Below are 55,108 nucleotides of genomic sequence, written 5' to 3'. Positions count from 1 at the left end.
CCCGCAGGCGACGCGGAGGAGCCGGAAAGCCGCGCCCTCGCGCGGGAGACGATCGAGCTGGCGTACTTGGTCGCCCTCCAGCACCTGGCGCCGCGGCCGCGGGCCGTGCTGATCCTGCGGGACGTCCTCGGCTGGCCCGCCAAGGAGGCAGCGCAGCTCCTCGGGGACTCCGTCAACTCCGTGAACAGCGCGCTGCAGCGGGCCCGCGCCGGCATGCGCGAGCACCTGCCCGCCGAGCGGCAGGACTGGACGGACAGCGGACAGGACCCCGCAACACGCGAGCTGGTACGCCGCTACACCGACGCCAGCGTCGCCACGGACATCGACACCCTCGCCACGCTGCTGCGCGACGACGTCCGCTGCTCCATGCCCCCCACGCCGGGCCTGCACATCGGCCGCGACGCGGTGGTCACCGACTGGATCGACGGCGGCTTCCAGGACATGCAGGGCCTGCGCCCCGTCCTCACCGCCGTGAACCGGCAACCCGCCATCGCCTTCTACCACTGGCAGGAAGACCAGGGCGCCTACGTGCCGCTGACCATCGACGTCCTGCGCATCGCCAACGGGACGATCACCGAGATCACCACTTTCCACAGCGACCAGTTCCCCCGGCTCGCACTGCCCGAGCGGCTGCCGGCATCCAGCACTCAGTAGTCCTGGTTGCACGCGGAAGTGCCGAGCGGCTGCTTCGACCAGTCCAGAATGGCCCCATGGCCGAAACGGAACCCGAAGCCGCAGAGGCACGCTCGTTCCTGTCGTGCGCCGCCGAGGTGGCGCGGCTGCTGGGCTTGGGGAACGCGACCGATGTGCCAGAGGCCCGCCGCGCGCGGCATCTGGCCCATGCGGCACGCATACCACTGCTCGAACGCCCTGCACTGCCCGAAGAGTTCTTCGGCCCGTTGCTGGCCGCAGCCGTCTACGACCCCGACCCCAGCTTCTGCCGCTGGTTCGTGGAACCAGCGGTTTACGCATATGGACGCCGCCGGGTCATGAGCGCGCTGCTCGACTGTCTGCGAACAGGCACGGCCACGGAGCGAGCGGGCGCCGAGCGAGCGTGGTATTGCGCCCATGTGCCACTCCGCGCGGACCGGTCCCCGGCTTACGCACCCGGCGGGCATCGCGATCCCGCCGTGGACGAGTCCCGCGATCTGGTGGACGAGTGGCGGAGAGCCCTGCAGCGATCATCCACGTGACGGGACTTCCGCAACAGCTCATGTGGGTGGCTGCTGATCCGTTCACGTCAATGCGTCCTGTTCTGTTGGTGCTGCCGGCCGGGGCCTGAGGACGACGGGTTCAGGCAAGGCGCGGAAGAAGAGCCAGCTGAGGGCGGGCATGGCGATCAATGGGGTCAGGGCTGTCTGCAGGGAGGTGGCGTCGGCCAGGCGTCCCACCAGTGGACTGATCAGGCCGCCGATGCTGACGGTCAGGCCGAGGGTGACGCCGCTCGCGGTGCCGATCCGCGAGGGCAGATAGTCCTGGCCGAGGGTGACCTGGAGGGAAAAGGGGACGTACAGGCCGGCTGAGGTGAGGACCACGAAGAGGAGCAGGGCCGGTCCGGGCACGTAGATCACTCCGGCGACGGCGACGATCGAGAGCAGATAGGACCAGCGGCAGACGCGGACGCGGTCGTAGCGGTTGGCCAGTACACCGCCGAGGACCGAGCCGACGGCACCGCCCAGGAACAGCAGGAACAGGGCGGTGGTCCCTGCGGTGATGCTGCCGTGCATGCGTTGGGGGGCGTAGAGCGATAGGAACGTGCTCAGGCCGGTGAAGACGACGGAACGGCAGACCACGGCACAGCTCAGCCTCACGAACGACGTCACGTCATCGGCGCCCACGGCCGTCGGCGTCGTGGAGGTACGACCTTGAGGCCGGCCGAGCATCTGGAGCACCGGCACGCACAGGGCGACACCGGCGAGTGCGGGCAGGACCAGGACCGGTGTCCAGCGCAGGGAGCCGTGACCGACCACGACCGCCACCATGATCGGGGCGAGCGCGAAGCCGATGTTCCCGCCGAGGGAGAACCAGCTCATCGCGCTGTGGCTGCCCCGGCTGGCAAGCCGGGCCACGCGGGCGGACTCGGGGTGATAGGCCGCGACACCGACGCCGGAGACCGCGACGAACGCCAGGGTGAGCCCGTAGGAATCGGCCAGGCCGGTCAGTGCGATGCCCGCGCCGCCCAGGAAAGTGCTGACAGGCAACAGCCACGGCATCGCCCACCGGTCGGTGAGTGCACCGAACAGCGGCTGGGCAACCGACGACAGCAGGGACGCGGCCAGGACGATGCCGGAGGCCACGGCATAGCTGTAGTCCCGCTCGGCCACGAAGAACGGGATCAGCGCCGCGACGGCGCCCTGGTAGATGTCGACGCAGGCATGGCCCACGGCCAGCAGAGAGATCGAGGTTTTCCTTCGCACCCGTTCATGCTGGGAGCGGGACCCACCGTCGCGCTTTCGATAGATTGCCAAGTGATGCAGGAAATCCGCCACACTCCCATCGCGCCCACCCGGACCCAGCGGTTGTCGTCCGGCGGTGAGATCGACGCCCATCGCCATGACGACCACCAGATCGCGTACGCCGGTCAGGGCACCATCGCCGTCACCACCGACGCCGGCTCCTGGGTCGCCCCCGCCACCCGCGCGCTCTGGATCCCCGCCGGAACCGTCCACCAGCACCAGGCCCACGGCGAACTCGATCTCCACCTGGTCGGCCTGCCCGCCACGGAAAACCCGCTCGGCATCGACGAGCCGGCCGTCCTCGCCGTCAGCCCTCTGCTGCGGGAACTGATCATCGCCTACACGCGCACCCCCGACGACCACAGCCCGCCCCGCTTGCGCCTACGCGCGGTCCTGCTCGACCAGCTCGCCACCTCCCCCGAGCAGCCCCTGCGCCTGCCCACCCCCACCGACCCGCTGCTGCGAACACTGCACGACACCCTTCGCGCCGACCCCGCGGACAACCGCTCACTCGACGAACTCGGCCGGCACATCGGCGCCAGCGCCCGCACGCTCTCCCGCCGCCTCCACGACGACCTCGGCCTCTCCTACCGCCAGTGGCGCACCCAGATCAGGCTCCACCACGCACTGATCCTGCTGGCCGACAACATCCCCGTCACCACAGTCGCTCACCGTTGCGGCTGGTCATCCGCCAGCACCTTCATCAACGTCTTCCGCCGCACGTTCGGTCACACCCCCGGCACCCGGCCCGGCACCTCTGCTACGAAGAGGCAGAACGGGTGGCCCGCCGGGTCGCACAGGACTCGTACATCCTCCTGAGGCTGGAAGTCCAGCAGCGTGGCCCCCAGGGCAAGGGCGTGCTCGACGGCGGAGGACAGGTCGTTCACCTCGATGTCCAGATGCATCATCATCTGCTGCTCGGATCGAGTGGAGGGCCACCGCGGGCGAATGAAGTGCGGCTCTGTCTGGAACGACAGCCCGACACCGCCACCGGGTGGAGTGATCTCGACCCACCCGGGTTCCTCCTTCTGCGTCGGCCACCCGAGCAGGTCCCGGTAGAACCGCGCCAACTCGTGGGCGTCCGGTGCGTCAAGGGTGGTCGCGGTCAACGTGAAACGCGGTTGTGGCTTCATACCCATGCTGTTGCCCCGGCGCCGATGAGTTCACCGTCCCCGAACGGTCTACCCAGCGATACGACCGTTCCCGACAGGAGTGCCATGTCCGCCATCCAGCCCGTCATCCTGACCGCCGACCACGAAGCCCTGCTCGCCTTCTACACGCAGCTGTTCGCCGCCGAGGAGACCTTCCGCATTCCGGAGAAGGGCCCGGCCTTCTACCTCGGTCTGCGCATCGGCGACAGCGACCTCGGGCTGGTGGCCAAGGCGGACCCGGGGGCCGGGGCCGCACCGCGGATCCTGCTCAGCATCACTGTCGACGACGTCGACGAGGCACTCGGCCGGGTCAAGGCCCTGGGCGGCACCGTCAGCAGTGGGCCGAAGGACATGCCGTGGGGACAGCGCGTCGCTCACATCACGGACCCCGACGGCAACCCGATCAACCTCACCCAGCCCGCCCCGACCGCATGAGGGCGTATCGCGAAAATGCGTGCGGTGACGGACGGGCCGTAGTACTCCTGGAGAGCCCGGGATCCACGTCTGTTCTCATCCGGAGTCGTCGATGACCGTTCGCCGTGTCATGCCCATCATCCAGTCGGAGGCTGCGCAGGAGAGCCGGGAATTCTATGGCCTGCTGGGCTTCGAGGAAGTCATGAATCTCGGCTGGATCATGACGCTTGCCTCACCGTCCAGCCCGACAGCGCAGGTCAGCGTGATGACCAGTGACAAAACCGCCCCGGTCACCCCCGATATGAGCATCGAAGTCGACGACGTGGAGGCGGCTTACGCGGCCATGCGGGACAGCGGCGCGGAGATCGTTCACCCTCTGCAGGACGAGGAGTGGGGAGTACGGCGGTTCTTCGTCCGTGACCCCAACGGCCGCGTCGTCAACGTGGTGAGCCACCGCTGAGGCTTCCCGGCAACGGGGCTTTCACAGGCACGCGCGATGCGCCAGTGCCGTCTCACGCCGAGCGTTGCATCGAACCGGCGGTGCCTCGTCGCCGTCCGGCCACTCGTGGTGGGCCTGGAGTGCCGCGCTCGTCAGGGTCATGAGCAGGTTGACGTCCACCTCGCACTCAAGGCGGACGGTCACCCACTGCGAGCCGGGCACCAACTGGATCGCGGTCGAGTACCTGAGGTGGCGCTCGAGGCGGCGGATCGCGGCGGCCGTGAGGTGCAGGTCGACGCTGCGGTCGGAGTGGAAATGCGCGATCTCGGCCCTGGCCGAGCACAACGCCCGGCCGGTGCCGCAGCTGGGCGGAGCCTCCAAGAGGTCCGGCCAGCTTGCCAGTTGGGTCATGGCATGCCAAGCCGCAGTCATGCCCTCATCATGGGGTGCTCACCTCACAGACACCAGGGTTTGAGACAGATGTAATCGGTGTGTAGCGCGGAGACGTCCGGATCGAGTGGCTGGCAACCACGCTGCCGGTGCTCCATGATGAGCGGGTCATGCCGCATCAATCCGACCCGACCGCTCCCGCGCCTCTGCCCGTTGTCCGGGCGGTGGTGTTCGCGGCCGTCGGCACCGTGCTCGGGGTGAGCGCGCACCATCTGGTCGCCGAAGGGCCCGCGCCCTGGCGGCAGAGCGCGTCGGCGGCCCTGGTCCTCTTCGCTGTCGGTCTTGTCGGCACCCGACGCCCTCGGTCTCTGGCCACGGTTGTGGTGACCTGCGGGGCGGCACAGATCGGCCTCCACCGGTGGCTGATGGCCGAGCACCCAGCTGCTGCGCCTCCGTCCTCGGCCACCCTGCCTGGTCACCTGCACCACTCCCCCGGCGCCCATCCCGCATGGCCCCAGCGCATGCACGACTCGCTCGCCATGACGGCCGTACACGCCGCGGCGGCCGTACTCGTCGCCGTGTTGTTGCATCGTGCGGACACCGTCTGCTGGTCGGTGGCGCGCGGCCTGACGACGGCCGTTGACGCGGCTCGGGCCCGGATGGCCGCGATCCGGGCGCTGCTCTCCGACCGCCCGGCGCCCACAGTGCACACGGGGTTGTCGGCACTGTTGTGGTGGGAGGCGCCACCGCCCGAGGAGGCGGTGCTCGTCGGCGTGGTGGTACGCAGGGGTCCTCCCCAGGCTGGGCTCGCCCTCGCCAACTGACCGTGCCGGGCGGTCCGTTCCGCGGAACGCCGCCTCGCGCTCCCCCCTGCCTGGAGACACCCATGTTCCGTAGCACCCCGCCCCGCCTGTCCGTCGCCATCGCCGCTGCTGGGGCCGCCGTTCTCCTCACCGCTGTTCCGGTCGCCGCCCATGTGGAGGTCGAGGCCGACAACGCGCAGGCACTCGCCGAGAACGTCGAGGTCACCTTCTTCGCCGAGTCGGAGTCCGCCACGGCCGGCATCACCCAGCTGCGGGTGATCCTGCCTGCGGGCATCGCACCGGCCGACGTGACGTACAAGGAAGGCCCCGCGGGCTGGAAGTTCACCGCGAACGACGACGGCTACACCGTCAAGGGCGCGGCTGTGAAGGTCGGCGAGGACGCCGAGCACTCCGTCGTCGTGCGCCAGCTCCCGGACGCTGGGGAACTGGCCTTCAAGACGCTGCAGAGCTACAGCGACGGCAAGGTGGACCGCTGGATCGAACTGGGCGAGTCCAGCGGCGACGGTCACGGCCATGGCAACGAGGCGCCGGTCCTCCAGCTCAAGGCCGCCGCGCCCGGCGCGCAGGTGGTCAGCCCTTCCCCCACCGAGTCGGAGAGCCCTTCCGCCTCTCCGACCCCGGCCGCCGAGCAGCCGGCCGCCTCCCCGTCCCCGCAGGCCGATGACGCCGGGAAGGACGACGACAGCGGACTGTCGGCCGGTGCCTGGACCGGCATCATCGCGGCGATCGTGGTGATTGCCGGGGCCGTGGTGTTCCTGGTACGCCGCCGAAGCAGCACCCAGCAGTAGCAGACGGGCAGTTGTGCGCCGGTCCTCTGGAGGTCGAGCCTCCACAGGACCGCGTACTCTCCGCGGCCCGGTGAGCGGGCGGTCAGCCCATCTCCTCCAGAGCCTTGCCCTTGGTCTCCTTGACGTACTTCAGGACGAACGGGATGGAGAGCGCGGCGAAGGCCGTGTAGATCACGTAGGTCGCGGACAGATTCCAGTCGGCCAGCGACGGAAAGCTCGCGGTGATGGCCCAGTTGGCGATCCACTGCGCTGCCGCGGCCACGCCCAGCGCGGCGGCGCGGATGCGGTTGGGGAACATCTCGCCCAGGAACACCCACACGACCACACCCCACGACAGGGCGAAGAAGAGGACGAACGTGTGGGCGGCGATCAGCGCCACCCACCCCTGCGTGGCCGGCAGCTTGCCGTCGACCAGGTCGAAGGAGAACGCCCACGCCTCCAGGCCGAGGCTGATGACCATGCCGACGGAACCGACCAGTGCCAGCGGCTTACGGCCGATGCGGTCCACGAAGATCATCGCGATGACGGTGCCGACGATGTTGATGATCGACGTCGTGAACGAGTAGAAGAACGATTCCGTCGGGTCCACGCCGACCGACTGCCACAGCGTCGCGGAGTAGTAGAACGCGACGTTGATGCCGACGAACTGCTGGAAGACCGACAGGCCGATACCGATCCAGACGATCGGCTTGAAGAAGAAGGACCCGCCGAGCAGGTCCTTGAAGGACGACTTGTCCTCGGACTTCATCGCGTGCTCGATCTCGGCGATCCGGGCGTCGAAGTCGGTGTCCTTGCCCTCGACCTCCGTAAGGATCTGCCGGGCGCGCTCACGCTTGCCGACCGAGATCAGGAAGCGGGGGGACTCGGGGATCGCGAAGGACAGCAGCCCGTACAGCACGGCCGGGACCACCATGACGCCGAGCATGACCTGCCAGGCCTCCAGGCCCATCAGCTCACCGCGCTGGTCGCCGCCGGCAGCGTTCAGCAGGCCCCAGTTGACCAGCTGCGACATCGCGATACCCACGACGATCGCGGCCTGCTGGAAGGAGCCCAGACGTCCGCGGTAGGCGGGCGGGGCGACCTCGGCGATGTAGGCGGGGCCGATGACGGAGGCCATACCGATCGCGAAGCCGCCCACGATCCGCCAGAACGCCAGGTCGTAGAGCGAGAACGGCAGCGCCGAGCCGATCGCGCTGACAGTGAACAGCACCGAGGCGATCTGCATGCACCGGATACGGCCGATACGGTCCGCGATCCGGCCCGCGGTCGCCGCACCGATCGCACAGCCGATCAACGCGATCGCGATGACCTGCGCCAGAGCGGCCGAACCGATGTCGTAGCGGTCTCGGATGGCCTCGACGGCGCCGTTGATGACGGAACTGTCGTATCCGAAGAGGAAACCGCCCATCGCGGCCGCCGCCGCGATGAAGATGACGTGCCCGAGATGATCGGGATGAGCCGCAGCGGCTCCTGACTTGGGTGACTGCGACGCAGTACTGGTCACGTGTGCTCCTCGGGCCACCGGCGACGCTCCTGCGAGACCTTCGAGACCAAGGCTCCCGTGGATTCCGCAGCGCTGTCGCCGAGTGTCGATCGTCGTGGTCTGCCAAAGGGGGTCAAGACAGCCGATGTGGTCACGGCCGGTGATCATCGACAGGATGCCGTCTTCCCCGTCCCGGCACCGATATGTCAGCCGTGCGATCCGTCAGCACACGGTGCTTACGGTCCGCCCGGGGGCAGCAGCCCGGGACGACCGGCCGGACCGAACCGGCCGGCGCCCGCGATCGGTCTGTGAACTGGAGAAATCAACCATGGGCCTGCGTGACCCCTGGCAGAGGTACGGGACGTCCGTCCGGGCGCCCGTCCTGAGCCGCGCCCGTCGGGCCGGTCACTGATACTGAGGAAATGGGCAAACTAGGGCGATATGTCCCAGCGAGCCGACGGGAGGACCGAGTGCCGCCGAAGGCCCGGCCGCCGGAAGCCGACCCGGAGGCCCGTCACCCTTCGGCCGGCCGGCGTGTGCTGTCGGCGCTGAAGCCGCGCAGCGTCGCCGGTCAGGTCTTCCTGCTGCAACTGGTGGTCGTCCTGCTGCTCATCACCACGGCCGTGGTGGCCCTCGTGGTCCAGGACCGCAACCGCGCCATCCGCGAGGCCGGCGATCGGTCACTGGTGGCGGCCGAGGCGTTCGCGAACGCTCCGGGCACCGCGGAGGCCATGACGAGCGACGACCCGACGGCGGCACTCCAGCCCCATGCCGAAGCGGTGCGCGAGCAGACCGGTGTCGACTACGTCGTGGCGCTGAGCCCTTACGGCTTCCGGTGGACCCACCCGGACCCGGACCAGATCGGCAAGCACGTCTCCACCTCCTACGACCAGGCGCTCGGGGGTGAGCCCCACCAGACCACGTTCGACAGCAGCCTGGGGAAGGCGGTCGACTCGACGGTGGCCGTCTTCGATGAGAGAGGGACCGTGGTCGGCCTCGTCACCGTGGGGGTCACGGTGGACAAGGTGACCAGTGTGGTGCAGCACCAGGTGCCGGTGATCTTCGCCGCCGGCGGTGTCGCGCTGCTGCTGGCCGCGGGCGGGTCGGCGCTGGTCAGCGGACGCTTGCGGCGCCAGACCCGGGGCCTGGGGCCGGAGGAGATGACCCGCATGTACGAGCACCACGAGGCGGTGCTGCACGCGGTCCGCGAAGGCGTGATCATTCTGGACGGGGACGGAAGGCTGCTGCTGGTCAACGACGAAGCCCGCCGACTGCTCGCCCTGCCGCCGCGGGCCGAGGGCAAGCCCGTCACCGGACTCGGGCTGAGCCCGGCCCTGGCCGGACTGCTGGCATCGGGCCGGGCCGCCACGGACCAGGTCTTCCTGGCCGGGGACGTCCTGCTCGCGGTCAACGTGCGACCGGTGGGCCCGAAGGCAGGCAGTGTGGCCACCCTGCGGGACACCACGGAGCTGCGCGCCCTCGCCGGCCGGGCGGACGTGGCCGGCGGACGCCTGCAGCTGCTGTACGAGGCCAGTACGCGGATCGGAACCACCCTGGACATGAAGCGCACCGCCGAGGAGCTGGCCGAGGTGGCCGTCCCGCGCTTCGCCGACTTCGCCACGGTCGAGCTGGTGGAGTCCGTGCTGCTCGGCGACGAGCCCACGGGGGCACGTCTGGAGATGCGCCGCATCGCGGCCGCCGGGATCCGGGAGGATGCGCCCCTGCACCCCGTCGGGACGCTGGTGCGCTACGTACCCGACAACCCCGTGGCCATCGGTATGACCACCGGCCGGCCGGTCCTGGTGGCAGACCTCGCCCGGGCCGACGGATGGCGGGCCCAGGACCCCGAGCGGGCCCAGCACGTCATCGACTACGGCATCCACTCCATGCTCTCCGTGCCGCTCCGGGCCCGAGGCCAGTTGATCGGGGTCGTGGAGTTCTGGCGATCGGAGCAGGACCCCTTCGAACCGGACGACCTGTCCCCCGCCGAGGAACTCGCCGCGCGTGCGGCCGTATGCATCGACAACGCGCGCCGCTACACCCGCGAGCACACCACGGCCGTCACCCTCCAGCGCAGCCTGCTGCCCGGCGTGCTCCCCGAACTGTCCGCCCTGGACGTCGGGCACCGGTACCTGCCCGCCCAGGCGGGGGTGGGCGGCGACTGGTACGACGTCATCCCGTTGCCGGGGGCCCGGGTGGCGCTGGTGGTCGGCGATGTCGTCGGACACGGCCTGCACGCCGCCGCGACGATGGGACGGCTGAGGACCGCGGTGCACAACTTCGCCGCCCTGGACCTGCCTCCGGACGAGCTGCTGGGGCACCTGGACGAGCTGGTCAGCCGGATCGACCAGGACGCGGAAGCCCAGGGCAAGATCGACGCCGTCACCGGTGCCACCTGCCTGTACGCGGTCTACGAGCCGGTCTCCGGCCGGTGTGTGCTCGGCCGGGCCGGACATCCGGGTCCGGCGCTGGTCTCGCCCGACGGCTCCGTGGCCTTCCCCGACATCCCCGTCGCCCCGCCGCTCGGGGTGGGAGGAGGTCTGCCGGTCGAGACGGTCGAACTCCGGCTGGCCGCCAACAGCCGACTGGTCCTGTACACCGACGGCCTGATCGAGGCCCGAGGCCGTGACATCGACGTCGGGCTCGGCATGCTGAGGGAGGCGCTCGCCGGTACGGACGGCGCCACTCCGGACGACACCTGCCGGATGGTGCTCGACGCGATGCTGCGCACCAAGGCGAGTGACGATGTCGCCCTGCTCGTCGCCCGCACCCGGCTGCTCGACCCGGAGCAGGTCGCGGAGTGGGAGGTGCCCCACGACCCCGCGGCCGTCCCGCGGATCCGCGCCGAGGCCACCCGCAGACTGGAGTCCTGGGGGCTCGGCGAAGCCGTGTTCACCACCGAGCTGATCCTCAGCGAACTGGTGACGAACGCCATCCGGTACGGGGCGAGCCCCATCGGTCTGCGGTTGCTGCGCGACCGCGACAGCCTGATCTGCGAGGTCGCCGACGGCACGAGCACCTCCCCGCACCTGCGCCGCGCGCACGTCACCGACGAGGGGGGCCGCGGTCTGTTTCTCGTCGCTCAGCTGTCGCGCCGCTGGGGGACCCGGTACACAGACCGCGGCAAGATCATCTGGGCGGAGCAGTCCCTCGATGCGGCAGCCGCCGGGGACCTGGGCGTCCTGCTGATGGCGGACCTGTGAACCGGGCGTGATGCCGGACGCCGCAGCCCCGGGATGCCGGACGCCCGGAGCGTTCAGGAGCCGTCGTCGACCGTGAGGTAGGGGATCTTGGCCGGGTCCTGACCGAAAGCGGCCCCGAGGTAGACCGCCGACAGCTTGGCGAGCGTCCCGTCGTCGATCAGCTGCCTGATGATCCGGTCCAGTTCGTCCTTGTCCGGTGACCCCTTCGGGTACAGGGCGCCGTACCCCTGATCGGTCCGGTACTGGCCCACCAGGCTCACTCTGTTGTCCTGCTTCTGGGGATAGGCCAGCAGGATGGTCGTGTCGTGGACGACCGCGTCGACGCGGCCCTCCTCCAGCGCCGTGATCAGCTCCGGGTCGTTGGCGAAGGCGGTGACGGGCTTGGCCGGCTTGAGGCGGTTCTCGACGAACTCCTCGCCCGTGGTGCCGTCGGCCACTCCGATGCGGACGTCGCGGACGTTGTTCTCGTCGATCTTCTCACCGTCCCTGATCAGCACTCCCAGGGTCGAGGAGAGGTAGGGCGGGGAGAAGTCGGCGACCTTGCTCCGCTCCGGGGTGATCGTGATCTGTGCCAGGGCCAGGTCGAAGTCCTTGGTCCGGCCGGACACGACCTCCGGGAAGGGGGCGTTCTTCACGTTCACCCGGTCGAGTCCGGACCGGTGGGCGATATTGGCGGCCATGCAGTACTCGTAGCCGCTCCTGACGGATTGCGGTGCGGTGCCGTTCCACCAGCCGGGCGCGGGGAGGGTCGTCTTGACCGTCAGGGCGCCCGCCATCTCGGGTGACAGGTGAAACTCCCCGCGGGTTCCCGAGACGGGGCAGTCGCCGTAGCGGACGGTCGACTCCTCCGGCCCGCCCTGGTCACAAGCCGCTGTCGCGACGATGAACGCCACGCTGACAGCCGGCGAGACGATCGCTGCCGCGGCGCGCATCTTTGCACCTCCGGTAGGGGCAAACTCCTTGAGTCACCATAAATTACCCCGGACCATACGACCGCCGGAGCCGCCTGCGAGGCCCCCGGCGTCGGTCCGGTCGGCCGTGCGTACGGCTCGGCAGCGAGCAAAGAGACCCTTCCGTGCCAATCCGGCATGCACGCGTCAGGGCCCTGGACGGCCCTCCCGGGCTGTGCTGTCATCTCTTCGGCCCCGCGTTTACAACGATATACAAGAGCCCGCGACAGACCGGAGACCCCCGTAGGGAGACCGCATGTCTGTCAGCACGCACACTCCTCGGCACCGGCGCCCTGACCCTCGGCACAGCGGCACTGGGTCCGCTCGCCCCCTCGGCCTCGGCCGCACCAGCGAGGCCGGCCGCCGCCGCTCCCGTGCCCGACGCCTTCCGCAAGCTGCCCGCGGGCAGCACAGCGGCAAGGTCCTGGGCGTGGACGGCATGTCGACCGCCAACAGCGCCCAGGTCGTCCAGTTCGACGACAACGGCACCGCCGACCACTTGTGGCGGTTTCTCTGAGTGAGCTTGCCCTCGCTCAAGGGGTGCCCCGGAAATGAGCGGCAGCGTCGTGGCGGTACGCGGTACGGTGCGCCGGTGTCAGCGATCAGGAAGTTCCAAGTCACCTTCGACTGCGCCGAACCCGAGCGCGTCGCTCGCTTCTGGTGCGAAGTACTGGGGTACGTCGCACCGCCCCCGCCGGAGGGCTTCACCAGCTGGGACGATTACAACCGCACCCTGCCCCCCGAGAAGCGGGGATCATGGTTCGCCTGCAGTGATCCCTCCGGCGAGGGCCCGCGCCTGTACTTCCAGCGCGTCCCCGAAGGGAAGGCCGTCAAGAATCGCGTACATCTCGACGTCCGGGTCGGCACCGGACTCGTGGGCGCCGAGCGCCTCGCCGCGCTGGAGGCCGAGTGCGCCCGACTGGTCGCGCTCGGTGCGACCCACGTGCAGACGCTGTACGCCGATGAGGAAAACGAGTCGTGCATCCCGATGCTGGACATCGAGGGCAACGAGTTCTGCGTCGACTGATGCTGCACCAGGATGAGATCCCGGTCGACGAGGACCTGGTCCGGTCGCTGCTGAAGGCACAGCGCCCGAAGTGGGCCGACCGACCGCTGTCGCCCGCGGGCGCGGGCACGGACAACACGATGTACCGGCTGGGCGATGACCTGCTCGTGCGGCTTCCACGCACCGCGGACAAGGCAGGGTCCCTGGGGAAGGAGCAGGAGTGGCTTCCGCGTCTGGCGCCCTTCCTTCCCTGTCCGGTTCCCGAGCCCGTCCACGCCGGGACGCCGACCGATGCGTTCCCCCTGGCCTGGTCCGTGTATCGCTGGATCGACGGCCACGAGGTCGGCCCTGACACCGTCCGGGACTGGGCTGCTTTCGGAGCCGACCTGGCGGCGGTCGTCAGAGCGCTCCACCGCATCGACCTCATGGGAGCAACCCGCGCGGACGGCCTCAGTTGGTACCGCGGAGGCAGCCTGAGGCCGTGCGACCAGTGGGTCCGCAAGAGTTTCACCGAGTGCCGTACCTTCGTGGGCTCCGAGCTCGACGTCGACGCTCTCGAGCGGCTGTGGCGAGCAGCGCTCGCGCTGCCCGAGCCCTCAGGGCCTCACGTGTGGCTCCATGGCGACCTCAAGCCGACCAACCTCCTGGTGCGGGAAGGCAAGCTCCACGCCGTCATCGACTTCGGGGCACTCTCGGTCGGCTTTCCCGATGCCGAGCACTCCACGCTCTGGGACCTGCCCCCGCAAGCGCGAGGAGCCTACCGGGACGCCTTGGACCTCGACGATGTGACCTGGACTCGCGCCCGCGCCTGGGCCATCGCGGTGGGCGTCAGTGGAATCCCCTACTACTGGCACACCTTCCCGGCCTTCGTCGCCGAATGCCGGGCACGCCTCCAGGCCGTCCTGACGGACGCCGCTGCGCGCTGAGGGAACGGAAGATGGTGCTCAGCCACCGCAGGCGGCTTCCGCGTCGGTGACCGTGTCGTAGACCCGCAGAAGTTGATCCGTCCCGGTCATCTGCAGGATCCGCCGCAGCGGCCCGGGCACGTCCGCCAGCATGACCATCCCCCCGCTCGCATCCGCCTGCCTCCACGTCCCGAGCAGCACGTTCAGCCCGGCCGAGTCGCAGAACGAGACGCCGCACAGGTCGAGCACGATGCAGCTATTCCGCCGCGCGACCAGTTCCTTCAACTGGGAACGGAAGACCGGGGCAGTCACGTAATCCATCTCGCCACTGACCCTCGCGACCAGGCAGCGACCGGCGGCAACAGCTTCGACCGAGGGATCGGCCACAATGTTCTCCAAACCGTCTCGTCAGGAGACACCAGGCGAAATCTCCACGGGAACCTACCGCCCCCCTGCCCCGCCCCGGATGTTCTACTCGGCCTTGCCAGGTTCCTGTTCGCAGCGGTGGTCGAAGAATCCCGCCAGGGAGGACGCGAGTTCTTCCGGCGCCTCTTCGGCGACGTGGTGCCCGGAGTCGATGCCGTGGCCCCGGCAATCCGGTGCCCACTGCCGCCAGATCTTCAGCGGGTCTCCGTACAGGTCCTCGAGGTCGTCCCGGAGCGACCACAGGATCAGTGCCGGGCACCGGATGCGTACCCCGGCGGCGCGGTCCTCCTCCTCGTGCCGCCGGTCGACGGTGAGACCGGCCCGGTAGTCCTCCAGCATCGCCCGCACCACGTCGGGGTTTCTCGTCGCCGCGCGCCACTCGTCGTGGTTCTGCTGTCCCATGCTGTGCGGATCACCGCGGTACCAGCTGTCCGGATCGGCGTTGATGACCCGCTCGGGGATGTCGGGCTGGGCGAAGAAGAACCAGTGCCACCACTGCGTGGCGAACTCCGTCGTGATGCGGGACAGGTGCTCGCTGATGGGCAGACAGTCGATCAGCGCCGCCCGCGAGACCGCGTCGGGATGATCGAGCGCGAGCCGCAGCGCGACCGCGCCGCCACGGTCGTGCCCGGCGAGCGCGAACCGGGAATGGCCGAGGGAGCGCATCACCTCGACCACATCACCGGCGACGGCCCTCTTGGAGTACCCGAGGTGGTCCGCGGTGGGTGCCGGGCCGGTGGACCGGCCGTAGCCCCGCAGATCGGGGCAGACGACGGTGAAACCGCGCTGGACGAGGAGCGGGGCGACACGATGCCAGGTCGCGGAGGTCCGGGGGTGGCCGTGCAGCAGCACCACCGGCGGCCCTTCACCGCCGTATCGGACGAAAATCGACGCTTCGTCGGTCTGTACCCGCTTGACCTCAAAACCCTCGAACAAGGCCCGATCCTCCGCCCTTGGCACCGCCCACCGCAGCTGTCGGCCGGGGCAACCCCTCGACTGCGCAACCGGCTCAGCTTTCCCTAGTGCCCTCTAGCGAGCCATGGACACAACGGGACTCGTTCTCGCACCAATCCGATCCCGGCGCCGGCATCGGATCACAGGTGTCAGTGAATGCCGAGACCGGTGCGGGTGCGCCAAGTGCCGAGCGCCGGGCAGGAGAGGGGTTCTCTCGTGATAACCCAGCACGCTGCACGTCTGGCCGCACTGGTGGCGGTTCCCGCCGCGCTCTCGCTGGCGGCGGTCGTCCCGGCCGCCGCCGACGACGGGCGCTCCGAAGGTTCCGGACCGCGCAGCTACCAGATCGACCTGCAGCAGCAGAACGATTCCGGCGCGCGCGGTACCGCCATGCTCACCGTCGAAGGCACCCGGCTCACGGTGAAGATCGAGGCGTCCGGGCTCGTGCCCGGACAGCCGCACGCCCAGCACATCCATGGCTCCACCGACGGCCACGATTTCCACTGTCCCGACCGGAGCGCCGACAAGAACGGTGACGGCGTTGTCACCACCACCGAGGGTCTGCCGGCCTACGGGGCCATCAACATCTCCCTGACCACCCAGGGGGACACCACGAAGGAGAGCGGACTGGCGGTGGACCGCATGCCCGTGGCCGACGAGGGCGGCAATCTGTCCTACGACAGGACCATCACCGTTTCTCAGGCGATCGCCGACCACATCAAGGACCTGCACATCGTCCAGCACGGCATCGACCCGAACGGCAACGGCGAGTACGACTTCGGCAAGGGCAAGAGCGAACTCGATCCCAAGCTGCCGCAGGAGGCCACCGCGCCCGCGAACTGCGGCATGGTCAAGGGCGCCGCGGTGGGTTCCATGCCGGTCGGCGGAGTCGAGACCGGTACCGGCGCCACCCAGGGTACGGAGGCGTCCGGGCTGCTGGCCGGTGGCGGCGCCGCCCTCGTCGGCGGTGCGGGCTTGTTGGTCGCGGCTCGCCGCCGTACCGGTCGCCCCGCAGGCACCGTCGGCCGCTGACCGCGTGCCATGACAGGCCATCGAACAGCCCCGCCGTCAGGGAGGGTGGCGGGGCGGGTGCGGGTGCGTCCGCTGCTGGTCGCGGCCGCTCCCGCGCTTCTTGTGACGGGTGCGCTGCTGGTCGCCGTGGGGGTCGGCGAGCAGCAGCCCGCCCCGCCCGTGCTCACGGCTCCTTCGAGCAGTGCGCGGCCCGATGACCCGCCGCCTTCGGGCGCGGGGTCGGAGGTACTGCCCGCGTCCGCCCCGGTACGCCTGACCATCCCCGGGATCGCGGTGTCCACGCCGCTGGAGCGTCTCGGGCTGGACGGCGACCGTGTCATGCAGACCCCGCGGGACCCGGACAAGGCGGGCTGGTACCGGCTGGGCCCGGCCCCCGGCTCCCGGGGACCGGCCGTGATCGCCGGGCACGTCACGTGGAACGGCGCCAGGTCCGTGTTCTTCAGGCTGGCGGAGCTGGAACCCGGCGCGCGTATCGAGGTGCTGCGCAAGGACGGCAGGACCGCGGTCTTCACCGTCACCAAAACCGCTCAGTACGCGAAGGACCGCTTTCCGAGCATCGACGTCTACCGCAACCTGGACCACGCGGGCCTGCGGCTGATCACGTGCGCCGGCGACTATTCGCCCGAGGACCGACGCTACGCCGACAACGTCGTCGTCTACGCGCGCCTTACGACTAACGGCCCCTGACCGGGCACCGCGGCGCCCGGTCAGGGGTTTTCATCTGCCTGGCCGACGGACGCCCTCACGCACCGACCGGGTCGGGGCGTGAGGGGCAGTCGAGTTCCGCCCAGACGGTGTGGCCCGCACGTCGGGGCTGGTCACCCCAGGCGAGGGACAGGGCCTCCACCAGGCGCAGACCGCGGCCGTCCGTGGTCAGGTCGCCGGACGGATGCCGCCACTTCGCCCGGACCAGGTCCACGTTGATCGCCGGGCCGGAGTCGGTGACGCCGATCCGCAGGCAGGTGCGGTCCTGCTGGTTGTCGAGTGCGAGCGAGAGCGACACGGGTGGCCTGCCGTGCCGGAAGGCGTTGCCCAGCAGCTCGCTGACGACAAGGGCGGCGTCGTCGGCGAGTTCGCCGGTGCCCCACCGGTCCAGCTGCTCGCGGATGTCACGGCGTACGGAGCACAGTTGGCTCGTCCCAGCACCGGTGAGAACATCACAGGAGTCATTCATTTCGGTTCACCCCTTTTGCTCTTACTGGTGATTCGTTGCGGGACCGGAAACGGATGGCTGAGAGGGCGGAAGGGCGTGGTGCTCCGAGGACGCAGGCGGCGTGGGGCCGCCCCGGCGGCCGGTCCCCCTGTACGTTGATGCCAACCCCCTTCCACTCCGGCCGGGCCGCCAGACAGGCCGGACGGGGGCGGGGACGGACCCAGCGGCCGACAGGACAGAATCCGTGAAAGAGCCGATCTTCCTTGGCGCACACCCCGCTCAGCAGCCGGATCTCCAGGCACTGATGCACGCGGTGGCCCAGGGAGACAAGGACGCCTTCGCCGGCCTCTACGACGCCGTCGCCCCTGCCGTGCTGGGAGTGGTGCGCGCGGTGCTGCGGGATGTGGCGCAGTCCGAGGAGGTCGCCCAGGACGTCCTCGTGGAGGTGTGGCGCACCGCGCCCCGCTACCGGACCGACCGGGGCTCGGTCACCAACTGGATCCTCACCCTCGCCCACCGCCGGGCCATCGACCGGGTCCGCTCCGCCGAGGCGTCGGCCGCCCGAGATCACCGGGCCGCGGCGCTGGACCAGACACCCGAGTACGACGAGGTGAGCGAAGAGGTCGAGCACCGGCTCGAACGCGAACAGGTGCGGCGGTGCCTGCGCACCTTGACGGATCTGCAGCGCCAGTCGGTGACACTCGCGTACTACCGAGGGCTCACCTACCGTGAGGTGGCCGAACAACTGTCCGTACCGCTGGGCACGATCAAGACCCGTCTGCGCGACGGCCTGATCCGGCTGCGTGACTGCCTGGGAGTGAGCACATGAGCGCCCATGCCGATCTGCACACCCTCACCGGTGCCTACGCCCTCCACGCACTGCCCGACGACGAACGAGCCCTGTTCGAGGAGCACCTGAGGGCATGCGCGGCCTGCCAGGACGAGGTGGCCGAGTTCACCGCCACCGCCGCCAGACTCGGCGCCGCCGGTGCCGTCAGCCCTCAGCCCGCCGCCAAGCAGCAAGTGCTCCAGCGCATCACCACGGTCCGCCAGGTCGCCCCCTCCTCCCGCCCCGAGACGCGGTTCACCGGCCTGCGCCGACGACTGCCCCGGCTCGCGCTGGCCGCCTGCCTGGCGGCGGCGACCGTGTTCGCCGGTATCGCCGCCTGGCAGCATGACCGCGCCGAAGACGCCACCGCCCAATCTCAGCAGGCCCACGGGCAGCTGGATCAGCTCGTCGCCGTGCTGGCCGCGCCGGACGCCGACACGCGCACGGCACGGCTGGAGGACGGTTCGCGCGCCACGGTCGTCGTCTCCGACCGTCGTGACCAGGCAGTGCTGCTGGCGGACCTGCCGGCTCCGCCGCCGGGCAAGGCCTACCAGGCGTGGTATCAGGTGGCCGGCAGTATGCGGTCGGCAGGTCTGATGAACGCCCACCGCACCGGCCAGGCCCTTGTCCTGGAGGGCTCGGCGAACGCGGCCTCAGCCGTGGGCATCACCGTCGAACCGGCCGGTGGGTCTGCCCGCCCCACCTCCGACCCCATCGCCTTGCTCAGCCTGCCGACCTGACCGGGCGCGTGCTCCATACGAGTGGCTTGGGAGGTCGAAGCCCATCCGTCTCGCCGACGGTGACGAATCCCTTGCAGAGCCTTCGACATTCCAGGTCGAGGCGTCCGAGAGGGAAGAAAACATGCGTAAACGCACCATCGTCACCGCCGGTGTCCTCCTTGCCGCCCTGGGCGCTGCCCCGGCCCTCGCGAGCCAGGAAGCCCCGGCCGCGCCCCGGCACGGAGGGCTGACGGCCGTCGGCCTGACCGGCGATCAGCGGCTGCTCGAGTTCGGCGTCGACGCACCCGGGCGGGCATGGTCGCTGGGCAAGGTCTCCGGGCTGTCCAAGGACACCAGGCTCGTGGGCATCGACTTCCGCGTGCAGGACGGGAAGCTGTACGGCGTCGGCGACCGGGGCGGCATCTACACCCTGAACACTCGCGCCAAGGCGACAAAGGTCTCTCAGCTGACCGTGGCCCTGTCCGGCACCGCGTTCGGCGTGGACTTCAACCCGGCCGCGAACCGCCTGCGGGTGATCTCCGACACCGGGCAGAACCTGCGCCACAACATCGACGACGCCGCCGCTCCCCTGACCACCGTCATCGACGGCACGCTCACCAACCCCACCACCCCGCCGTCCACCGCCCGGGGCGTCACCGGCGCCGCGTACACCAACAACGACCTCAGCGCGGCCACCGCGACGACCCTGTTCGACCTCGACACGATGGCCGACCGCATCTCCCTGCAGTCCCCCGCCAACGCCGGAACGCTCGCGCCCGTCGGCAACCTCGGCGTGGACGCGGCCCTGGATGCCGGCTTCGACATCTACTACAAGAAGTCCACCGGCACGAACCACGGCTACGCGACCATCAAGAGCGGCGGCACCTACCGCCTGCACGCGGTCAACGTGCTCACCGGCGCAGCCACCCACAAGGGCGCCTTCCCCAAGAAGTACCAGGTCACCGACTTGGCCCTGCCCATCGACCAGAAGTAGCCGCACCGCGCGGCCGACAGAACACCAAGGTCCAGGGGCGTACCCGAGGGGCAGGAGCATGGCGGCTCCTGGCCCTCGGCGTGCCCTCCGGGGCGCCATGCCGGACACTCCTGTATATGGGCCGGCACAATCCGCGCCGGCCGTGGTGAGGGTGTATCGGCGTGCTTGAGGTCCCGCTCTGGCTGTGGGGGGCGTTCGCCGCGACGGTGGTCGTGTCGCTGGCGGTGGACCTGCTGTCCCACCGCACGGCGCACGTGATCGGCTTCAAGGAGGCGGCCGCCTGGAGCGGCCTGTGGGTGGGTCTCGCCCTGATCTTCGGTGTGGTCGTCTTCCTCGTCCTGGGCACGACGGCGGGCACCGAGTACACGACGGCCTGGCTGCTGGAGAAGAGCCTGTCGGTCGACAACCTCTTCGTGTTCGCCGTGATCTTCGCGTACTTCAAAGTGCCCCGCGCCTACCAGCACCGCGTGCTGTTCTTCGGCGTCATCGGCGCGCTCGTCTTCCGCGGGATCTTCCTTTCCCTCGGCGTGGCCGTGGTCAGCCGCTTCACCGCGGTGCTCTTCGTCTTCGCGGCGATCCTGTTCTACAGCACATACAAGCTGCTCAAGGGCGACGAGGAGAGCTTCGACCCCGGCAAGAGCTTCGCCGTACGTCTGCTCCGCAAGATCATCCCCGTGCGGGACGAGTACGCCGGGGCGAAGTTCTTCGTCCGGGAGGCCGGCGTGCGGATGGCGACCCCGCTGCTCGCGGTGGTCGCCGCGATCGAGGCCGCGGACCTGATCTTCGCTGTCGACAGCGTCCCCGCCGTCCTCGCGGTCAGCGATGACGCCTTCATCGTCTACACCAGCAACGCGTTCGCCATCCTGGGCCTGCGAGCCCTCTACTTCATGCTGGCGGGGCTGCTGGACCGCTTCCACTACCTGAACAAGGGCCTGGCGATCATTCTCGGCTTCATCGGCGTCAAGCTCATCCTCCAGGCATCGCACAAGATGATCAGCCCCGGCATCCCGGAAATCCCCTCGCCGATCAGTCTCGCGTTCATCGTCGTTGTCCTGGCCGGGTCCGTGGTGCTCAGCCTGACTAGGCCCGCCCCCGGGGCGCCGGCCGCTTCGCCAGGTGAGCAAGAGAGTCGGAAAGAGGGTCGGAAAGAGGACGGAGCACTTCCCGACTCACCAGTACGGGCATATCGTAAAAATATGGTCAAAACGAAGAGCAAGTCCGAAGTGTACGTATGCCCGAGCTGCAAGAAGGACGTGCCGACCGTGCCCCATCGGCACAAGAGCCTCGGCGTGTTCGTTCCCGTGTGGGGTCCGGGCGCCTGCCAGAACCGTGACTGTCCCGATTTCCGGCTGGACCCGCACCGCAAGCACTCCTCGGCCCCGTAACGCGGTCGGCCCGTCCGGTCCGTTCTCAGCGGGGATGGCCCGGTCTGCTGGCTCTCGGGTGATGTGGGCGTAGAGGCGGAAGAGGGTCGGGCGAGCTTCGCCGCTGTCCCGTTCGTGCAGGGCCGCCCAGCAGCGGGCGATGAGTTCCCGGGCTTGGGTGCCTGGCCAGGGCTGCGCTCGGCGAGCCGGTGAGCCGGTCGAGGCGAGGCTGGGCGAGGCGGCTGAAGCGGTGGTAGCGGTCCGCGATCTGCTGCAACGGCCACAAAGTCTCCCCATGCCCGCCCGCGGGTCTGGCCCCCGGGACGGTACCGAAGGTACCATCGGTACCATGCCCCAGCCCAAAGCCATGAACCTGCGCTTTCCGGATCCGGCCCAGCGCGCCGCCATCGAGGCCGCTGCACGGCAGGCAGGGGTCAGCTTGCAGGAGTACATCCTGTCCGCCGCCTACGATCGCGCTACGGCCGTCGAGGCGCGCTTCCTTGATGCGTTCAAGGACTCGATGTCCCGCAGCGGCGACGCGTTCGCCGAGGCGGCCGGTTCAGCCGATCCGAGCGGGGAGCGGCGCGCTGCCGAGCAGGCTGCCCGACGTGAACTCGAAGGACAGCAGAAGCGGGGCAACGCAGCGTGACGCAGGACGAGCCGCTCCACCCGCTCGATGTGAGCTTCCTGTTGCACGCCGCCGAGCTGCTGCCCGGCGATCCCCAGGTGGACGATCTCGGGCCGCTGTACGCGGCGGTTGCCCGGGTCAATTCCCGGGCTCTGGAACACGACGTATACGGGTCGGTGTATCTCAAAGCGGCCGCGCTGCTGCAGACGCTGGTGAGACTGCCATGCCTGGAGCACTCCAACGAAGCGTTCGCCTGGCACTCCGCGGAGGCGTACCTCGCCTTGAACGGGTGTCACCTCACCTACCCGCCGAAGGAAGCGGTCGTCCTGGTCCGGGATGCCGCCACCGGTGCGTTGGGCGCAGGACTGCTCGCCCGTCGGCTGCGCGCATGGACCGCCTCTTCCTGACCTGAGGGCAGCCCGGGACCCATGCCCCGGGCGGCTCGCACGCACTACGGAGCCGGTGTCAGTGCGCTGAAGTATCCTTCCGGCCGCCGCACATCGACTGGGAGGACCAAGAGCCTTGACTGGCATGTCTGCTTTCCCGCTGCCCTTTCATGCTTCTCGTTCCATATCGTTCGCGACACCGCGAACGCTGCGGGAGTTGGAGATGATCCAGTGCAGCGCGCACATTCGGGCGAAGCCTGGGTGGTTCGACAAGATGAACGACGCCGACATCGTCGCCAGATGGACGCAAGAAGCGGTCGCCCAGGGCCTGACCGAAGCTCAGGTTCGTCACGTGCTGGCCGAACTCGCGCACTACGCCGCACTTCGGGACGGACGAACCGGCATCGAGGTGTCCGCCGTCGACGGGGTGTGGCAGTCGGACACACTGGTCGACGACGAGCTCAGATCGCGGCTGCGTGAGGCGGTTCGCGTTCTGGAAGAGGTTCCCGAGGCAGAAAAGGACTGGCATCCCGGATCCGACGGCCAGGTCCTGGATCTGGTTCATCCCTCGCTGTTCTGCCTGGTGCGCGGGGTGAGCGGAGCGCCCGAGCGAGCTTGGCAGAACCCGACGGACCGCTATTCGCGGTACGAATTCTCGGAGAAGTTCCAGTGGCTGCCCACGGACGTCGATGTCAGTGACGACGGCGATGCCGTCTTCCGTTCGTACGTCAACAACGTCCACCCCGAGAATCATCGCGAACTCGCCTGCGTCCTGCCGGACTTGTTCGCCCGCATGCGCCCCCTGTTCGAGAACGTGCTCACCGATCTGCGCCACCCGCGACCCTTGCGCATCGAGGCCGATCCTTACGGGTGGTACGACTCGAAGCCGGAGTACCCGAACAGACAGTCCTTCAGCGATGACGCGGCCTACCAGGAAGCCGTGCACGCCTGGGGGCAGGCCCACGACGACTGGTGGGAGAACCGCCGCCCGGTCATCCCGGACGCCCCGGCCTTCACCGCTCCCGAGGTGCCCGAGGAAGCCGCCCGAGTCGACCTGCGCGGTCGCCGTGTCCAGGTCATCGTCAAGCTCGCCACGATTCATCTCACGCCGGACAAACCCGAGTACGTCGGCGGTTCCTGGCATGTCGAGGGCATGATGAACGAGCGGATCGTCTCGACCTGCATCTTCTACTGGGACAGCGAGAACATCACCGAAAGCCGGCTGAGCTTCCGGGCGGCACTCGACGACCCCTCGTACGAGCAGAACGACGACGACGGTCTGCGTGAGGTGTACGGCCTGGAGGACGAGGACGCGCTGAACCAGATGCTGGGATCGGCCTCGACTCCCGCGGGCCGCTGCCTGGCCTTCCCGAACATCCTGCAGCACCGCGTCGGCTCGTTCCGTCTCGCGGACCCCACCCGGCCGGGGTATCGCAAGATCCTCGCGTTTTTCCTGGTCGACCCGTCGGCAGAGATCGTCTCCACCTCCGATGTGCCGCCGCAGCAGCCATGGTCAGACACCTCGACCATGACCTTGGAAGAGGCCAAGGGCTACCGCGACCAGCTCATGCAGGAGCGCAAGTACTTCATCGACGAACACAATGAGCAGCTCTACGAGCGGGAATTCTCCCTCTGCGAGCACTGAAGCTCCGCCCTCCTGAAGGCGAGGATCAGCCCTCCGAGGCGGCGAGGCAGGACCGCGGGGGCGGCGGATCGAATACAGCCGCTGCCGTGCCTGTCCTGTCGGGCGTCCCAAGAGGTAGTTTGGTGGACAAAGCCCTTAAGGAGGGCGATCCGATGCCGTGGTTCGTTTGGCTGCTCGCCGCCGCGGGGCTGGGCGTCGCGGAGTTCTTCACACTGACATTGGTTTTCGGTCTGATGGCCGGGGCCGCGCTGGTCGCCGCCGTCGTGGCCGGTGTGGGCGTCGGCCTGCTCGGCCAGCTCGTGGCGCTCGGAGTGACAGCGGCCGCGGGTCTCATCATCGCCCGCCCCATCGCGATGCGGCATCTGGCCGAGCAGCCCCTCACCCGCGACGGCAGCGACGCGCTGCTCGGCAGACGGGCCGAGGTCATTCAGGAGGTCACGGCGACGCACGGCCTGATCAAACTCGGCGGTGAGGAGTGGTCCGCGCGGGCCCTCGACGAGAGCCTGGTGATCCCGGTGGGAGCACTGGTGGAGGTGATGGAGATCGAGGGTGCTACAGCCGTCGTCTATCCCCGCGAGCTCCTTCCCTGAACGACTGAGCGCACACCAACGGAGGCACTGTGGATCCAGTCGTCATTCCCATCCTCGTGGCGGCCATCGTGGTCATCTTCCTGGTCGCCTCCTCGGTGCGGATCGTCCCGCAGGCACGTCGCTACAACATCGAGCGGTTCGGCCGCTATCGCCGTACGCTGCAACCCGGGCTGAACCTGGTCATACCGGTGGCGGACCGCATCAACACCAAACTGGATGTGCGCGAGCAGGTCTACTCCTCCGACCCCCGACCGGTGATCACCGAGGACAACCTCGTGGTGAACATCGACACCGTGCTCTACTACCAGATCACGGACCCGCGGGCGGCGGCCTACGAGGTCGCCGACTACCTGCAGGCGATCGACCAGCTCACCGTGACCACGCTGCGCAACGTCATCGGCAGCATGGACCTGGAGGAGACACTCACCTCGCGTGAGGAGATCAACTCCCGGCTCCGTGCCGTTCTCGACGACGCCACGGGCAAGTGGGGCATCCGCGTCAACCGTGTCGAGATCAAGGCCATCGATCCACCGCACACCATCAAGGAAGCGATGGAGAAGCAGATGCGGGCCGAGCGTGACAAGCGCGCGGCCATCCTGCACGCCGAAGGCGAACGGCAGGCCAAGATCCTCACTGCCGAAGGTACGAGGCAGAAGGACATCCTCGAGGCACAGGGCGCCCAGCAAGCCATGATCCTTCGGGCCGACGGCGAGGCGAAGGCAGTGGAGCTCGTCTTCCAGGCCGTCCACCGCAACAACGCCGATCCCAAGATCCTGGCCTACAAGTACCTCGAGACGCTTCCCCACCTGGCGAGCAGTGACAACAACACGTTCTGGGTGATCCCCGGTGAGCTGACGGAGGCAGTCCGGACCGTCACCAGCGCATTCGGGAACCAGGCGGCGACGGGCACTCCGCCACCCCCTGCCCAGCCCGAGGGACAGGCGGCCGCCGACACCGATGGCACGTCCCAGCCCACCCGGAGTCCGGAACTCGAGGCAAGTTCCACGATCTTGCTCGACGCTGCCGCAGCCGCAGACGAGGCGGGAAAACAGGCTGTCGCCGCGGTGAATGACGCCAAGGCCGAGGCCGAGGCCGCGAAGTCGCCCCAGATGCCGCACCGGGGGGAGCCTTCCGGCAGCTGAAGGCCCCGCGGCCCAGGTCCCGGGCGCACCGCATGCCCCTGCCCCACTCCCCACCGCATCGCGGCGGGCCCCGGAGGGTACCCGGGCCGGATCCGCTGGAGTACCGGGCCTGAAGGGGAACGCCACGATGGGCATGCACGATCGGATCGCCGAGCTGCGCCGCGCAGCCCGGGAACGGTTCGGGTGGAACGACCTGGCCGCCGAGCAGACGGAGGCGATGCAGGCACTGCTCGACGGCCGCGACGTACTGGTCGTCATGCCCACCGGTTCCGGCAAGTCGGCGATCTACCAGGTGCCGACCCTCCTGCTCGGCGGCCCAGCTGTCATCGTGTCGCCGCTGATCGCCCTCCAGCGTGACCAGGTCACCGGGCTGCAGGAGAGCGCGGCACCGGACGCCGTGGCCGTGAACTCCGCACAGCCGCGGTCGGCCACGGACGAGGCCTGGCGGGCCATCCGGGACGGCGATGCCGAATACCTGTTCCTCTCCCCCGAGCAGCTCGCTAAAGACGGGGTGGTCGAGCAGCTGCGGGACCTGGGGCCCTCGCTGTTCGTCGTCGACGAAGCGCACTGCGTATCCGCCTGGGGACACGACTTCCGTCCCGACTACCTGAACCTGGGCGAGGTAGCCGAGCGGCTGGGCCGCCCGCCGGTCCTCGCCCTGACGGCGACCGCTGCCGCCCCGGTCAGAACGGACATCATCGAGCACCTGCACATGCGCGACACCCACGTCGTCACGACCGGGACCGACCGGCCCACCATCCATCTGGCCGTGCGCACCTTCACCGACGACCCCGCCAAACGCGAGGCCGTCGCACGCTGGACCGCCGGCGAGCGCGGCCCCGGCATCCTGTACACCGCCACCCGCAAGGACGCCGAGACGTACGCGGAGCGACTCCGGCAGGACGGCGTGGACGCCGAGGCCTACCATGCGGGCCTGAGGGCAGCCGACCGCCGCCGGATCCACGACGGCTTCATGGCCGGCGCTCCCTCCGTGGTGGTGGCCACCTCCGCGTTCGGGATGGGCATCGACAAGCCGGACGTACGGTTCGTCGCCCACGCGTCCGTCCCGGAGTCGCTGGACTCCTACTACCAGGAGATCGGGCGCGCCGGCCGGGACGGGGAACCGGCCCAGGCCGTGCTGTTCTACCGCCCCGAGGACCTGGGCCTGCAGAAGTTCCTCACGGCCCGGGCCCTGGACGACGAGGCGCTGCGCCTGATCATGGCCACGCTGCTCGGCCAGGAGGCCCCGCAGAGCCGCAGCCGGACGGCGCAGCTGTGCGGCCTGTCGCGCCGCAAGACCAGCGATCTGCTGAACCTGCTGGAAGAGGCGGGAGCGGTCACCGTCGAGGGCAGACGCCGCACGGTCCGGGCGCTGCCCGGCCACACGGCGGACGAGGCCGCCGCAGGGGCGGCGCAGGTGTTCGAGCGGCGGCGGCGCATCGACCGCTCGCGCATCGAGATGATGCGCGGCTACGCGGAGGCACCGGCCTGCCGCCGCCAGTACCTGCTGGGCTACTTCGGCGAGCAGCTGGACGCCCCGTGCGGGCGGTGCGACGGGTGCGACCGCGAGGACGAGCGCCCCGCCACCCGATCCGGACAGCAGGACGCCGCTCCCTCGCCCGGGCACGACGGTCCCTATGAACCGAACGAGCGGGTGTGCCACACGGAGTGGGGCGCGGGCACGGTGATGCGCACGGAGGACGACCGCCTCGTCGTGCTGTTTGAGCAGGTCGGCTACAAGACGCTGTCCCTGACCGCGATACAGGAGGGCGACTTGCTGACCAGCGCTTGAGGCGTACGGCAACCGTGCCGAGCGGCAGCTCGCCAGGAAGGAAGAGCCATGAGGGACTCCGTCCGGTCCGGCACCGCACCGGGCACCGGCCTCGCGGCCCGCAGGTCCATGGCCGTCTGCGCGCTGATCGGGGCGGCGGTCATGGCCTCGGTCGACGAGATCGTCTTCCATCAGATCCTGGGCTGGCACCATTTCTACGATCGCTCCACCTCCGGCGTCGGCCTGCTGTCCGACGGACTGCTGCACACCGCCGAACTGCTCGCCCTGGTGGCCGGGTTCTTCCTCTACGCCGACCTGCGCCGCCGCAGGGCCCTGGCGTCGGCCCACGCGTGGTCCGGGTTCTTCCTCGGCCTGGGAATCTTCCAGCTGTTCGACGGAATCGTGGACCACAAACTGCTGCGCCTGCATCAGATCCGCTACGGCGTCGACGTCACGCCGTACGACTGGGCATGGAACATCACCGGGCTGGTCCTGCTGCTCATCGGCGTGCTCCTGGCCCTTCGCGCGGGCCGCCGCAGCGGTGCCGGACCGGCATCGTGACCTTCGCGCACGTCCACCCCGACCCGGGCGCCGGCCCGGTGCCGGCCGAGTCGCTCCCCGCCGTGGCCGCGCTGCTGGTGGCCCTGGCGTACCTGCTGGCCGCGGGGCGGCTGCGGCGTCGCGGGGATGCCTGGCCTCGGTGGCGGGACGTGTCGTTCACCGCCGCGGGCGTCGGTACGGCCTGGGCGGCATGGGGAGCTCTGCCGGGCGGACCGTTCACCGGGCACATGATCCAGCACCTCCTCATCGGCATGGCCGCCCCGCTGCTGTTCGTCGTCGCCCGCCCCCTCACCCTCGCCCTGCGAGCCCTCGGTCCCGGCCCCGCACGACGCGCTCTGCTGCTTCTCACGCGTTCTCGTCTTGTCGGCTGGCTCGTCTTCCCTCCGCTGGCAGCCCTCCTCGACGTGGGCGGCATGTGGCTGCTCCTCCGCACCGAGCTGTTCGCGGCCATGCGGCACGAGCCCTTGCTGCACGGCGTGGTGCACGCGCACATGCTGGCGGCGGGGCTCCTGTTCACCTTCGCCGTGTGCCAGCTCGATCCGGTACGCCGACGGTGGAGTGTCGCCGTACGCGGTGCCACCTTGCTCACCGCCGGCACCGCGCACGCGGTGCTCGCCAAGACGCTGTACGCACTGCCGCCGCCCGGCACCGACTTCACCCCCGCTGACCTGCACAGCGGAGCCCAATGGATGTACTACGGCGGCGACTTGGCGGACGCGGCCTTGGCGGTGGTGCTGGGGGTGGGCTGGTACACGGCCGCCGGACGGGCCCGCGCCCGTCGCATCCGCCAGGAGTTCACTGGGCCCTCTCACCGCCCTCGTCGACAGTACCCGCGGCGCCGTACGCAAGACCATGGGCAAGGACGGCAGGTGTCATTCCCTTGATGCCCCGGATGTCCCTAATAGTGCGACGCCACCACAACGTAGAAGCATGCCAATACAGCGACTACGCCCATAAAGGCTGTGGCGAGCACCGCACAGCCGATCACTCCTATGGTCCCGCCGATCGCAGCCCAACCGAACCGTGAGGCGCGTTCGGTCTGTTGGACTGCGTCGTGGTAGTCGCCGTCCTCGTACCAGCCGCGGTCAACCATGATCACCCCCTCCGCGGCCCTACCGCCCGGTCACGCCACGCAGTTGAGCCCGTGGGCATTGATAGAACAGTCCGGGTCACCTTCGTCCAGGCCGTGGAGCAGACCGGCCGGGGTCCAGCATGGTGAGGCAGCCCTGCTCGAAGAACGTGTACTCCAGCACGCTGTAGCCAACCGCCCCGGATCCGTCCTCGGCCAGGAGGACCACGCCTTGCTCGCACCAGCGCCGGATGCCCTCGCGTCGCCTGGCGTCGCCTCCTGCCGCGATGGGATCGGTCACCGCCAGCCCGGTCCAGTCCGAAGCATCCGCGCGGCGCACCGCCACTCCGCCTGGGTTCTCGAGATTCATAGGTGCATCGTGGCACCCGCGTGGGCTGCGTGTTGACCCGATAAGCCGGGCGAGGTCCGGGCCCCTTCAGTCGCGCCGCGGCCATCAGCCCCGGGGCCGTCAGACGGGTTGCGGTGGGCCGTCACGATCGTGGGGAGCGCCTGTCCCTGGAGTGATCACGGGCCGTCAGCGAGGCCAGGTAGGCATCGAGGAGCTGGATCTGCCGCTGCGGCGGGAACCCCGCCGGGGCGAACAGTGCCTGCACCACCAGGCCCAGTACGAAGGACTGGGCGCCGGCCGCGATGTCCGCGGGGTCGCCCGGGGGCAGTTCGCCCAGCTCTTGGGCCGCGATGACGCGCTCGGTGAGCCTGTCGCGGCTTGCGGCGTACCGGCGGGCGTGGTCGGCGCTCAGGTCGGGGTCGGCGAGCGCGGCATCCCAGGACGACACCCAGATCCGGTTGCTGTCGGTGGCCTCGGGAGTCAGCGGCAGGATGTCCAGCAGCGCATCCCTGAAGGCGGCGTATCCTCTGCCCGAGTCCCGGCGGGGGCGGGCGAGGGTGCGCTGTTCGAGCAGGTCGAGGGCGTACTCCACCAGGGCGCGCTTGGTGGGGAAGTAGTGCGTGAGCAGACCGGTGGTCGCCCCGAGTTCGGCGGCGACGGTGCGCAGGGTCAGGCCGGCGAAGCCGCGTGCGGCCATGACCTGCCAGACCGCCTCGGAGACATCGCGTCGGCGTGCCTCGTGATCTCCCTTGGTGCGTGGCATGTCACCACGGTACATTTCCACAACACTTGTTATGCAAATGGGGAGGTCCTCATGTTCTCGCTGCCGCTGCGCGACGACGCCCGCCTCGGCCCGCTGGAGGTCTGGCACGCCGAAGAATTCGCCGCCCACCTCGACCGCGCGCGTGAGCACATCCGGCCCTGGGTCGGGCCGTCCTTCGTCACGGACGACGTGGCCGGGGCGCGCGCCACGCTGCGGCGGTACGCGGAACGCCACGCGGATGACGGCGCCCGCCTGTACGGCATCCGGCGGGACGGAGTCCTGGTCGGCGGCGTGATGTTCACCGCCTTCGACGCCGCGGCCGGTTCGTGCGAGGTCGGCTGCTGGCTGGCCGCGGAGGGCCAGGGTCTGGTCACGCCGGCGTGCCGGGCACTGCTGGACTGGGCGTTCACCTCCCGGGGACTGCACCGTGCCGAGTGGCACTGCCGGGCTGACAACGAACGCAGCTCGGCGGTGGCCAAGCGGCTCGGCATGACGCTCGAAGGAGTGCGCCGCGAGGCATGGCCCTACGAGGGCACGCGCTACGACAAGCAGCTCTGGGCCGTCCTTGCCACGGAATGGCGAGCCCTGAGCCGATGACCGGAGTTCGTCCGCCTCGGGGTCGCCATTGCGGAACAAGGGGCGGCCCCGAGCGGGCAGGCTCGCTTCACCCCGAGGTGGGTGCAGGTTCGTCGTCCCAGGCCATGGAGCACATCCGCCAGCCGGCCGGGGTCCGCAGGTACTGGGTGGTTTTGTGGCCGCGGCCCTCGAAGCGTTCTCCGTGCCGGAACCCGGACTTGCCGTACACACTGAACCGGTGGGCGACGGATCCGAACATCTCGGTCCGCTCGGAGATCTCCCACTCCGAGAATTCCGTCAGCGTGCCGTCGGTGAGCATCTTCTGTCGCGGCTCGATGAACGCGTCGAGGTCCATGACGGAGGGCTCGCCCCCGACGTTCGAGATGATCCTCCCCTCCGGCACGAACAGGTGACGGATGACTTCCAGATCGGGCTGCCTCCCGTCGGTATTGGTGAAGGAGGCCATGAACAGGCCCATCAGGCGGTCGAGTTCGACCTGGACGCGGGCCCTCGGCTCGTTCTGGCCCTGCACCGGCGGCCACTCATGGGACAGCACCGCCCAGACTTCGCTGTCCTGCCGTACGCCGCGGGCGGATCCGCGCTCACGGAGTACGCCGTCCCTGGTCATGCCCAGTCGGCGGGCGGCGACGATGCTGCGCACGTCGTCTGCGGTGACCCACCACTCGACGCGGCTCATCCCCCGTTCGGCGAATGCCCAGTCGATCAGCGCCCGGCCTGCCCGGGTCTCAAGATCGTGGTCCTGCGCGGCCTGCTCCGGCCGGCAGCTGATCTCACACACTCCGGTGAGGGTGTCGAAGCAGGCGAAGACAGCAGCGCCGACGAGGACGCCTTCTCGCCATATCCCATACAAACGCCCCGTGCCGGAGGCCAGTTGGTCGGCGTATCGCCGGCGGTAAGTCTCCACGGGGTCGAGATCGGTCCGTGCGGCTAGTTCCGGTGCCTGCCAGGGCTCCAGGGGGCGGAGTTCAGCGTCGTCACCGAGCGCGAGAGTGAACATGGGCGGTCGGCCCTCCAAGTCCTCGTGGCGCGTCGGCAAGGGGCGCCTGCACGCATATACATAACAACTGTTGGGTGATTCAGGCTAGCAGTCGGCCTGGCCCGCGGTCGTCGACCGGAAAGTGACTGCTGGGGGGATCGGGCAGCTGCGCTACATCACCGGCGGGTGCCGGGGAGGAGGTCTGCTGCCGTACAGGACTCGATCACGTCGGGGGGCGGTCACGCCGTAGCCGCCACCGACTCCGAACAGCGCCTCCGCCCGCCGCGCAATGGCGCCCGCCACGCCTGCGCCTCCCCCACCACGACCGGCGCCCCCGGGCCTCGCCGACCGTCATCCGGGCCGGCCCCAGCGCCTTCCGTGACAACCCTCCCCGGGCCTGCCGACCAAGTGAGCCTCGCCGACCATCCCGGCACTGCCGTCACCCCGCGTCCCGCGGCGCCAGCCGGAGACCGCCGACCCGCCTGTGCCGCTGCAATCCTCGAAGCCATGTGGTCTGCGAGGATGTCCCGTATGGACGTTCGGATCAGGAACCATGTGACAGTGACCGGGCGAACCGGCGCGCCGGTGGTGGTGCTGGCGCACGGTTTCGGGTGCGACCAGAACATGTGGCGTCTGGTGGCACCGGCACTGGAGCGCGATTTCACCGTGGTCCTCTTCGATCATGTGGGCTCCGGGAATTCGCACCTGGCGGCCTGGAGCCCGGACCGCTACGGGTCGATGGACGGATACGCCGACGATGTGCTGGAGGTATGCCGGGATCTCGCGCTGGGTCCGGTCACGTTCGTGGGTCATTCGGTGAGCGCGATGATGGGCGTGCTGGCAGCCGCTCGCGAGCCGGAGGCGTTCGCCGGGCTGGTGCTCCTCGCCCCGTCCCCCTGCTTCATCGACGATCCGGCCACGGGCTACCGGGGCGGTTTCAGCTCCGCCGACATCGACGAGCTGCTCGAGTCGCTGGACGCGAACTATCTCGGCTGGTCGGGCGCGATGGCCCCGGTGATCATGGGAAACCCGGAGCGGCCCGAACTGGGTGAGGAGCTGACCAACAGCTTCTGCCGAACGGACCCGGAGATCGCGCGGGTCTTCGCCCGGGTGACGTTCCTGTCCGACAACCGCTCCGACCTCGCGGCGGTGCGGGTGCCCACGCTGATCGCCCAGTGCTCCCGTGACGCGATCGCCCCGCCCGAGGTGGGCGCGTTCGTCCACGCCCAGATTCCGGGAAGCCGGCTGATCACCCTGAACGCCACGGGGCACTGCCCCCAGCTCGCCGCCCCGGAAGAGACCGCCGAGGCGATCGCCGCGTTCGTGAAGGCCACCCGATGATGTGCGCCACCGGCGAGGGCGCCGAGAACAGCGATCCGGACGACGACCCGGGCGCGGCGGACGAGGCGGCCCGGTTCTCGGCACTGCTGGAGGACAGTGCCGAGGACCTGTATGAACACGCCCCCTGCGGCTATCTGTCAACGCTGCTGGACGGCCGGATCGCCAAGGTCAACACCACGCTGCTGAACTGGCTGGGCTACGAGCGAGGCGAGCTGGTGGGCCGCCTGGCCTTCTCCGATCTCCTGACCGTCGGCGGCCGGCTCTACCACGAGACCCATTTCGCCCCGCTGCTGCGGATGCAGGGCGAGGTCAGCGGTGTCGCGCTGGAACTGAAGGCGGCCGACGGCTCCCGGCTGCCCGTCATGGTCACCTCGACGGTCAAGACCAGCAGTGACGGACAGCCCCTGCTGATCCGCACCACCCTCTTCGACGCCCGCGACCGCCGCGCCTACGAGGCGGAACTGCTGCGCGCCCGTCAGGAAGCCGAACGCGAACGCAACCGTCTGCTGCAGCTGAACAACACCCTCCAGCAGACCTTGCTGCCCCCCGTACTGGCGAACGTGCCCGGCCTGGACGTCGCCGCGCACTACCACATCGCCTCCGTCGACGAGGTCGGCGGCGACTTCTACGACCTGTTCCCCCTCGCCGCCGGCACCTGGGGCATGTTCCTGGGCGATGTGTGCGGCAAGGGCGCCGCCGCGGCAGTCATCACCTCCCTGGCCCGCTACACCCTGCGCGCGGCCGCCGTGTACGACCCGGATCCGGCCGCCGTCCTCGGCAACCTCAACACGGTCCTCAACCACGAGTACTCCGGCACCGACCCCCGCTTCTGCACGGTCATCTTCAGCCTGCTCACCCCCGACCTCCACCAGGGCGGCTTCAGGATCGTCCTGGCCAGCGGCGGGCACCCTCCGGCCCTGCTGATGCGCGCCGACGGCACCGCCGACTACCTGCCCACCCCCGGTGGGCAGCTCATCGGCGTCCTGCCCGACGCCCACATCGCCACCACCACCGTCCACCTCGCCCCCGGTGACACCTTGCTCCTGTACACCGACGGCCTCACCGAAGCCCACACCGGCGCGGGCGACGAGGACCGGTACGGAGACGACGCTCTCCTCGCCTTCGGCCGCGACCTCGCCCCCACGACGGCGTCGGACACCATCGGAGCAGTCCGCGAGCTGCTCACCACCTTCGGCACCGGCGTGGAAGACGACACCGCCGTCCTCGCGGTCCACGTGCCCCGAACCACCAGTGAGCAGCCGTGACCAAGCACCTGACCCTGCGCACCGGCACCACCGCCACCGGAGCGGTCCTGGAACTCGCCGGGGAGCTGGACCACCACACGGCAGCCGAGGTGCGTGCCGCCCTCGCAGAGCTCGAACTGCGTGCGGGGCAGCAGCTGGTCCTCGATCTGGCGGGGGTCACGTGCTGCGACTCCAGCGGCATCACCGTCCTGATCGCCGCCCGCAACCACGCCTTGGCCGCCGACGCGACGATCGCGTTGGCCGCGGTTCCCGAGCGCGTCTGCCGGATCTTCCGCCTCGTGGGCCTGGAACAGGTCTTCCCTGTCCATCCCAGCGCCCAGGCCGCCGAAGACGCGTGGCACCCCAGCTCGAGCTGACCGATCACCTGCCAGGCTCAGACCAGGGACTCGAAGTACGCCTTCTGCGCGGGGTAGTAGTCCGCGAAGTCGGGCCGCGGCTCGTCCTTGCGGGCGGCGGTGAGCATGTCCAGGTAGTACTCCCAGCCGGGGCCGGTGTCGCCGAGGTGCTCGGTGGAGGCGAGGTGGTGGATCAGCCGGAGTTCGGTGATGCCGGCAGCTTCGGCCAGCAGCAGTTCCATCGACCAGGTTCCGGCCTCGTCCTCCATCAAGATCGCGAGGCGGTGCGGTGGTTCGCAGGCTTCGATCCGCAAGGGGCACCAGGGCACCGACTTCTCGAACACCATCTGCACATCGATGGTGCGGCCGGGCCCCGCCTCGCCGCGCCACGGGCCGAACCAGCGGGCGGTGCGCTCCGGCTCGGTGACACTCGCCCACACGTCGTCGACGGAGGCACGGTAGGTGCGGGTGAAGATCAGATCGTGCCCCGTCGGGGTGGAGATGAGTTGTGCGGTGGGCTCAAGGGGCATGCCGTGTCCTCCTCGGAGTTGCTGCAAAGGGTGCGGATCATGGGCGGGCTCGACTCGATCGCGCTCCCGCCGAGTGCGGTGGACTTCGGTCTCCCATGCCCGCAGACGCTGCGTCCAATCGACAACCGCGGTGCCGAAATGGGCGATGGAGTTCAGCCACCTCACTCAGTTCGTCCTCGCTCTTCCGCGCGGACACGGTCCGCGACACCCAGTGTCAGCGCCTCCGCCTGCTCCTCCAGGTTCCATCTCCCCTCGCGGTAGGCGTGGTTGCTGATCCAGAACACGAGGACGCCGTCGCGCAGGGAGCGGCTCAAAAGTCCCAGGGACCAGTCGTTACCGCCGTCGTGCCAAGCGACGGGGCCGTCCGGGGTGTCGCCTACGGTCCACCCGTATCCGTACGAGCTGTCCGACCCGGGCTCCTTGACGCGGGGTTCGAAGAGCTTGTCCCTGGCGTGCGCCGGCAGGACGTCATCCCCCAGGAGCGCGCGGTGCCAACGGAACATGTCCTCGGCGTTGGAGAGCATGCCGCCGTTGCCGCGCAGGTTCCAGTACGGCCCGTCGGCGGCCCAGGGATGGTCGAAGGGCCTGCCCTGACTGCGCCCCTCACTGTCGTACTCCACGGCGACCAGGTGCCGCGACCGACGGGGCAGCACGTATCCGGTCTGTTCCATTCCGGCCGGGCCGAACAGGTGCCGGGCCAGGAAGCGTTCGTACGTCTCCCCCGACGCCTCCTCCACGATCACGGCGAGCAGGCTGTAGCCGGTGTTGGAATAGTGGAACTCCTTGCCCGGGACGGACCGCAGCTTCGACGACAGGGCTCCGCGTATCAACTCCGCACGCGACACGGGGTCGTAGTCATCACCGAGACCCTCGACGAGACCCGACGTGTGCGTGAGCAGGTGCTCGACCGTGATGTCGCGCTTGTCGGCGGGCATCTGCCGCTCGTGCCCGAGGAACCGGCTGATCGGATCGCTCACCCGGAGCCGGCCCATCGCCTCCAGCTTCACGATCGCGGCCGCGGTGAACTGCTTCGTCATCGACATGACGTCGTACAAGGTCCCGCAGCTCGCAGGCGTGCCGGCGGCCCGGTCGGCCGCCCCGAATCCGCCGCAGTACGCGAGCCGGTCGCCGTGGGCGGCGATCACGGTGCCACTCGGCCCGGCGGGCAGCGTACGGCGGAGGAAGTCGGCGACCGACTCACCGGGCCGGGTCTGGGAAGCCGGAGTGCCCACCGCCGACGGCCCGTCACCGGACTCGACGGAGCACCCCCCGAGCAAGAGCAGAGCAGCGACGGCAGTCGCGATCGTCCTACGGCGGCGGCGAGACAGAGTCGTACCCACATGACCTCCAACGTCGTTGATCCGCCCCGACGTTCGCCGCCCCTTTCCCCGTTCGCCAAGCCATGATGGTGTTCGAGCTTGTGCGAGCTCATGTACGTCCAGGTCAAACAGGGGGATCACGATGACCACAGCACCACCCACACCGGTCGACACCGACGCGGCCGCCTTCGTGGCGGCGCTCGGCCGCCTCAAGGCGTGGTCGGGCCTCAGCTACCGCCAGCTGGAACGCCGTGCCGCGCAGGCGGGGCACACCCTGCCCTACTCCACGGCGGCGACCATGCTCGGCCGGGACCGGCTGCCGCGTGCGGAGTTGGTCGCCGCGTTCGTGGCGGCATGCGGGCTGCGGGCCGATCAGGCGGAGGCGTGGCTGGACGCACGGATGACCATCGCGTACGGCGGACAACTCGTCGCCGAGACCACATCGGCGGCGCGGAACAGGGGCCTTCGGCGGCCTCGTTGGGCGCTCGCCGGGGTCCTGGCGCTGGCCGCCGCACTCCTCGGCGGGATGCTGGCGGCCGGTGCCGTCACCGAGGACGTGGAGGACGACACGCGGACGTCGCTCCGACTGCCGCGTTCCTGACCAGCAGCCGTATGCGGCGTCCAGGTCTCTCAGGACGTCCGGGCCAGTGGCCGGTCCGCCCGTATGGCGGTGTGCCGCGAGGGGGGCGAAAATGGGGCTGAGCGGATAAGAGGCTGACGATCAGCGGAGACGGCGGCGCCCAGGGCGGGACACGGCGAGCTGCCCTGAGAACGCAGGTGATCACTCATGTGCCGATGGCTCGCCTATTCGGGAACACCCCTGCTTCTCGACAGCATCCTCTACCGGCCGGTCCACTCGCTGATCGACCAGAGCCTCCACTCCAGACTGGGCGTCGAGACGACGAACGGCGACGGTGCGGGCATCGGGTGGTACGCGCAGGAGGACATCGGCACCCCCGCCTTGTACCGGGACATCGGCCCCGCCTGGAACAACCGCAACCTGAGGGAGATCGCCACACATGTCCGCTCCCCGCTGTTCTTCACCCACATACGGGCGTCCACCGGCAGCGCGGTGCAGCAGACGAACTGCCACCCCTTCCGGCACGGCCGCTGGATGTGGATGCACAACGGTGCCATCGCGGACTTCCCGCTCATGCGTCGCGATCTGTCCCTGCTCGTCGCCCCCGCGCTCTACTCCGCCATCGAGGGAACGACGGACTCGGAGCTGATGTTCTACCTGGCGCTCACCTTCGGTCTGGACGAGGACCCGCCGACCGCGGTGGCCCGGATGGCGGGAGTGGTCGAGCGCAGCGGCCGGGAGCACGGCGTGGAGTTCCCGCTGCAGATGACGATCGCCGTGACCGACGGCGATCGCGTGTGGGCCTTCCGCTACTCGAGTCAGGGCGCTTCCCGGTCGTTGTTCTACAGCACCCGCGTGGACGCGCTGCGCAAGCTGCACCCGGATGTGGCGTTCCTCCAGGACGTGTCCGACGAGACCCGCCTCATCGTGTCCGAACCCCTCGGTGACCTGCCGGGTGCCTGGAACGAGGTGCCCGAGAGCACCTACGGCGTCGTACGCGGCGGAGCCGGCGAGATGTACCCCTTCACCCCGGAACCGGCGTGAGGCGAGAAGGCGCGGGCGGGGCCCGGGAGTTGGTGCCGGGCCCCGCTGTTGCTCTGTGCCGACGGGAGCGGGTCAGCTGCTCAGGGCGAACTTCTGGGCGTTGGAGCTGTCGCAGGGCTGCTGGGACACGCGGGCGCCGTTCGCGGTGGAACCGTTGTCGACGGCGAGGCACTTGCCGCTGTGGCGGGCGACGAAGCGGTACTGACCGCTGGTGCCGGTGGCTTCGGGGCGCCACTGCTGGTTGGTGCTGCCGAAGGACGTCCACAGGTGGACCTTGGTGCCGTTGGCTGTGGCTCCGGGGCCGCCGTCGACGTCCCAGACACGGTTGTTGAACTGGTTGACGACCTGGTAGTAGCCGTCACTGGTGGGTCGTAGCTGCCACTTCTGGTTGGTGCCGGTGCCGCATGCCCACTGCTGCAGGGCGGTGCCGTCGCCGGTGCCCCAGTCGGCTGCGTCGAGGCAGGCGTTGCTGCCCGCGTTGACGACGCGGTACCAGGCGGCCGGGTCGATGGGCCCGTTGGGGTCCGGGCCGATGGTGCCTCCGGTCCAGGTGAGGGTGGCTATGGCGCCGGCCGGGAGGGTGTAGGCGAGGGTCTTGCCGCCTTCGGTCAGCGAGAACCGCTGGGAGGTGGTGGCGGTGTTGACGACGAAGGTGGCGAAGGAGTTGTCGGGGTTCTGGAAGGTGACGTTCTGCACGCCGCCGGAACCCTGGCTGGTGGAGCCGACGCGGGTGGCGCCGGGCTTGATGAACTTGGTGACGTGGCCGAGGACGTAGTACTCGGCGTTGCGGGTCACGTTGCCATTCGCGATCTCGACGACGCCGTTGCAGCGGTTGGTGCAGTGGCCCTGGTGGGGGCCGCCGTTCTGGTCGAGGGCGAGGTTCCAGTTGATGACGGTCTCACCCCCGTGGCGCATGTTCTGCACGACGAGGTTCTCGGAGTGCCAGCGCAGGGTGTCGGCGAAGGTGGTCGCGGGGTTCGTGCTGTCGGTGCCGGAGCACTCGGTGAAGAAGACCCGCTTTCCGGCGTTGACGACTTGCTGCTGGGCCGAGGGGGCGCCGCCGTAGCAGTGGAAGGCCGCGCCGATGACGCGCTGGATGCCCTGCGTGGAGTTGAAGACCTCGAGGGGGTAGTTCGGGTGATCCCAGTTGTGGTCGTAGGCGAGGATGTTGGTCGGGAGCCCGTTGGCGGTCAGGGTCTGGTCGAGGACCTTCACGAACGCGGCCTGCTCGGCCGACGTCATCGACATCGACGGGTAACTGGTCGCGAACTCGGGCTCGTTCTGGACGGTGAGGTCGCGCAGGGTGATGCCCTGCTGGCCGTACGCCTTGATCGCCTTGACCAGGTAGTCGGCGTACGCCTGGTAGTGGTCGGCCTTGAGGCTTCCGCCGTTGAGGGAGTTGCCGGTCTTCATCCAGGCCGGGGGCGACCACGGGGAGCCCATGAAGCGGATGGCCGGGTTGTGGGCGGTGGCCTGCTTGAGGACGGGGATGATCTCCTGCTGGTCGCGGCCGATGGAGAACGAGCCCTTGGTGTCCTCGTAGGTGTAGAAGCCGCCGGAGTTGAAGTCGGTGCTGCCCAGCGGCTGGCGCAGGTAGTTCAGCCCGATGCCCTCGGTGGTGGAGAACAGCGACTTCATCAGGTCGGCGCGCTTGTCTGCGGGCAGGCCCTGGATGAGGTGGGCGGAGGCTTCGGTGACCGAGGCGCCGGCGCCGGTGAACTTCTGGCCCTTGGCTGCGGCGTCGACCCGGATGTCGATGGGCTGGACGGAGCTGTTGAAGGGGACGGTCTCGGCGGCGAGCTTCCTGGATCCGTCGGCCGTGGTGACCCAGACCTGGGCGGTGGGGTCGGCGGCCTGGGCGGTGCCGCCGGCTGCGGCGAGGCCGGAGACGGCGAGTATCAGGGCCGCGCCTGCGGCGCGGGCCCTGCCGGCTGTTCGGGCTGTTCGGACGGACGACACGGGCGGCTCTCCTTCGGTGTGGGGTGACCTGATACGGGGAGGTGGTGCACCGGCCTGAGCCGGAAGTGCGGCGCGTCGTCGTGATGACGGCGACATGAAAGCACACCTGCTAAGTACTTAGTAAGTGGTCTGAGTCACAGTCTTCGCGGGCCTTTTGAAGGTTGATCACGGCAAGCGCACCGGCCCTATGCTGGAACGGTGAGTAACCAGTCGGTAAGCGGGACGAACCGCAAAACGCAGCCGCGCACTCCCCGCAGCGCGGAGGCCAAGCAGCGCCAGCAGGACATCCTGCGGATCGCGATGGACACGTTCGCCGCCCGCGGATACAACAACGCCTCGCTGCAGGAGATCGCCGACCGGGCCGGGCTCACCCAGGCGGGTGTCCTGCATTACTTCCGTACCAAGGCCCAGTTGCTGACCAGCGTGCTGGAGTTGCGCGACGCGAGCGACATCGAGCAGCTCGGCAGCGAGCGCCCGCGCGGACTGGCCTTCCTGCGGCACCTGGTCGACACGGTCTCCCGCAATGCCGAGCGCGAGGGAATCGTCCGGCTGTACGCGGTGCTGTCCGCGGAGAGCGTCACGGAGGGCCATCCCGCGCAGGAGTTCTTCCGCACGCGGTACGAGGGCCTGCGCGCGATGGTGGTCGAGGCCCTCAAGGAGGCATGTGAACTCGGCGAGATCCGCGACGGTACGGCCGTGGAGGACACGGCCAACGCGATCATCGCCGTCATGGACGGGCTGCAGGTGCAGTGGCTGCTGGCGCCGGACCGCGTGGACATGGCCGCCTCCACCGACCGCGCCATCACCGGGCTCCTGGCGGGGCTGACGACACGCTGAGTGTCCGCGGACCGCACATGTGCCGATCATGCGACAGGGCCCGGATCCAATGGATCCGGGCCCTGTGCGGTAGTAGCGGGGACAGGATTTGAACCTGCGACCTCTGGGTTATGAGCCCAGCGAGCTACCGAGCTGCTCCACCCCGCGTCGGTGAACACCACCCTACGCCATCACCGGGGCACTCATGACCACGGGGCCGCGCCGGCGCAGGTCAGGCTTGCGCAGCGATGCTCGCCCCCGGCGGGCGCACCATGAAGACGTCGACCGGGTCCTGCGCCTCCACGACGAATCCGTGCCGGTCGTAGAGTCGGCGGGCGGCGCTGCCCTGCAGGACGTTCAACGCCACGGTCAGGCCCTGCGCGTCGGTACCCTCCAGCACCGCGCGCAAGACGGCGGACCCGAGACCTCGGCCCTGGTGGTGCGGAGCGAGGTAGAAGTGCTCCAGCCACTGCCTGCCTTCGGCGGGGCGAAGCGTGAGGCATCCCGCACATTCGCTGTCGACCATGATGATCGACGTGTGCCGAGCGGAGAAGGCATCGCGCAGCCTCTGCCGCACCCGGTGCTCGTCGTAGCGGCCGAGGCGTTCCAGATCCGCACGCATGACCACGGCCCGCAATTCCGCGATCATCTCCACGTCCGCAGCCGCCGCGGAACGCAGTGCCCACCCTGCGCCGGGTGCCGACATGGCCCGTACGCGCACCGCCCCATCCGCTCTCGTCCCCGTGCCCATGCCCCCTGCGTCCATGGACGGAGTATCTCAGCCCGCTTGCGACGCAAGGGGCCGCAGGCCACACGGGAGTCCGGCGTGACCTGGGCGAAGAACACCTGGGCGGCGGCTACTTCAAGGTCACGGCGTCCCCGGCGGACACGACCCGTGCGGTCGTGGTGGTGCCGGGGAAGTACCAGCGCCAGCTTCCGGCCGCGGTGGCGATGACCTTGGTGCTGAGCTTCCCGACGTCGCCGGTCTTCACGGTCTTGACCGTGCTGTAGTGGGCGGCACCGCTTTTCCTGAACTGCAGCTTCACCTCCTGCCCGGCGAAGCCGTGGTACTTCAGGTCCTCCCAGTTGGCCCGGGACAGTTGCCGGTGACAGTGAGGTGAGCTCCCTTGGCCACGGGCTCGGGTGCGGCGTTCGTGGTGAGCTTGGACGCGCGCTTCATCTTGAACTCGGCGATGTGGTCGGAGATCCAGTAGTCACCGTCGTTGGCCTTGACAGTGGCGTTGACCTGCCAGACGCCCGCCGTGCGGTTGACGTTCTCGGGCACGCTGCCCGGGAGCCAGCCCGGAGCGATCGCCATCGTGGCCGTGCAGACGGACGTGGTGGAACTCTTCTTCTCGCACCGGGTGTCCACCCAGTCGCTGAAGCCCCAGCCGTTCGTCTTGTTGAACACGCTGACGTCCGACAGGCCCTTCACTCCGGAGTCGTCCCGGATCGTGATGGCGATCGGGTACGTGACACGCGCCGATGTTCCGATGATGACGCTGTTCCCGCTGTTCACCACCGTCTTGGTGACCCGGATGTCCCCCCGGCCCTCCGCATGCGCTCCCGCCGCGGCCAGCAGCGTCAGAACTGCCGACCCACTCACCGTGATCCAGGCGGCCCTGGCCGTTCTGCCTCGCATGATTCCTCCCCTGTGATGTGGGGAGCGAGGTTACACAGCCGGCCGGGCTGTCTCCGCACAAGGGTTCGCCTGACGGCCGAGGGCGCTGTGCCGGGGAGCTACGGTGCGACGGACGCCTCGTCGGTGACCACACGCGGTGGTCCGTTCGGGGTGCGGCGGAAGCGGCCGGGGGCGAGGCCGTGCTGGCGTTTGAAGGCATTGGCGAAGGCGAACTCGGAGGTGTAACCGACCTGGGCGGCGACGGCCGACAGCGGCGCCTGGGTGTCGCGCAGAATCCGGGCCGCACTGCTCAGCCGCCACCAGGTGAGGTAGGCCATCGGTGCCCGGCCGACGAGTTGGGTGAAGCGCCGTGCCAGAGCCGTTCTCGACAAGCCGACCTCGCGGGCGAGTTCATGGACGGTCCAGGGGTGCGCGGGTCGGCGGTGCAGGTGGTTGAGTGCTGCGGCGACCGCCGGATCGGCCAGCGCGGCGCACCAGCCGGCCGACCGCCCTACAGCGGACTCCTCCTCCAGCCAGGCGCGCAGCACGTGCACCAGGAGCAGGTCCAGCAGCGCCGGGAGTGCCGCGTCCGCTCCCGGCTTGCCGTGCGCGAGGTCGGCAGCCAGCAGTTCGACCACCGCGGCCAGTGCCGGATGCCGGTCGGGCCCCGCGGGCAGGTGGACGACCTCGGGCAGCGCGCGCAGGAAGGGGTGCACCTGACCCCGGTCGATCCGGTACGCGCCGCACAGCAGGACGGTCCCGCCCGCGGCCATCGCATCGCCCTGCCCCAGCAGGTGAGTTGAGCCGGTCTCGGGTTCCGGGTCGAGCGGCAGCAGTGCCGCCTCGCGGTCTGCCCCGCTGCTCATCCCGTGCACCGCGCCATGGGGAAGGAACACGACATCCCCCGCACTCAGCAGCGTCGCCGCGCCCTCAGGAGGCAGCAGCCAGCAACTGCCCCGCAGAACGATGTGAAACCCGGCGCCCGGATACGGGCCGAAACGGTTGCCCCACTCCCCCTCGCGGTGGGAGAGGCGGAACCTGGCCCGGCCCACCCGCATCGTGGCAATCACATCGCTGACGACGTCCATGCGTCGATTCTACGACTTCGTCCCAGCGGTGGGACGCACACGCATGTTCTGGGCGCGATGACGCATAGGAAGGCCCACTGGGTCTCCGTACGGTGGAGAACGACCCCACATCCACGCCCGAACGGAAAGCAGCTGCCATGACCGCTTACGTCGTCATCGACCTTGACGTGACCAACCCCACCGCCTTCCAGGAGTACATCGACGGCGTCACCCCCCTCATCGAAGCCGCCGGTGCCCGCAACCTCCTGATCGACGACAACCCAGTCGTACTGGAAGGCGATTGGACGCCCGCGACGCTCGTGCTCCACGAATTCCCCTCCCGAGCGGCACTGCAGACGTTCTGGGACTCCCCCGAGTACCAGCCCCTCAAGGCACTGCGCCGCACCTCCTCCACGGTCAAGGTCGTCGCCGGAGAGAGCCCCGAGGCCCCCTGAGGCAGGGGCGTCCGTTTTGCCCTCTGGCGAACGCGCGTAGAGCGCGGGCACCATGCTTCCCGCACCACCTGCACAGCCACCCCCCAGGAATCATGGCCCACCGCAGGAAGGTCCCCACATGAAGGTCATCAAGGCCTTGAAGCTCCGCTCACTGCTGACCGCGCTCACCCTGGTCGTCGCCCCCGGCGCCGCGGTACTCGGTACCGCGGGCGACGCCTTCGCCGTCACGAAGATCAGTCACTCCACCGCGACCTCGATGTTCTCGCAGGTCGGCATCACGTGGTCGTCGTCCGGCAACTGCTCCAACCGCAACAACCCCACCTGCACGTCCTTCGAGCAACTCAACCTTGCCACCGCCCAGGGAGCCCAGACCCTCAAACGGGCCAGTGGCTGCGCCCTGAACATCACCGGCGGCACCGAGACCGGACACGCCTCCGGCACCTACTCGCACTGGAACGGCTACAAGCTCGACTACAGCAAGTACACCTGCATCGGCAACTACATCAAGAACACCTTCACCTACATCGGCGTGCGCGGAGACGGCGCCCCGCAGTGGCGTTCCGGCTCCGGGAACATCTACGCCGACGAGGGCAACCACTGGGACGTCCTGTACTACAACTGCGGCGGCTGCTGACCCGCCTCGGGGGGGGGGGGGGGGGGGGGGGGGGGGGGGGGGGGCGGGCCCCCCCCCCCCCCCCCCCCCCCCCCCCCCCCCCCCCGGATCAGCGCTGCGAGGGTCAGGCGAAGGTCAGCTTGAAGCCGGAGATGTAGCCGGTGTCGTAGGTGGCCCGGTCCTGGACGCGCAGGCTCCAGGAGCCGTTGGCGACCTCTGCCGAGGCGTTGACGGTGTAGGTGGTCCGGACGTTGTCGGCGGAGTCGGAGGAGGAGAACGGCTTCAGGTTGTAGACCGTGCCGTCGGGAGCGACGAGGTCCACGACGAGGTCACCGCGATAGGTGTGGACGATGTCCACGCCCACGGCGAGGTTGCTGGGCGCGTTGCCCGGGATGCCGGTGACGTTGACGGACGAGGTCACCGCGGCGCCGTTGTCCGGGACGGACACGTCGGAGGTGTTCTCGAAGACCGTGCCCGGCGGGGTCGTCGTGCCGGACGACAGGCTCCAGACGGCGTGGGCGATGGCGTCGCTGTTGCGGTTCAGGGCCGTGTCGTTGATGTTGGCTGTCGTGTCGCACGACGAGTGGTAGCAGCGGTCGAAGGCGGTGGCGGTGCCGCCCCACTTCTGCACCTGCGCGGAGGTCTTGGTGCGGCTGGCCCCGGTGAACAGCCCGCCGACGGGTATGCCGACGTTCTTGAAGGAGGCGTGGTCGGAGCGGCCGTCGCCCTCGGTCTCGATCTCGGTGGGGACACCGATGCCGGTGAAGTAGTCCTTGAAGGTCTTCTCGATCGCCGGGTCGTCGTCGTAGACGAAGTAGCCCGGGTTGGGTGAGCCGATCATGTCGAAGTTCAGGTAGCCGCTGATCTTCGCGCGGTCGGTGGACGCCAGGTTGTTGACGTAGTACTTCGAGCCGACGAGTCCGAGCTCCTCGGCGCCCCACCAGGCGAACCGCAGGTGCTTGGAGGGCTGGTATCCGGACCGTGCGACGGCCAGCGCGGTCTCCAGGATCGCCGCCGAGCCCGAGCCGTTGTCGTTGATGCCGGGGCCGGAGGCCACCGAGTCGAGGTGCGAGCCGGCCATGACGACCTGGTTCGCGTCGCCGCCCGGCCAGTCGGCGATCAGGTTGTAGCCGGTGGCGCCGCTCGTGGTGAACTGCTGGATTCTCGTGGTGTACCCGGCGGCGTCCAGTTTCGCCTTCACGAAGTCGATCGACGCCTTGTAGCCGGCCCGGCCGTGGGCGCGGTTGCCTCCGTTGGCCGTGGCGATCGACTGGAGATCGGCGAGGTGCTGCTTGACGTTGGCGATCGGGATGTCGGGCGCGGCGGCGTCCTCTTGGGCGGTGGCTGCCGGGACGGCTCCGGCGAGCAGCCCGGTGAGGGCGATACCGGCCACTGCGAGGGCACGCTGACGAGCGGAGAGGTTCATGTGGGGGCTCCGTGATTCCGAACTGAGGATGGGTTGCGGAACGTGCGAAACGTCCCGCTGCATTGGTGTCGCGGGACGCTGGAGCTGTGTGATGCCTGTGCCTGGTGCGGCGATGCGAAATGAATGGTGGGTGACCGCTGACTCAGCGTCAAGGGTCTTGCGCGAGTGTCCTGTTGTTGCCCCCTCGTCGTCAGCGCGGTGTGACCGCCACCGTCACCTCGGCGCCCGGGCGGGCGTGGACGCGGGCGGTGGCCGAGCGGTCGGCCGCCAGGACGGGGGTGGGCGTGGCCGCGGCCCCGGTGACGGAGACGCGCCAGCCGCCGGGGCGGGCCGGTACGCGGATCTCGGTGACGCCGTGGCCGGCGCGGTAGCGGATGCGGTACGCGCCGGCCTCGGGGGTGTGGCTCTCGGCAGTGACCGTGCCGGCGACAGCGGCGGCGTAGGGTGCGGCGGTCAGGTCCTTGTTGGGCCGCCGTGCCCCCGGTGTCGTCCAGCGCGCGGTAACCGCCGCCGCCAGCCGCCGTAGCACCACACTTGACATCCTCTCCCCCTGAAGGGGGGAGATTCCCGCCTACCGTGCCGTTGAAGGCTGCGGTGTCGAGGGGGTTCCTGCTTCACTGCGCGGTGCGGGCACGGGTGCCCGTCTTACCTGCGCTCCACAGGCTGACACGGCCAGTCCGGCCGCCTTGGCGACGTTGACCGCCGCGTTGAGGTCCCGGTCCAGGACGGCCCCGCAGGCCCTACAGGTCCACACACGGACGTTAAGGTGCTTGGGGCCGTCCTTGACACCGCACGCCGAGCACACCTGAGACGTGGGCTCGAAGCGGCCGATCCGGATGAAGGTCCGCCCGTACCGGGCGGCCTTGTATTCCAGCATCCTCACGAACGCCGACCATCCGGCGTCGTGCACGGACTTGGCCAGGCGCGTGCGCGCGAGCCCCTTCACCGCCAGGTCCTCAACGGCGACCGCTTGGTTCTCGCGGATCAGCTTCGTGGAGAGCTGGTGGTGGAACTCGCGGCGCGCGTCGGCCACCTTCGCGTGAGCGCGGGCGACCGTCAACCGGGCCTTGTTCCGGTTGCTGGAACCCCTTTGTTTGCGGGAGAGGGCGCGCTGTGCCTTCTTCAGACGCTTCTCGGCCCGGCGCAAAAAGCGCGGGCTGTCGACTTTCGTCCCGTCCGACAGCACCGCGAAGTGCCCAAGGCCCAGATCGATGCCCAGCTCGGGCGTGACCTCGGGCAGGACTTCCTCAGGGCCGCTCTCCACGACGAAACTCGCGAAGTACCGGCCCGCCGAGTCCTTGACCACCGTCACCGTGGACGGCGTCGACGGCAGCGTGCGCGACCACTTCACCTTCAGGTCGCCGATCTTCGGCAGACGCAGCTTCCCGCCCGGCGTGATCGACCAGCGGGCGTTCGCCGTGAAGCGGACGGCCTGCCGGCTGTCCTTACGCGACTTGAACCGGGGCGCACCCATGCGGGGGCGTTTGCCCTTCAGTCCATCGAAGAAGTTCCGGTATGCGCTGTCCAGGTCCCGCAGAGACTGCTGAAGGACAACCGCCGACACCTCACCCAGCCACGCCCGCTCCGGGGTGTTCTTCGCCTCGGTGATCAGCGCCCTGGACAGATCGCCGGTCTTCGGGAACGGCATGCCCTCGCTGCGGGCCCTCTCCCGAGCGCGCAGCGCGTCGTTGTAAACCACCCTCGCACACCCGAACGCCCTCGCCAACGCGACGCGCTGACCGGCGCCCGGATACAAGCGGAAGCTGTACCGAAGCTGCACGCGAATCACGATACAGACTGGCTCGTCACGGCATCTTCCGCATGCACGTCCACTTGGTCTTTGTGACGAGTACCGACACAGCGTCTTCGCCGACCGGCACCGGACGCGCTGCGAGCAGATCATGCGCGCCGTGTGCGAGGACTTCGAGGCCGAACTGGTCGAGTTCAACGGCAAGGCCAACCACGTCCACCTCCTCGGGAACTTCCCGCCGAAGGTCGCCGTGTCCAGGCTGGTGAACTCCCTCAAGGGCGTGTCCTCGCGCAGGCTCCGCCAGGAGTTCCCCGGCCTCGTCCGCCACTACTGGCGGGCACAGCGCCTGTGGTCCGACTCGTACTTCGCCGGGTCACTCGGCGGCGCCCCGCTCAGCATCGTCAAACAGTACATCGAGCAACAGAACCGCCCGCTCTGACCCGGGCTGAGGCGAACAGTACGAATCCGTGCTCACCGCTGAGGTCAGAGCAGTTCTCAGATTCACTTCACCACCGGGCTGAAGCCCGGTGCACTGCGAATAGACCCGGTAGCGGCCCAGGGAGACGAGCGCGTCGCGGTAGAAGCGGCCCATGCGGGGCAGCTCGTTGTTCAGCGGACCCCACTCCTCCACGACCACGCCGTACCGCGGGGATAGACGGTGACGGCCGCCTCGTGGGCCTCGATCCAGCCCGCCGCCGGATCGTAGTCCGCGCCTGCCTCCATCGCGGTGTTGTAGCAGTGCGGGGCGTACACCGCCTTAGGGTCGTCGATGCAGCCGAGCGCGATCGGGATACCCTCACCCACGATCGGGGTGGGCTCGAAGAAGATCCAGGAGTCCTGGTCGACAGAGCGGATCGCGTCGGCGAGGCGGTTGTACATGGGGGTGATCTGCTCGGACTCGAGCCGGGCGGCCGCGGTCAACAGGTCCTCGTTCGGGCGTAGTTCGCCCATGGTCTCGTTGATCGAGTCGTAGCCGAGCACAGCCGGGTGGTGGGCGAACCGGCTGGCCAGGACGCGCCACAGTTCGGCCTGCGCGCGCCGCAGGTCGGCGTCCTCGTAGAGGTGCGTGAACGCCCGCTGCACGGCAGGTTCGAAGTACTCGTAGAACCAGTCCTCGGGGTGCGGGGTGAACGGCAGCCCGTCCGTCCTGGTCGCCCAGGCGGGGATGCCGCGGTGGCCGAAGGCGGGCCCGAAGACGTCCTGGTGGGCGTCGATCAGCACCTGTATCCGGTACTCGTGCGCCCAGTCCAGGATGCGTTCGATCCGCCGCAGGTAGTCCTTGCTGTACCTGCCGGGCTCGGGCTCCAGGTCGTCCCAGAACGCCAGCAGCCGGGCGAAGTTGAAGCCGTTGCGGTGCAGGTCCCTGAAGTGCCGCTCGGTGATCGCGGTGAGTGCCTGTTCGCCGCGGTGCGTCATGTCCTCGACGTTCCAGCCGCGCAGGGTCAGTATTCGGCCACGGTCGTCGGTGATCCGGGGGATGTCCACGGTCTCGACGGCACTGGCTGAGGGGTGCGCCTGGGCGGCGGTCCCGGCGCTGCGCAGGGCACAGCAGACGAGTGCGGCGAACAGACGTCGGTGCAGGGGCGGACCTCCGGCAGAGTCGGATCGTCTGGTGCCGCAGATCGCACCAGTTGAGCTGACGGCTCATCAAGAGCCGTGCGGTGTCGGTCCTGGCAGACTGTGCGCAACCTGGGGGGAGATCGTCATGCCCGATGGGCTGACCGTCCGTCGGATACTCGGAGATCAGCCGTTCGCGGAGATCGGCCGACCCGTGTGGGTGGTGACCGACCAGCGGCACGGCTGCGTGATCGCGGCCGGCGACCTCGGACACATCATGTGGCGCGGTACGGGCCACTGGCTCAGTCACCGGATCGGCGTGTACGAGGCCGGCACCCTCCGTCCGCGCCACATCGTCGTGTCCCGCTACTCGGTCTGTGCCGTCGAGCCCCACCCCGAGCTGCCGCTCGTCGCGATCGGCACAGGGCGTTACGACGGAACGTGGGAGTTCCAGGGCCAGTTGCTCCTTCTGCACCTGGAGACCGGGCGCGTGACGGACCTGCTGAGCAAGAGCCGCCAAGTGCGTCACCTGCGCTGGCTGGAGGACGGCAGGCTGGCGATGCTGCTCTCGCCCGAGGACAAGGACGGAGGGTTCGGCAAAGGCTTCGAGCGGGCCGTCGCCACAGACGACTGGTTGTCCGCTCCGGCCGGCCTTGTCGATCCTGACGACGTGCGCCGTCCGATGGTCGGGAGCGGGCTCCTTTACGACCCGCAGGTAGAAGACACTTTGGCGCGACTGACGGACGGCCAGTGGCGGAAGCGGGGGGAGGTGCGGGACCTGGCGGTGCTGACCGACGGCCGCGTCCTGGCCACCGGGCGGTACACGGACCTCGAATGAGGTTGCTGCTGACGAGCAGTCGGCGTGGGTGACCTACCGGGGTTACCGGCGTGAGGAGGTGACAGGGCAGCTGGTCGACCGCGTAGCCACAGTGCAGCGGATGGCGACGGCGGACGGCACTGTGCTGAACCGCGTCGAGGTGCCCGCGGCCATCGCACTGTGCGCCGCGGGCGAAGGCTGGCTCGCCCTGCGTCCGCAGGGCAGCGAGGCACACGCCGCGCTGCTGTTCACCCCCACGCACCAGCAGACGGAACCCCTTGACATCGCTCCCCGCCGCACCAACTCCCCTCCCCCGCGCGTCAGACACAGCGCCCGTCTCCTGTACGTGGACGGCCCGGGCCCGGACGACGAGCCGTGGGTCCATGCGATCGATCCCCCGGCCGCCCACGCTGGCGCTGCCCTGCACGCCCTCTTCCTCTTGAGCTGGGACCCGGCGTCGGCCCTGCAACTCTGGTACGGCCCCGCCATCGAGGTGACGGACGCCCTCATCCACGCGGGACGGTCATACAAGCGGGGCGCCACCTATGGGGACGCCCGCGAAGGCACGTACGTCGTGAGCCGCCGACTGCCGGACGGGGAGTCGCTCTGGGTGTACGGCACCGACAAGCCGCTCGCGGATCTGGACGGCGGCGAGCGGAGGGTGTACGTCGTCTATCTCACTGGCGAGGTGGAGACTTTGGACACGGCGACGGGGGAGGTAATGGCCCGGCACACGCTGCGGGCGCACGGCCACCCGGTCACGCCGGTCTCTGCCGCATACCGGGCGGAGCAGCGGCGGCTGGTCGTGGGGACAGTGGACGGGCGGGTCCTGGACTGCTCGGTCGGCGATTGACCGAACCGGTCCCCCGCCAAGCGCTTTCACTCCTTGCGCACTTGTCCGTACCGCCCGAGGAACCTGAAGGCGCCGTCGCGGACTTCGTAGAGGAAGCTGGTGTTGTCCATGTCGAGCAGTCGGGTTCTCGGGTCGAAGCTGATCGTTTTCGCTATGCCCTCGTAGCGCTGGCGGAACAGCGCCGAGGCGAGGGCGCCGCGGCCCACGGTGCCCTCGCCGAGCAGGCCGGTGAGGGTGTGGGCGGTCAGTCCCACGGCGTCGTACGCCTCGGCGGACCAGGGGGCCGGCTGCGCGTCCCAGCGCTCGCGGTGGGCGGCGGCGAAGCGGGCGGCCGGTCCGGAGGCCGCCGCGGTCGTGGCCGTACGGGCGGAGCCGAAGGCCCAGCCCTCGGCGGCCTCCTTCGCCTCCCGCAGGAACGCCGGGTCCATGACCTGCTCGACGGTGGCCGTCGCACCCTCGAAGCGGGCCTCGGCCAGGTGCCGGGCCACCTGGGCGGCGCGCAGGGGCGAGGTGCCGGCGTACACCACTCCCTCGGGGCTCGTGGCCAGCGCGGCGGTGACCGCGGTCGTGACATCGTCCTCGTCGGCGGCCAGGGTGTGCACCGTGGTCGTGCCCTCGGAGGGGGGTGCCTCCGTCAGGTCTCTGGCCAGGCCCTCGGCGACCGTACCGCCGGCGAGGTCCCGGATCACGGCGACCCGGCTCACCGACTGGACCCTGGTCAGGTAGTAGAGCACGGGGAGCGACTGCATCGCCTGGGTCGCCCGGGTCACGCAGAGGGTGGGTTTGACCAGTGGGGACAGGGCGCCGCCGTCGCAGGACACGAGCACCATCGCCGTCCCGGCCGCCGTGTAGGCCGGTTCGGCGGCGGTCAGCGTCGCCTCCGACATGGGGCCGATCACCGCGGCGACCGGGGATGAACCGGACAGCAGCCCTTGTGCGACGGTCGTCGCCCGGCTCGCGCTGCCACGGTCGTCGGCGGTGCGCAGGGCGAGCCGGAACGGGGCGTCGGGGCGGGCGTTGTGGGCCTCTACGGCGAGCAGGGCGCCCCGGCGGGTCGCCTCGCCGGTCGCTTTGCCGGGGCCCGTCATGTCGGCGTGCTGGCCCAGGGTGTACAGGGGGCGGGTGTCCGGGTCGGTCGGCGAACGCCGGTTGAGGAACACGGCGGCGGCCGTACCCGACACCGCGAGCAGCGTGGCGCCCGCGCTGCCGGCCATCAGGAGCTTGCGGCGTGTGGTGGTGGGGCGGGCGGCGGGTTCGGCGGGCAGGGTGACGGAGGGGTCGGGTGCCGTGGGTGCCGTAGCCCGCGTGGCGCGTGGCGGTGGGTCGAGGGCGCGTGCGGAGCGGTCGGCGATCAGCCGTAGCACTGCGGGCGGGAGCCAGTCGGAAGACGCCTCAGCCGTCGGTGTCGAGTCCGCCGGTATCCCCCAGGTCTGCAGCCGGCGCGGGTCGGGTGTGGGGCGTGCCGCCGACAGTGCCGCCGCGACCTCGCCGGCGGTGGGACGGTTCGCGGAGTCGCGCGACAGGCAGCGCGTGATGATGTCTCGTGCGGGGAGCGGCAGTTGGCGCAGTCCGTCGAGGTCGGGTTCCTCGTGCACCGTGCGGTACAGGACGGCGAGGGCGTCGCCCGCGCCGAAGGGCGGGCGGCCGGACGTGGCGTAGGCCAGCACGCAGCCGAGGGAGAACACGTCGCTCGGCGGGCCGACCTCGTCCCCGTACTGCCGGGTCTGTTCCGGTGAGAGGTAACCCGGCGTGCCGACGATGGTGTCGGCCGAGGTGAGCGCGGTCGCTCCGGCGCCCCGCGCGATGCCGAAGTCGATCAGTCGCGGGCCGTCCCGCGTCAGCAGCAGGTTGCCCGGCTTCACGTCCCGGTGGACCAGGCCCGTCGCGTGCACCTCGGCGAGGGCCTCGGCGAGTCGTGCGCCGAGGGTGAGGGCCGACGCCGGGGGCAGCGGCCCGCACAGGGTCACCGCCTCCGCGAGCGCCGGGCCCGCCACGAAGTCGGTGGTCAGCCAGGGTTCCCTGGCCTCGGCGTCGGCCGCCCGCACGGGCACGGTCCAGCGGCCGGTGAGCTGTCCGGCGAGGGCGGCCTCCCGGCGGAACCGGGCCCGGAAGGCGGGGTCGGCGGCGTGTTCCGCGCGAATGACCTTCAGGGCCACCAGTTCGCCGGTGCCGGTGCGGGCCAGGTACACGACCCCCATGCCGCCCGTGCCGAGGCGGGCCAGCAGCGTGTGACCGCCGATCTCGACGGGGTCGTCGGTTCGTAGCGCCTGCATGTCGGAGTTCAGACTCCCTGGACCGTGAGCGGCTCCGTGTACCGGAAGCGGCCGTCGCGCACGCGGTAGAGGTGGACGTTCTCGGCGTTGAGCCAGCGGCGCTCGTTGAAGGAGTAGGTTCCGGCGATGCCTTGGTACCGCGCCTTGCCCAGGGCGTCGGTGAGGTCGTCCCGGGAGGGGCGCCGGGCGCCGGTTCCGGCGAGTGCGGTGAGCCGGTCGATGACGAGCCGGACGGCGTCGTACGTCTCCACCGCCCAGGGGCCCGGACGGTCCTGGTAGCGGCGCTGGTAGGCGGTGGCGAAGGCTCGGCCGGCGGGGGCGGCCGGATCGGAGCAGGACAGCACCGCCTGCCAGCCCTCCGCCGCGTCGCCCGCCGCCGCGAGGAACGCCTCGCCCGCCGAACAGGGGTCAAGGAAGCGCGGTCCGGTGAAACGCCGGGCGCGCAGGAGCTTGGCGACCTCGGCGGCCCGTTCCGGGGTCCCCGAGTAGTAGACGCTGTCGGTGCCACGGGCGAGCAGGTCGCGGACGACCCGTGTGCCGTCGGCGATCGAGGCGGGGACCACGCGGTGGGTGACGCGCAGTTCGGCGATGCCCGCGGGTTGGTGCATCATCTGGGCCGGTTCCCAGCCGCTGATCCGGCCCGCCCGGTCGATGACCATGCCCAGGTGACCGGCCCGTTGGCGCACCAGGGCCAGCACCACTCCGAAGGCGGTGTAGCTGTTGAGGGGCGCGGCCCTGAAGTAGTGCTGGGGGGTGCGCATCAGCGCTGTCGACATGGCGCCGATGGACAGTTCGGACACGGCCAGCAGCGGGAGTCCGGCGTTCTCGTAGAGGTCCACCACGGGTGCCGTGGGCGCGCCGGTCGGGCCGAACACGGCGAGCATGTCCGGGTTTCCGGTCAGCCGTCGGGCCGCGGCGCGGGCTCGCTTCAGGCTGCCGCCGTCGTCCTCGACCCGCAGGGCCAGTTCGAACGGCTTGTCCTCGCGGGCGTTGTGCTCGGCCACCGCCAGCCGGGCCGCCCGTTCCTGCTCGCGTCCCGTCGTCCGCGCCGGGCCCGAGAGGTCGGCCTGGATGCCCAGCAGCCACTGCCGTTTCGCTTTCAGCCGCCCTGCGGCCGAGGTGTCGTCGCCCAGGAGTGCCCATGCGCCCGCACCTGCCCCCGCCACGAGCAGAGCGCCGCCGGCGGCCAGGGACAGCACCCGTCGGCGGCCGGGCGGGGAGGGCATGGCCATGGTGGCCGCGTGCGGGGTGTGGGCCATGGTGGCCGCGTGGGGGGTATCGGCCATGGTGGCCTGTACTCCCGGCAGTGCCAGCAGGGCGGCGGCGCGGTCGGCGATCATGCGGACGACGGCGTCCGGCAGCCAATGGATGTCGGAGCCCACCGCGCCGGGGGCGAGCGCGGCGTCGGCCTGGGCGGCCGAGGGCCGGGCGGTGGGGTCCTTGGCCAGGCAGCTCTCCAGGAAGGCGCGCAGCGGTTCGTCGGCGATGCCGTGGAGGTCGGGGGCGTAGTGGACGGCCCGGTAGAGCAGG

The 55,108-nt window shown here is 69.7% G+C and carries 54 protein-coding genes, 1 tRNA gene and 6 pseudogenes (2 of these 61 only partly in view); 37 read left to right on the top strand and 24 right to left on the bottom strand.

The window, feature by feature from the left end; genetic code table 11:
* Positions 1–654 carry the 3' portion of an RNA polymerase subunit sigma-70 gene (locus tag ACFYW5_RS27855; RefSeq protein WP_389419821.1) on the top strand. The gene continues 345 nt to the left of window position 1, outside the view, so only the last 654 of its 999 coding nucleotides appear in the window; its start codon lies beyond the left edge, outside the window; the stop codon is at positions 652–654.
* A 56-nt stretch (positions 655–710) separates the two neighbouring features.
* Positions 711–1,193, top strand: a complete 483-nt coding sequence (locus tag ACFYW5_RS27850) for a hypothetical protein (protein WP_389419820.1) — start codon at positions 711–713, stop codon at positions 1,191–1,193.
* Positions 1,194–1,235: 42 nt separating this feature from the next.
* Here the strand turns inward: ACFYW5_RS27850 and ACFYW5_RS27845 are convergent, their stop codons facing one another.
* A complete protein-coding gene (locus ACFYW5_RS27845; RefSeq protein ID WP_389419819.1) occupies positions 1,236–2,417 on the bottom strand; it encodes an MFS transporter in 1,182 nt (393 codons plus the stop codon).
* A 54-nt stretch (positions 2,418–2,471) separates the two neighbouring features.
* Between ACFYW5_RS27845 and ACFYW5_RS27840 the strand changes: the two genes are divergently transcribed.
* Positions 2,472–3,275, top strand: a complete 804-nt coding sequence (locus tag ACFYW5_RS27840; protein ID WP_389419818.1) for an AraC family transcriptional regulator — start codon at positions 2,472–2,474, stop codon at positions 3,273–3,275.
* Here the strand turns inward: ACFYW5_RS27840 and ACFYW5_RS27835 are convergent.
* Positions 3,185–3,565: a VOC family protein gene (locus tag ACFYW5_RS27835; protein ID WP_389419817.1), complete on the bottom strand. Its 381-nt coding sequence runs from the start codon at positions 3,563–3,565 to the stop codon at positions 3,185–3,187. The two genes, ACFYW5_RS27840 and ACFYW5_RS27835, sit on opposite strands and share 91 nt — an antisense overlap.
* A 108-nt stretch (positions 3,566–3,673) precedes the next feature.
* Here ACFYW5_RS27835 and ACFYW5_RS27830 point away from each other — a divergent pair, with 108 nt between their 5' ends.
* Positions 3,674–4,042, top strand: a complete 369-nt coding sequence (locus ACFYW5_RS27830) for a VOC family protein (RefSeq protein ID WP_389419816.1) — start codon at positions 3,674–3,676, stop codon at positions 4,040–4,042.
* 91 nt (positions 4,043–4,133) lie between these two features.
* A complete protein-coding gene (locus ACFYW5_RS27825; RefSeq protein ID WP_389419815.1) occupies positions 4,134–4,481 on the top strand; it encodes a VOC family protein in 348 nt (115 codons plus the stop codon).
* Positions 4,482–4,502: 21 nt separating this feature from the next.
* Here ACFYW5_RS27825 and ACFYW5_RS27820 read toward each other — a convergent pair whose 3' ends face one another.
* Positions 4,503–4,892 (bottom strand): luciferase family protein, encoded by a 390-nt coding sequence (locus tag ACFYW5_RS27820; RefSeq protein WP_389419814.1) that lies wholly within the window; start codon positions 4,890–4,892, stop codon positions 4,503–4,505.
* A gap of 128 nt (positions 4,893–5,020) precedes the next feature.
* Between ACFYW5_RS27820 and ACFYW5_RS27815 the strand changes: the two genes are divergently transcribed.
* Positions 5,021–5,674, top strand: a complete 654-nt coding sequence (locus tag ACFYW5_RS27815; RefSeq protein ID WP_389419813.1) for a hypothetical protein — start codon at positions 5,021–5,023, stop codon at positions 5,672–5,674.
* Positions 5,675–5,736: 62 nt separating this feature from the next.
* Positions 5,737–6,462 (top strand): DUF1775 domain-containing protein, encoded by a 726-nt coding sequence (locus ACFYW5_RS27810; protein WP_389419812.1) that lies wholly within the window; start codon positions 5,737–5,739, stop codon positions 6,460–6,462.
* Positions 6,463–6,544: 82 nt separating this feature from the next.
* On the opposite strand, the gene ACFYW5_RS27805 is transcribed toward ACFYW5_RS27810, so the two are convergent.
* Positions 6,545–7,966, bottom strand: a complete 1,422-nt coding sequence (locus tag ACFYW5_RS27805) for a sugar porter family MFS transporter (RefSeq protein WP_389419811.1) — start codon at positions 7,964–7,966, stop codon at positions 6,545–6,547.
* A 401-nt stretch (positions 7,967–8,367) separates the two neighbouring features.
* Here ACFYW5_RS27805 and ACFYW5_RS27800 point away from each other — a divergent pair, with 401 nt between their 5' ends.
* Positions 8,368–11,148 (top strand): SpoIIE family protein phosphatase, encoded by a 2,781-nt coding sequence (locus ACFYW5_RS27800; RefSeq protein ID WP_389419810.1) that lies wholly within the window; start codon positions 8,368–8,370, stop codon positions 11,146–11,148.
* A gap of 53 nt (positions 11,149–11,201) precedes the next feature.
* On the opposite strand, the gene ACFYW5_RS27795 is transcribed toward ACFYW5_RS27800, so the two are convergent.
* Entirely contained in the window at positions 11,202–12,080 is an 879-nt protein-coding gene (locus tag ACFYW5_RS27795) for an ABC transporter substrate-binding protein (RefSeq protein ID WP_389419809.1), read from the bottom strand.
* Positions 12,081–12,498: 418 nt separating this feature from the next.
* Here ACFYW5_RS27795 and ACFYW5_RS27790 point away from each other — a divergent pair.
* From ACFYW5_RS27790 to ACFYW5_RS27780, 3 genes and pseudogenes are all read left to right on the top strand, one after another.
* Positions 12,499–12,615, top strand: a pseudogene (locus tag ACFYW5_RS27790) (RICIN domain-containing protein); the annotation flags it as partial.
* Between the two features lie 75 nt (positions 12,616–12,690).
* A complete protein-coding gene (locus tag ACFYW5_RS27785) occupies positions 12,691–13,125 on the top strand; it encodes a VOC family protein (protein WP_389419808.1) in 435 nt (144 codons plus the stop codon).
* The gene (locus ACFYW5_RS27780) at positions 13,122–14,030 is read left to right on the top strand and encodes an aminoglycoside phosphotransferase family protein (protein ID WP_389419845.1); all 909 of its coding nucleotides are present in this window, start codon (positions 13,122–13,124) and stop codon (positions 14,028–14,030) included. The genes ACFYW5_RS27785 and ACFYW5_RS27780 overlap by 4 nt, the downstream gene beginning before the upstream one ends.
* A gap of 18 nt (positions 14,031–14,048) precedes the next feature.
* On the opposite strand, the gene ACFYW5_RS27775 is transcribed toward ACFYW5_RS27780, so the two are convergent.
* A complete protein-coding gene (locus tag ACFYW5_RS27775) occupies positions 14,049–14,408 on the bottom strand; it encodes an STAS domain-containing protein (protein ID WP_389419807.1) in 360 nt (119 codons plus the stop codon).
* Positions 14,409–14,480: 72 nt separating this feature from the next.
* A complete protein-coding gene (locus tag ACFYW5_RS27770; protein WP_389419806.1) occupies positions 14,481–15,371 on the bottom strand; it encodes an alpha/beta fold hydrolase in 891 nt (296 codons plus the stop codon).
* A gap of 234 nt (positions 15,372–15,605) precedes the next feature.
* On the opposite strand from ACFYW5_RS27770, the gene ACFYW5_RS27765 reads away from it, so the two are divergent.
* Both ACFYW5_RS27765 and ACFYW5_RS27760 read left to right on the top strand, forming a co-directional pair.
* A complete protein-coding gene (locus ACFYW5_RS27765; protein WP_389419805.1) occupies positions 15,606–16,421 on the top strand; it encodes a hypothetical protein in 816 nt (271 codons plus the stop codon).
* 72 nt (positions 16,422–16,493) lie between these two features.
* A complete protein-coding gene (locus ACFYW5_RS27760) occupies positions 16,494–17,108 on the top strand; it encodes a class F sortase (RefSeq protein WP_389419844.1) in 615 nt (204 codons plus the stop codon).
* A 55-nt stretch (positions 17,109–17,163) separates the two neighbouring features.
* Here ACFYW5_RS27760 and ACFYW5_RS27755 read toward each other — a convergent pair whose 3' ends face one another.
* Complete coding sequence (locus ACFYW5_RS27755) at positions 17,164–17,595, bottom strand: ATP-binding protein (protein WP_389419804.1); 432 nt, start codon at positions 17,593–17,595, stop codon at positions 17,164–17,166.
* A 283-nt stretch (positions 17,596–17,878) separates the two neighbouring features.
* On the opposite strand from ACFYW5_RS27755, the gene sigK reads away from it, so the two are divergent.
* The 12 genes and pseudogenes from sigK (at position 17,879) to ACFYW5_RS27695 (ending at position 29,087) form a co-directional block, all read left to right on the top strand.
* On the top strand, positions 17,879–18,403 hold the full coding sequence (gene sigK, locus ACFYW5_RS27750; RefSeq protein WP_389419843.1) for an ECF RNA polymerase sigma factor SigK: 525 nt from the start codon (positions 17,879–17,881) through the stop codon (positions 18,401–18,403).
* Positions 18,400–19,143, top strand: coding sequence for an anti-sigma factor domain-containing protein (locus ACFYW5_RS27745; RefSeq protein ID WP_389419803.1), 744 nt, complete (start codon positions 18,400–18,402; stop codon positions 19,141–19,143). Before sigK ends, ACFYW5_RS27745 begins: the two co-directional genes overlap by 4 nt.
* A 121-nt stretch (positions 19,144–19,264) precedes the next feature.
* The gene (locus tag ACFYW5_RS27740; protein WP_389419802.1) at positions 19,265–20,116 is read left to right on the top strand and encodes a DUF4394 domain-containing protein; all 852 of its coding nucleotides are present in this window, start codon (positions 19,265–19,267) and stop codon (positions 20,114–20,116) included.
* A gap of 161 nt (positions 20,117–20,277) precedes the next feature.
* Positions 20,278–21,264 (top strand): annotated as a pseudogene (locus tag ACFYW5_RS27735) (TerC family protein); the annotation flags it as partial.
* 565 nt (positions 21,265–21,829) lie between these two features.
* Entirely contained in the window at positions 21,830–22,129 is a 300-nt protein-coding gene (locus tag ACFYW5_RS27730; RefSeq protein WP_389419801.1) for a DUF1778 domain-containing protein, read from the top strand.
* On the top strand, positions 22,126–22,515 hold the full coding sequence (locus tag ACFYW5_RS27725) for a fic family toxin-antitoxin system, toxin component (RefSeq protein WP_389419800.1): 390 nt from the start codon (positions 22,126–22,128) through the stop codon (positions 22,513–22,515). Before ACFYW5_RS27730 ends, ACFYW5_RS27725 begins: the two co-directional genes overlap by 4 nt.
* Before the next feature lie 124 nt (positions 22,516–22,639).
* A complete protein-coding gene (locus tag ACFYW5_RS27720) occupies positions 22,640–24,139 on the top strand; it encodes a DUF4246 domain-containing protein (protein WP_389419799.1) in 1,500 nt (499 codons plus the stop codon).
* Between the two features lie 152 nt (positions 24,140–24,291).
* Positions 24,292–24,729 carry an NfeD family protein gene (locus ACFYW5_RS27715; RefSeq protein WP_389419798.1) on the top strand — a complete coding sequence of 146 codons (438 nt, stop codon included), beginning with the start codon at positions 24,292–24,294 and terminating at the stop codon, positions 24,727–24,729.
* 29 nt (positions 24,730–24,758) lie between these two features.
* Positions 24,759–25,871: an SPFH domain-containing protein gene (locus ACFYW5_RS27710; protein WP_389419797.1), complete on the top strand. Its 1,113-nt coding sequence runs from the start codon at positions 24,759–24,761 to the stop codon at positions 25,869–25,871.
* Between the two features lie 127 nt (positions 25,872–25,998).
* On the top strand, positions 25,999–27,663 hold the full coding sequence (locus tag ACFYW5_RS27705; RefSeq protein ID WP_389419796.1) for a RecQ family ATP-dependent DNA helicase: 1,665 nt from the start codon (positions 25,999–26,001) through the stop codon (positions 27,661–27,663).
* Positions 27,664–27,711: 48 nt separating this feature from the next.
* Positions 27,712–28,203 carry a DUF2243 domain-containing protein gene (locus ACFYW5_RS27700; RefSeq protein ID WP_389419795.1) on the top strand — a complete coding sequence of 164 codons (492 nt, stop codon included), beginning with the start codon at positions 27,712–27,714 and terminating at the stop codon, positions 28,201–28,203.
* Positions 28,200–29,087 carry a cytochrome c oxidase assembly protein gene (locus tag ACFYW5_RS27695; RefSeq protein ID WP_389419794.1) on the top strand — a complete coding sequence of 296 codons (888 nt, stop codon included), beginning with the start codon at positions 28,200–28,202 and terminating at the stop codon, positions 29,085–29,087. The genes ACFYW5_RS27700 and ACFYW5_RS27695 overlap by 4 nt, the downstream gene beginning before the upstream one ends.
* Before the next feature lie 285 nt (positions 29,088–29,372).
* Here the strand turns inward: ACFYW5_RS27695 and ACFYW5_RS27690 are convergent, their stop codons facing one another.
* Positions 29,373–29,642 (bottom strand): hypothetical protein, encoded by a 270-nt coding sequence (locus ACFYW5_RS27690; RefSeq protein WP_389419793.1) that lies wholly within the window; start codon positions 29,640–29,642, stop codon positions 29,373–29,375.
* Between the two features lie 121 nt (positions 29,643–29,763).
* Positions 29,764–30,384 (bottom strand): TetR/AcrR family transcriptional regulator, encoded by a 621-nt coding sequence (locus ACFYW5_RS27685; RefSeq protein WP_389419792.1) that lies wholly within the window; start codon positions 30,382–30,384, stop codon positions 29,764–29,766.
* A 51-nt stretch (positions 30,385–30,435) separates the two neighbouring features.
* On the opposite strand from ACFYW5_RS27685, the gene ACFYW5_RS27680 reads away from it, so the two are divergent.
* Positions 30,436–30,981, top strand: a complete 546-nt coding sequence (locus ACFYW5_RS27680) for a GNAT family N-acetyltransferase (protein WP_389419791.1) — start codon at positions 30,436–30,438, stop codon at positions 30,979–30,981.
* A gap of 67 nt (positions 30,982–31,048) precedes the next feature.
* Here the strand turns inward: ACFYW5_RS27680 and ACFYW5_RS27675 are convergent, their stop codons facing one another.
* Positions 31,049–31,978 (bottom strand): GNAT family N-acetyltransferase, encoded by a 930-nt coding sequence (locus tag ACFYW5_RS27675; RefSeq protein ID WP_389419790.1) that lies wholly within the window; start codon positions 31,976–31,978, stop codon positions 31,049–31,051.
* A gap of 510 nt (positions 31,979–32,488) precedes the next feature.
* Here ACFYW5_RS27675 and ACFYW5_RS27670 point away from each other — a divergent pair.
* Genes ACFYW5_RS27670 through ACFYW5_RS27660 form a run of 3 tightly spaced genes read left to right on the top strand, consistent with a single transcriptional unit; the run spans position 32,489 to position 34,919 of the window.
* Positions 32,489–33,298: an alpha/beta fold hydrolase gene (locus ACFYW5_RS27670; RefSeq protein ID WP_389419842.1), complete on the top strand. Its 810-nt coding sequence runs from the start codon at positions 32,489–32,491 to the stop codon at positions 33,296–33,298.
* Entirely contained in the window at positions 33,298–34,563 is a 1,266-nt protein-coding gene (locus ACFYW5_RS27665) for a PP2C family protein-serine/threonine phosphatase (protein ID WP_389419841.1), read from the top strand. Before ACFYW5_RS27670 ends, ACFYW5_RS27665 begins: the two co-directional genes overlap by 1 nt.
* A complete protein-coding gene (locus ACFYW5_RS27660) occupies positions 34,560–34,919 on the top strand; it encodes an STAS domain-containing protein (protein ID WP_389419789.1) in 360 nt (119 codons plus the stop codon). Before ACFYW5_RS27665 ends, ACFYW5_RS27660 begins: the two co-directional genes overlap by 4 nt.
* Positions 34,920–34,936: 17 nt before the next feature.
* Here ACFYW5_RS27660 and ACFYW5_RS27655 read toward each other — a convergent pair whose 3' ends face one another.
* Both ACFYW5_RS27655 and ACFYW5_RS27650 read right to left on the bottom strand, forming a co-directional pair.
* Positions 34,937–35,428, bottom strand: coding sequence for an SRPBCC family protein (locus ACFYW5_RS27655; protein WP_389419788.1), 492 nt, complete (start codon positions 35,426–35,428; stop codon positions 34,937–34,939).
* A 161-nt stretch (positions 35,429–35,589) separates the two neighbouring features.
* Entirely contained in the window at positions 35,590–36,660 is a 1,071-nt protein-coding gene (locus ACFYW5_RS27650; protein ID WP_389419787.1) for a serine hydrolase domain-containing protein, read from the bottom strand.
* 229 nt (positions 36,661–36,889) lie between these two features.
* Between ACFYW5_RS27650 and ACFYW5_RS27645 the strand changes: the two genes are divergently transcribed.
* Both ACFYW5_RS27645 and ACFYW5_RS27640 read left to right on the top strand, forming a co-directional pair.
* Positions 36,890–37,348 (top strand): hypothetical protein, encoded by a 459-nt coding sequence (locus ACFYW5_RS27645; protein WP_389419786.1) that lies wholly within the window; start codon positions 36,890–36,892, stop codon positions 37,346–37,348.
* A gap of 186 nt (positions 37,349–37,534) precedes the next feature.
* Complete coding sequence (locus tag ACFYW5_RS27640; protein WP_389419785.1) at positions 37,535–38,371, top strand: class II glutamine amidotransferase; 837 nt, start codon at positions 37,535–37,537, stop codon at positions 38,369–38,371.
* Positions 38,372–38,443: 72 nt separating this feature from the next.
* Here the strand turns inward: ACFYW5_RS27640 and ACFYW5_RS27635 are convergent, their stop codons facing one another.
* Positions 38,444–40,330: an RICIN domain-containing protein gene (locus tag ACFYW5_RS27635; RefSeq protein WP_389419784.1), complete on the bottom strand. Its 1,887-nt coding sequence runs from the start codon at positions 40,328–40,330 to the stop codon at positions 38,444–38,446.
* Positions 40,331–40,528: 198 nt separating this feature from the next.
* Between ACFYW5_RS27635 and ACFYW5_RS27630 the strand changes: the two genes are divergently transcribed.
* Positions 40,529–41,167: a TetR family transcriptional regulator gene (locus tag ACFYW5_RS27630; RefSeq protein ID WP_389419783.1), complete on the top strand. Its 639-nt coding sequence runs from the start codon at positions 40,529–40,531 to the stop codon at positions 41,165–41,167.
* 73 nt (positions 41,168–41,240) lie between these two features.
* Here ACFYW5_RS27630 and ACFYW5_RS27625 read toward each other — a convergent pair.
* From ACFYW5_RS27625 to ACFYW5_RS27610, 4 genes and pseudogenes are all read right to left on the bottom strand, one after another.
* Positions 41,241–41,314, bottom strand: a tRNA-Met gene (locus ACFYW5_RS27625).
* A 64-nt stretch (positions 41,315–41,378) separates the two neighbouring features.
* Complete coding sequence (locus ACFYW5_RS27620) at positions 41,379–41,795, bottom strand: GNAT family N-acetyltransferase (RefSeq protein ID WP_389419840.1); 417 nt, start codon at positions 41,793–41,795, stop codon at positions 41,379–41,381.
* 208 nt (positions 41,796–42,003) lie between these two features.
* Positions 42,004–42,788 (bottom strand): annotated as a pseudogene (locus tag ACFYW5_RS27615) (hypothetical protein).
* 98 nt (positions 42,789–42,886) lie between these two features.
* On the bottom strand, positions 42,887–43,855 hold the full coding sequence (locus ACFYW5_RS27610; protein WP_389419782.1) for an AraC family transcriptional regulator: 969 nt from the start codon (positions 43,853–43,855) through the stop codon (positions 42,887–42,889).
* A gap of 137 nt (positions 43,856–43,992) precedes the next feature.
* On the opposite strand from ACFYW5_RS27610, the gene ACFYW5_RS27605 reads away from it, so the two are divergent.
* Together ACFYW5_RS27605 and ACFYW5_RS27600 are read left to right on the top strand one after the other, a co-directional pair.
* Positions 43,993–44,289: a DUF1330 domain-containing protein gene (locus tag ACFYW5_RS27605; RefSeq protein WP_389419781.1), complete on the top strand. Its 297-nt coding sequence runs from the start codon at positions 43,993–43,995 to the stop codon at positions 44,287–44,289.
* Between the two features lie 118 nt (positions 44,290–44,407).
* Positions 44,408–44,923: a hypothetical protein gene (locus ACFYW5_RS27600; protein ID WP_389419780.1), complete on the top strand. Its 516-nt coding sequence runs from the start codon at positions 44,408–44,410 to the stop codon at positions 44,921–44,923.
* A 103-nt stretch (positions 44,924–45,026) separates the two neighbouring features.
* Here ACFYW5_RS27600 and ACFYW5_RS27595 read toward each other — a convergent pair whose 3' ends face one another.
* The 3 genes from ACFYW5_RS27595 to ACFYW5_RS27585 all read right to left on the bottom strand — a co-directional run bounded on the left by ACFYW5_RS27595 (position 45,027) and on the right by ACFYW5_RS27585 (position 48,108).
* Positions 45,027–46,328 (bottom strand): M28 family peptidase, encoded by a 1,302-nt coding sequence (locus ACFYW5_RS27595; protein WP_389419779.1) that lies wholly within the window; start codon positions 46,326–46,328, stop codon positions 45,027–45,029.
* 190 nt (positions 46,329–46,518) lie between these two features.
* Positions 46,519–46,869 (bottom strand): hypothetical protein, encoded by a 351-nt coding sequence (locus tag ACFYW5_RS27590; protein WP_389419778.1) that lies wholly within the window; start codon positions 46,867–46,869, stop codon positions 46,519–46,521.
* A 30-nt stretch (positions 46,870–46,899) separates the two neighbouring features.
* Positions 46,900–48,108: an RNA-guided endonuclease InsQ/TnpB family protein gene (locus ACFYW5_RS27585; protein WP_389419777.1), complete on the bottom strand. Its 1,209-nt coding sequence runs from the start codon at positions 48,106–48,108 to the stop codon at positions 46,900–46,902.
* A gap of 41 nt (positions 48,109–48,149) precedes the next feature.
* Here ACFYW5_RS27585 and tnpA point away from each other — a divergent pair.
* A pseudogene (gene tnpA, locus ACFYW5_RS27580) lies at positions 48,150–48,517 on the top strand (IS200/IS605 family transposase).
* A 108-nt stretch (positions 48,518–48,625) separates the two neighbouring features.
* On the opposite strand, the pseudogene ACFYW5_RS27575 reads toward tnpA, so the two are convergent.
* Positions 48,626–49,659 (bottom strand): annotated as a pseudogene (locus ACFYW5_RS27575) (glycoside hydrolase family 5 protein); the annotation flags it as partial.
* Between the two features lie 31 nt (positions 49,660–49,690).
* Here ACFYW5_RS27575 and ACFYW5_RS27570 point away from each other — a divergent pair.
* Together ACFYW5_RS27570 and ACFYW5_RS27565 are read left to right on the top strand one after the other, a co-directional pair.
* Positions 49,691–50,473 (top strand): hypothetical protein, encoded by a 783-nt coding sequence (locus ACFYW5_RS27570; RefSeq protein WP_389419776.1) that lies wholly within the window; start codon positions 49,691–49,693, stop codon positions 50,471–50,473.
* Positions 50,474–50,573: 100 nt separating this feature from the next.
* A complete protein-coding gene (locus tag ACFYW5_RS27565) occupies positions 50,574–51,305 on the top strand; it encodes a hypothetical protein (protein ID WP_389419775.1) in 732 nt (243 codons plus the stop codon).
* Positions 51,306–51,331: 26 nt separating this feature from the next.
* Here ACFYW5_RS27565 and ACFYW5_RS27560 read toward each other — a convergent pair whose 3' ends face one another.
* Positions 51,332–53,578, bottom strand: coding sequence for a protein kinase (locus ACFYW5_RS27560; RefSeq protein WP_389419774.1), 2,247 nt, complete (start codon positions 53,576–53,578; stop codon positions 51,332–51,334).
* An 8-nt stretch (positions 53,579–53,586) separates the two neighbouring features.
* A pseudogene (locus tag ACFYW5_RS27555) lies at positions 53,587–55,108 on the bottom strand (bifunctional serine/threonine-protein kinase/ABC transporter substrate-binding protein) (it continues 658 nt past the right edge of the window).

Origin of the sequence: Streptomyces sp. NPDC002779, assembly GCF_042888685.1 — a bacterium.
Classification (GTDB): Bacteria; Actinomycetota; Actinomycetes; order Streptomycetales; family Streptomycetaceae; genus Streptomyces.
This window is presented reverse-complemented; position numbering and strand designations above follow the sequence as displayed.

Coding starts and splice junctions, on each gene's coding strand:
- ACFYW5_RS27705 (WP_389419796.1), top strand. CDS start 25,999: ATGGGCATGCACGATCGGATCGCCGAGCTGCGCCGCGCAGCCCGGGAA.
- ACFYW5_RS27700 (WP_389419795.1), top strand. CDS start 27,712: ATGAGGGACTCCGTCCGGTCCGGCACCGCACCGGGCACCGGCCTCGCG.
- ACFYW5_RS27680 (WP_389419791.1), top strand. CDS start 30,436: ATGTTCTCGCTGCCGCTGCGCGACGACGCCCGCCTCGGCCCGCTGGAG.
- ACFYW5_RS27840 (WP_389419818.1), top strand. CDS start 2,472: ATGCAGGAAATCCGCCACACTCCCATCGCGCCCACCCGGACCCAGCGG.
- ACFYW5_RS27665 (WP_389419841.1), top strand. CDS start 33,298: ATGTGCGCCACCGGCGAGGGCGCCGAGAACAGCGATCCGGACGACGAC.
- ACFYW5_RS27720 (WP_389419799.1), top strand. CDS start 22,640: ATGTCTGCTTTCCCGCTGCCCTTTCATGCTTCTCGTTCCATATCGTTC.
- ACFYW5_RS27800 (WP_389419810.1), top strand. CDS start 8,368: ATGGGCAAACTAGGGCGATATGTCCCAGCGAGCCGACGGGAGGACCGA.
- ACFYW5_RS27560 (WP_389419774.1), bottom strand. CDS start 53,578: ATGCAGGCGCTACGAACCGACGACCCCGTCGAGATCGGCGGTCACACG.
- sigK (WP_389419843.1), top strand. CDS start 17,879: ATGCACGCGGTGGCCCAGGGAGACAAGGACGCCTTCGCCGGCCTCTAC.
- ACFYW5_RS27740 (WP_389419802.1), top strand. CDS start 19,265: ATGCGTAAACGCACCATCGTCACCGCCGGTGTCCTCCTTGCCGCCCTG.
- ACFYW5_RS27795 (WP_389419809.1), bottom strand. CDS start 12,080: ATGCGCGCCGCGGCAGCGATCGTCTCGCCGGCTGTCAGCGTGGCGTTC.
- ACFYW5_RS27825 (WP_389419815.1), top strand. CDS start 4,134: ATGACCGTTCGCCGTGTCATGCCCATCATCCAGTCGGAGGCTGCGCAG.
- ACFYW5_RS27815 (WP_389419813.1), top strand. CDS start 5,021: ATGCCGCATCAATCCGACCCGACCGCTCCCGCGCCTCTGCCCGTTGTC.
- ACFYW5_RS27820 (WP_389419814.1), bottom strand. CDS start 4,892: ATGACTGCGGCTTGGCATGCCATGACCCAACTGGCAAGCTGGCCGGAC.
- ACFYW5_RS27810 (WP_389419812.1), top strand. CDS start 5,737: ATGTTCCGTAGCACCCCGCCCCGCCTGTCCGTCGCCATCGCCGCTGCT.
- ACFYW5_RS27690 (WP_389419793.1), bottom strand. CDS start 29,642: ATGAATCTCGAGAACCCAGGCGGAGTGGCGGTGCGCCGCGCGGATGCT.
- ACFYW5_RS27745 (WP_389419803.1), top strand. CDS start 18,400: ATGAGCGCCCATGCCGATCTGCACACCCTCACCGGTGCCTACGCCCTC.
- ACFYW5_RS27715 (WP_389419798.1), top strand. CDS start 24,292: ATGCCGTGGTTCGTTTGGCTGCTCGCCGCCGCGGGGCTGGGCGTCGCG.
- ACFYW5_RS27620 (WP_389419840.1), bottom strand. CDS start 41,795: ATGATCGCGGAATTGCGGGCCGTGGTCATGCGTGCGGATCTGGAACGC.
- ACFYW5_RS27640 (WP_389419785.1), top strand. CDS start 37,535: ATGTGCCGATGGCTCGCCTATTCGGGAACACCCCTGCTTCTCGACAGC.
- ACFYW5_RS27755 (WP_389419804.1), bottom strand. CDS start 17,595: ATGAATGACTCCTGTGATGTTCTCACCGGTGCTGGGACGAGCCAACTG.
- ACFYW5_RS27600 (WP_389419780.1), top strand. CDS start 44,408: ATGAAGGTCATCAAGGCCTTGAAGCTCCGCTCACTGCTGACCGCGCTC.
- ACFYW5_RS27730 (WP_389419801.1), top strand. CDS start 21,830: ATGCCCCAGCCCAAAGCCATGAACCTGCGCTTTCCGGATCCGGCCCAG.
- ACFYW5_RS27830 (WP_389419816.1), top strand. CDS start 3,674: ATGTCCGCCATCCAGCCCGTCATCCTGACCGCCGACCACGAAGCCCTG.
- ACFYW5_RS27655 (WP_389419788.1), bottom strand. CDS start 35,428: ATGCCCCTTGAGCCCACCGCACAACTCATCTCCACCCCGACGGGGCAC.
- ACFYW5_RS27605 (WP_389419781.1), top strand. CDS start 43,993: ATGACCGCTTACGTCGTCATCGACCTTGACGTGACCAACCCCACCGCC.
- ACFYW5_RS27610 (WP_389419782.1), bottom strand. CDS start 43,855: ATGGACGTCGTCAGCGATGTGATTGCCACGATGCGGGTGGGCCGGGCC.
- ACFYW5_RS27565 (WP_389419775.1), top strand. CDS start 50,574: ATGGCGACGGCGGACGGCACTGTGCTGAACCGCGTCGAGGTGCCCGCG.
- ACFYW5_RS27595 (WP_389419779.1), bottom strand. CDS start 46,328: ATGAACCTCTCCGCTCGTCAGCGTGCCCTCGCAGTGGCCGGTATCGCC.
- ACFYW5_RS27685 (WP_389419792.1), bottom strand. CDS start 30,384: ATGCCACGCACCAAGGGAGATCACGAGGCACGCCGACGCGATGTCTCC.
- ACFYW5_RS27645 (WP_389419786.1), top strand. CDS start 36,890: ATGACCACAGCACCACCCACACCGGTCGACACCGACGCGGCCGCCTTC.
- ACFYW5_RS27670 (WP_389419842.1), top strand. CDS start 32,489: ATGGACGTTCGGATCAGGAACCATGTGACAGTGACCGGGCGAACCGGC.
- ACFYW5_RS27590 (WP_389419778.1), bottom strand. CDS start 46,869: ATGTCAAGTGTGGTGCTACGGCGGCTGGCGGCGGCGGTTACCGCGCGC.
- ACFYW5_RS27675 (WP_389419790.1), bottom strand. CDS start 31,978: ATGTTCACTCTCGCGCTCGGTGACGACGCTGAACTCCGCCCCCTGGAG.
- ACFYW5_RS27850 (WP_389419820.1), top strand. CDS start 711: ATGGCCGAAACGGAACCCGAAGCCGCAGAGGCACGCTCGTTCCTGTCG.